Source organism: Caballeronia sp. GACF4, assembly GCF_023631025.1.
In the GTDB taxonomy this organism is placed as follows: Bacteria; Pseudomonadota; Gammaproteobacteria; order Burkholderiales; family Burkholderiaceae; genus Caballeronia.
In genome coordinates, this window is sequence record NZ_JALQDW010000018.1 from 288358 (window position 1) to 346028 (window position 57671).

Sequence of the window (57671 nt, forward strand, 5' to 3'; positions counted from 1 at the left end):
ACGAGCGTGACTTCCCTATCCACGGGTGTCGACTCGCTCTCGACCTCGGTTTCCACGGGGATGAACTCGCTGTCGACCGGGTTGACCTCGGTGTCGACTACCGTCGACTCACTGTCGACAAACGTCGGTTCGCTGTCCACCGGTCTCAATACGTTGTCGAGTTCGACATCGACTGCCGTAGGATCGCTGTCGACGGGTCTCGCGAACTCGGTTCAGTACGACAACGCAAGCCATGACTCCGTCACGCTGGGCGGTGTCGCCGCGCCTACCGAAGTGAAGCTGACCAACGTCGCCAAAGGCGATGTAACAAACTCAAGCACGGACGCCATCAACGGTAGTCAGTTGTATTCGCTTTCGACGTCTGCTTCAACGGGCCTCGACTCGCTCTCGACCTCGGCTTCGTCGAGCGTAGCCTCCTTGTCGACCTCCGTTTCGACCACGACCACCTCGTTATCGACAAGTATCGATTCCTTGTCGACGTCGGCTTCGACCACTGTAGGCTCGCTGTCCACCTCGGCCTCGACCGCGGTAACCTCACTGTCTACAACTGTCGATTCAGTGTCGACGAGCGTGAACTCGCTGTCTACGGGCGTCGACTCTCTTTCGACTTCGGTTTCCACGGGCGTGACCTCGCTGTCAACCGGGTTGACTGCAGTGTCGAGCACGGTCAACTCGCTGTCGACTAACGTCGGCTCGCTCTCCACGAGTGTGGACACGCTGTCCATCTCGACTTCGACCGCTGTCGGATCGCTGTCGACGGGTCTCGCGAACTCGGTTCAATACGACAACGCAAGCCATGACTCGGTCACCCTGGGCGGTGTCGGCGCCTCTGAAGTGAAGCTGACCAACATAGCCAAGGGCGATGTAACAGACTCGAGCACGGACGCCATCAACGGCAGCCAACTGTACTCGCTTTCGACGTCGGCTTCGACCGGCCTTAACTCGCTTTCGACTTCCGCTTCGACGAGCGTCGCTTCGCTTTCGACGAGCATCGATTCCGTGTCGACAAGTGTTGGATCATTGTCCACAACTGTCGATTCTGTGTCGACTGGCGTCAATTCGCTGTCCACGAGCTTCGACACGCTTTCGGCTTCAGTATCGACGACCACGGGCTCCATCTCGACCAGCGTCGAATCGCTTTCGGCTTCCACTTCGACCTCTGTCAATTCGCTGTCAACCAGCGTCGATACGCTGTCGACATCCACTTCGACCGCAGTCAACTCGCTTTCAACGGCAACCGCGACCAGCGTTAGTTCCCTGTCGACGAGCGTCGATTCGCTTTCGACGTCGGCCTCGACGAGCGTTGCCTCGGTGTCCACGAGCGTCGGCTCGCTTTCGACCTCGGTGGATTCGATTTCGACAAGCGTAAGCACACTGTCCACAGCTGTCGATTCAGTGTCGACGAGTGTCAGCACGCTGTCCACGTCCGTGGATTCGCTTTCGACGTCGACATCGACGAGCGTTGCCTCGCTCTCGACGGGCGTGGACACGCTCTCGACCTCCACCTCTACGGCAGTCGCCTCGCTCTCCACCGGTGTCGATACGCTTTCCACTTCGATGTCCACGACGGTCGGGTCGCTTTCAACAGGTATCGACACACTGTCGGGATCGACGTCGACATCGGTGGCGTCGCTTTCCACTGGTCTCGCGAACGCCGTCCAGTATGACAACGCGGCCCACGACTCGGTCACGTTCGGCAACGCCGGCACGCCCGTGAAGCTTCACAACGTTGAGGACGGCGTTGTAGCAGCAGACAGCAAGGACGCGGTCAACGGTGGTCAGTTGTACAACTTGTCGTCATCCGTGTCGACGGGCATGACCTCGCTTTCGACCAACATCGACGGCATTTCGACCAGCGTCACGTCGCTGTCGACGAGCGTCGATTCAATCTCGACGGGCATGACCTCGCTCTCGACCGGCGTCGCCAACTCGGTTCAATACGACGACGCTAACCACACATCGGTTCGCTTGGGCGACACCGGCGCCGCCCCGGTCAAGCTGACGAACGTTGCCGATGGCGAAGTGGCTGCGGGCAGCAATGAAGCGGTGAACGGCGGGCAGTTGTTTACGCTCTCGACATCGGTGTCGACGAGCATGACGTCGCTTTCGACCGGCATTGCCAACGCGGTCCAATATGACGACGGCGACCACAAGACGGTCACGCTGGGCAATGTGGGTACGCCGGTCAAAATCAAGAACGTGGACGCAGGTGAAGTGAGCGCGGACAGCCTTGAAGCGGTGAATGGCAGCCAACTCTACAAAACTGCATCGAGCACGGCCGACGCCCTCGGCGGCGGTTCGACCGTAAATCAGGACGGCACCATCACTAAGCCGACGTACACGTTCCAGGACGGTAATACCTTCAACAACGTCGGCGACGCCCTTACCAATCTCGACGGCCGCGTCACGCAGAACACGACCGACATCTCGACGATCAACGAGACGCTCAACAACATCAACACGGGCGGCGGCATCAAGTACTTCCACGCCAATTCGGTGCTGGAGGACTCCCAGGCCACGGGTGCGGAATCGGTGGCGATCGGCGGCAATGCTCAGGCTATCGCGAACAACTCGGTGGCGCTCGGCTCGAACTCGCTGGCGGATCGTGCAAACACCGTGTCGGTCGGATCGAAGGGCGCGGAACGTCAGATCATCAACGTGGCAGCCGGTACGCAGGATACCGATGCCGTCAACGTCTCGCAGTTGAAGGGCGCCGGTCTCATTAATGGAGATGGCACGACCAATACTTCCGTGACCTATGACCACAACGCGGACGGGTCGACCAACTACTCGAGCATCACGCTCGGCAACAACGTCGCAGGCGGCACGACAATCCACAACGTTGCTGCGGGTGTTGCGAGCGACGACGCGGTCAACGTCGACCAGATGAATGCCGCAATCGATCGCGTGACGAACATCGCCATGAGCGGTGGCAACCCAATGTTCGCCGCGCAAGGCGATGTCAACACTGAAGTCGCTAGCGCGACAGGCGTGCATTCCGTTGCCATGGGCGCGAATGCCAGCGCTACTGCGGACAATTCCGTCGCGCTCGGGGCTAACTCAGTGGCGGATCGAGTAAATACGGTTTCGGTCGGGTCTGCGGGTAACGAACGTCAGATCACGAACGTCGCGGCGGGCACGCAGAGTACCGATGCGGTCAATGTGAGTCAGTTGAATCTCGCTTCCACACAGGCGCAGAACTATACCGACTCGCGTATCGCGGGCGTGCAAGGCCAGATCAACAACATGGCGAAAGCGGCTTATGGCGGTATCGCAGCCGCGATGGCTTCCGCCGGACTGCCGCAGCCTACCGCTCCGGGCAAGACCATGGTCGCGTTGGCCGGCGCACGTTACGCCGGGGCCTCCGGCGCGGCACTCGGCATCTCTCATGTTACGCAAGACGAGAGTTGGGTAATCAAGGCTTCCGGCAATACAAGCAGTTCCGGAAATGTCGGCTTCACCATCGGAGCGGGGCATCAGTGGTAACGCCCGGTGCGTGAAGTGAAGTGAAGTGAAGTGAAGTGAAGTGAAGTGAAGTGAAGTGAAGTGAAGTGAAGTGAAGTGAAGTGAAGTGAAGAAGGCCGACGCAGCATGGCGTGCGTCGGCCTTCACGCGTTATCGCGACAACGCAAAAATTTGCCTTACAATCGTTCCCTACTCTGACAAGCACGTCCAGCGTACACATGAACGAGCGTAAATCGCATGGTCTCGCCGACCGAATCTACAGCGATATCCTCAACAGCATCATGGAAGGCGAGTTCAAGGAAGGCGATCGTCTTCTGACAGAACACGCCCTTGCCGAACGCTTTGCGACCTCGCGCCCGACCGTGCGCGAGGCACTGGCGCGACTGCGCGCGGACGGCATCATCGTCACGCGGCGCGGATCGGGCACTACTGTCGGTCGTCGTCCAGACCCGGATGTGCGGCGCTTCGCTCCGTTAGAAACGCTGTCAGACATTCGCCGATGCTACGAATTTCGCGTAGTCACGGAAGCAGGCGCAGCCGAGCTTGCCGCGCTTAAGGCGGATGACGACGACATCCGCGCCATCGAAGCCGCCTGGGAACAGCTCGAACGCGTGGTGGAGGCGCAAGAAGGCATTGGCGCGAAAGACGACTTCGCGTTTCATCTTGCGGTCGCAAAGGCATCAAAGAATCAGTTCTTCATCACGGTGCTCTCGTTTATCGAGGAGCAGATTGTTTTCAGCATGAACCTGTCGCGAAACCTGTCGCTCGTGAAAACAGTCGAGCGGCAGCGTCTCGTCCAGCGCGAGCATCGTGATGTGCTCGATGCCATTCGTGCTCGCGATTCGTCACGAGCCGGCGAAGCTATGAAGTCGCATCTCGAAAATGCGCTGAATCGGATGTTCGGCAGTTAGGCGTAGATGTCATACGACCGTATCGATAGGTTCAAGGGGAAACCCTAGTTAACAGAAAAGTTGTTTGACAACTTTGGGGTGCCTTGCTACTTTCGATCGTTCCAGACGACTACCGCGAGGCGCCGTGAACATCCAACCGATTACCGTAAGCGAGTTTTCTGAGTCCGTCATGGCCGTGCCGCCGCTCGCACGAAATGTCGATTACTCGTTGAATCCTCATGCAAACCGCAAGTTGGTCGAGCATATAGAAGCGGGCGGCGTGCGCACGCTCCTATACGGCGGCAATGCGAATCTTTATCACGTTGCCGTGAGCGAGTACCGCGAGTTGCTTGACATGCTTGCCGAGATTGCGGGGCAAGAGACGCGCGTAATTCCCGCCATCGGTCCGGACTACGGAAAAATGCTCGACCAGGCGCACATTCTTTCGCAGACGGACTTCCGTACCGCGATGGTGCTCCCGCTTGCCGGATTCACGACGCCACAGGGCGTGGCGACGGGCCTCAAGCGCCTGGTCGATGCAGCCGGCATGCCGTTCACGCTATATATCAAGAGCGAAGATTATGTCGATGTCGATACGCTCGCCGCACTCATCGATGACGGTACGTTGCTGGCCGTCAAGTACGCGATTGTGCGTGCCGATCCCGCCGTCGATCCGTATCTGCTCCGCCTGCTGCAAAGCGTTCCGGCCGCGAAAGTCGTGTCCGGTATGGGCGAGCGCCCGGCGATCACCCACGTGCGTGAATTCGGACTCGCTGCGTGGACAACGGGCTCGGGCTGCATCGCGCCTAACGCGGTGACGGCGTTGCTGCACGCCGTGAAAACCGGTCGCATGGACGAGGCTCGCCAGCTTTATAACCGCTTCCTCCCGCTCGAAACCCTACGCGACGAAATCTCGCTCATCCGCGTCCTGCATGACGCCGTGACGCTCTCGGGCATCGCGGATATGGGGCCGCTTCTGCCGCTCCTGAGCGGCTCGCCCGAAGCGGAGTTGCCTGCCATCGCGAAGGAAGCGCGCGACCTCGTTGGAATGGACCGCGCCATCGCTTGAGTGCGTAATGCGGCGCCTTCACGGGAAACGCCAGTTAAAAGCGGTTAAACAAGTCGCTCGGGGTATATCCCGAGAGCGCGCAGCAAACATCGGCAGACAAAGCGTCAACGCCTGTTTGACCCGGTTGGGAAACAAGATCTGCTCCCGTCGATTTGCTTGACATACGATGATCGCGTTAGCTATTTTTCAACTTCCGAAGTAAAAGGAAGCATTGCGCGGCTGCGCTGCAACGTGCGGAATCGCGAAGTATCGAAAAATCAGAGCAAGCAAACCCAGGCCGGGCACCAATAAAACAACCGGCCTTGCGAAAGACGTGAGGAGACGAAATGGCTTTCAAGGCAGGACTGTCAGTGAAAATGGCGGCGGTATGCGTCGCCGTCAGCGCGATATTTGCGACGGGCGGGGCGAATGCGGCCGATCCGGTATCGATCAACATCGTCGACGTTGCGGGCAATCTTCAACTGACGCAGAAGGGGTTCGAAGCCTTCAAGGCGAAGTATCCCGATCTCGTTTCCAGCATCACCTTCACGAACGCGCCCGCGCCGCAGTTGCCGGGCAAGATCAAGGCGATGCAGGGCGCGGGCCGCTCGGACATCGACCTCGTCGTGACGGGCACGGATGCGCTCGCGGCCGGCATACAGCAAGGTCTGTGGGAAAAGCTGCTGCCCGATAACGCCAAGGCGTTCCCCGGTGTGCTCGAAAAGTACGCACCGGGTCCGCGCAAGATGCAGGACATCGCGCAAGGTTACGGCCTGGAAGTCACCTACATGCCCGCGGGTCCGCTGCTCGAATACAACCCCGCAAAGGTCACCGACGTGCCGAAGACGCCGGATCAACTGCTCGCGTGGTGCAAGGCGCATCCGAACAAGCTGATCTACGCGCGCCCGGCCAATTCCGGTCCCGGCCGCACCTTCCTCATGGGTCTGCCGTATGTGCTCGGCGACAAGGACCCGACCGATCCGGTCAACGGCTGGGACAAGACCTGGGCCTTCCTCAAGCAACTGAACGACTGCATTCCCTACTATCCGGGCGGCACGTCGGCGGTGATGAAGGAACTGGGCGAGGGCACGCGTGACATGACCGTGACCGTGACGGGCTGGGACATCAACCCGCGCGCGCTCGGCATCGTGCCGGCGGAATTCAAGGTGCAAGCCTTCGACAACATGACCTGGGTGAACGACGCCCACTACATGGTGATCCCGAAGGGCGTGCCCAAGGAAAAGCTCGACGTGCTCTACAAGCTGATGAACTTCATGCTCGAGCCCGCGCAGCAGGCACTGACATACGACGACGGCTATTTCTATCCCGGCCCCGCCGTGAAGGACGTGCCGCTGTCGGCCGCGCCTGCCAAGAGTCAGGAAGTGATTCAAAAGTTTGGCCGGCCGGAATACGCGAAGTTGCTTGCCGACCGTCCGCACGTCGTGCCGCTCAACGCGCAGGCGATGGTCGCCGCGTTCCAGAAATGGGACCGTGAAATCGGCGCGGCGAAGACGAAGTAAGCATCGACGCCAGGCATCGATACCGCGTCATTGATAAAGCGGCGGCGCTCCTCATCGGACGCCGCCGCTTCGCACAAGGGTTTCGCCATGAAGCATGATTTTGAGCAGTTGCGTCTCGACTCGGTCTCGCGCAGTTTCACCAATGCGGAAGGGCAGCAGCTCGCCGCGCTGAAAGGACTCGACCTGAACATCCAGCGCGGCGAGTTCATCGCGCTGCTCGGGCCTTCGGGTTGCGGCAAGTCGACGGCGCTGAACTGCATCGCCGGTTTGCAGCCTTTGACGGGCGGCGGCATCTGGCTGGACGACAAGCGTATCGACGTGTTGCCGCCCGAGAAGCGCGGCTTCGGCATGGTGTTTCAGAACTACGCGCTGTTTCCGCATATGTCGGTGCTGGATAACGTCGGCTTCGGCCTGAAGATGCGCGGCGTCGCGAAGGCGGAAGCCACCAAGCGCGCCAAGGCCGCATTGAATCTCGTGCAATTGATCGGGCACGACGCAAAGTTGCCCGGCCAGTTGTCAGGCGGCCAGCAGCAGCGCGTGGCGATTGCGCGCGCAATCGTGATCGAGCCGCCGCTCGTCCTGATGGACGAGCCCTTGTCCAATCTCGACACCAAGTTGCGGATCGAGATGCGCGCGGAAATCCGCCGCATTCACGGCAAGCTCGAACGTGCCACCATCTACGTGACGCACGATCAGGACGAAGCGCTGTCGATGGCCGACCGCATCGTCGTGATGAAAGAGGGGTCGGTGCAGCAAGTGGCCGCGCCGAAGGAAGTCTATTCGCGGCCGAAGAACCTGCATGTCGCGCGCTTCATGGGCTTTCGCAATGTCGTGCCGTTCACGCTCGAAGGCACGCAGGGCGAATCCGTCGCGGTCATCGCGAACGGCGTGCGTTTGCTCGGCATGCCGATGGAAGGCTTCGACAGCAAGAACGTCAGCGTCGCGCTGCGGCCCGAAGACATGGAACGCGCCGCGCCCGGCGAGCCGAACGCGTTCGACGCGCTCGTCGAGATCGTCGAATACGGCGGCCGCGATTCGCTCGTCATCGTGAACACGGCGTTCGGCAAGCTGTGGGCGCGCATTGCGGGCGAGTACAGCGAAGGCGAGCGCATCACGTTGCGCGTTGCGCCTTCGAAGACGCTCGTGTACGGAGAAGACAAATGATCGCCACGCTTCCCGTCCAGCGCGATCCGAAGGGCTGGCTCGTCGCGCCGGCGCTGATTTTCATCGTCGCGCTCTTCATCTATCCGTTCGCCTACGGTCTCATGCTGTCGTTCAATCCGATGAACGGCGGCAGCGCGTGGGCCAACTACATCACGTTTTTCACCGATACGTCGATGTGGCCGACGATCATCGTGACGCTCAAGCTCGCGGTGCCGGCGACGCTCATCAACGTCGGCGTCTCGGTGCCGGTCGCATTTGCGTTGCGGCGCTCGTCGCCGTATCAGAAATTCGCGACCACGCTGCTCGTCATTCCGGTGACGCTCGGCACCGTGCTGATCGCGGATGGCATGCTGACGTACTTCAGCCCGAACGGCTGGTTCCCGCAAGCCGTGCAGGCGTTGCATCTTTATGGCGATGAAGTCCGGCTCACGCATAACTACTGGGGCGTGCTGATTTCGCTCATCGTGTCGGGCTTTCCGTTTGCGTTTTTGCTGACGCTTTCGTATGTGACGGGCATCGACCCGACGCTTGCGCGCGCGGCCGCCACGCTCGGCGCAAGTCCGTGGCAACAGTTCCGGCAGATCTACTTTCCGCTGTTGCTTCCCGGTCTCACGATGACCGCGTGCCTCTCGTTCGTGCAGGCGTTCTCGGTGTTTCCGTCGGCGGTGCTGCTCGGCGCGCCCGCGGGTCCCACGCGCGTGATCTCGATCGCCGCATCCGAAGCTGCGTTCGAGACTTACGATTACTCGCTGGCATCGACCATCGCCCTCGTCATGGGCTTCGTGCAGTTGCTCGTGGTGGGCGGCATGCTCGGCGCGCGGCGCTTCTTCTATACCGGTCCTGTAACCGGAGGGAAGGGATAATGGCTACCGACAATCGCGCGGCCCAGAACTGGCCGGCCGCCACCCTCGGCGAAGGATCGAAGCCAGGCAAGAACATGAAACAACGCGCTAGCTTGCCCGACCGGTTGTGGAAAGCCCTCGTCTGGGCGACGATGGGTTTCTTCCTCTTGAACGTGCTGCTGCTGATTGCGACCGTCGCGGTGAATTCGGTCGCGACGCGCTGGTTCGGCACGCTCTTGCCGCAAGGTTTCACGCTGCACTGGTACGCGCAGGCGTGGAGCGACTTTCAATTGTCGAGTGTGCTGCTCGTCACGATGGAAGTGGTGGGCGCGGTCGTGCTGCTGTCCATCGTGCTGGGTGTGCCCGCTGCGTATGCGCTTGCGCGAGTGCAGTTTCCCGGCAAGCGCTTTGCCATGCTCGTGTTTCTGCTGCCGCTGATGGTGCCGCCCGTCACCTACGGCATTCCGATGGCCACCGTGATGTACAAGTTCCATCTCGCCGGCACGCTCACGGGCGTGATCCTCGCGAATCTGGTGCCCGCGCTGCCGTTCGTGATTCTGGTAATGACGCCGTTCATCGAGCAGATCGATCCGAATCTGGAATCGGCGGCGCGCATCTTCGGGGCGAACACGACGCGTTACTTCCGCTATGTTTTGCTGCCGCTGCTCGTGCCGGGCATGCTCGCGGCCGGTTTGCTCGTGCTCGTGCGCACCATCGGCATGTTCGAGCTGACGTTCTTCACGGCGGGACCGACCACGCAGACGCTCGTCGTCGCGCTCTACTACGCGGTGTTTTCGACAGGCGTGCGAGCGCCGCAATCCATCGACGCCATGGCGATGATCTACATGGCGATCACGCTGATCTGGGTGCTGATTGCGCTGCAGTTCGTGAGTCCGACGCAACTGGTTTCGCGCGTGAAGGAGCAGCGGCAGTGATGGGACCGCGTGATGTCGTGGCGCTCGCGGCCGAGCCGCGTCTGACGATTGCGAGTGGGCCGCATGTCATCGAAGTGGCGCCGTCGGCGGGCGGGCGCATCACGCGCTTCGCCACCGGATTCGCCGGCGGTCTGCAAGACTGGCTCGTGCCGATCACGCTTTCAGGCTGGCCCGCCGATACCTGGCCGAAAGGCGGCAGCTATCCGCTCGTGCCGTTTTCGAATCGCGTGCGCGATGCGCGCTTTCCGGCACCGGATGGCGAGCGTGTCGAGTTGTCGACGTTTCCGGGCATGGCGCACGCGCTGCATGGCTTCGGGCAATACGCGGCGTGGCAGGTCGAGCGCCATGACGCGGATTGCATCGTGATGCGTTATGTGCATCGCGAGGACGATCATGGCTGGCCGTGGCCGTTCGAAGCGGAGCAGGTTATCCAGGCGAACGCCGAGGGTGCGCGGCTGTCGATGCGCGTGTTGAACCGTTCCGCGCGGCCGATGCCGGTCGGCATGGGCTTTCATCCGTATTTCGCGGCGCAGGAAGCCGAACTGGATGCGAATGTCGACTGGCGGCATGAAAGCGAGATCGCAGTCGAGCCATCGGGGGAAGCGCCGGCGCGCCGGCATCGACGAGAAGAGGAAGGGTACACGCGCTATCTGAGCGGATGGAGCGGCCGCGCGACGCTAAATTTCGCCGACGGCCGCACGCTTTCGCTCGACGCCGGCGACACGCTCGATCACGTCGTCGTGCACTGCCCGGCCGGTGCGGGCTATCTGTGCGTCGAGCCCGTGTCGCACGTGAGCGATGGTTTCAATCTCGACGCACGGGGCTTGCGCGGGACGGGCGTCGCCGTCATTGCGCCAGGTAGTGAAAAAGCGGTGTCGCTCGTGATGGCAACCGGCGTGAGCCGGGACGAACGCCCGGCCGGCGCCGGCGCCTGACGCGCGCCGCCACGGCGTGCCGCATGCGCGATGCATTGGCCGGCAACATGCCCCCGGCTAAAAGGCAAGCATCCCTGTTCATGCGGCACCTCCCGTTTCGAGCGTCAGCGTGTGGCCGGCGCGGAGAAAAATGCCTCGACCATTTCGACGATGCGCCACGTCGAACACGGTCTGCGGCAATGCGCGTCGAAGCCGGCTTCCTTCAGCGTCTGCACCGGATCGGCGGGTAAAACGTTGCTGAGGGCGACGAGCAGACGCCCGGTGACATCGACATCCATGCGCAGCGTGCGGATAAAGACGTAGCCGGACTCACTGTCCAGACTCGTATCGACGATAAGCGCCTGCGGCTTCCAGCTATTCACGAGCGCGCGCACTGACTTGAGATCCTGCGACAGAATGACCTGCAGGCCCTTCAGGCGAAGCTGTACGGCGAGCGATTCACCGATCGATTTATCCTTATGAGCCACCAGCACGCGCCGAGGCGCATCGCCCGTGTGAGCCCGCTTCATTCGCCACAACGCGAACTCCCGTTCGTTGTTGGCTTGACTGCTTGACATCTCATCCTCCCGGTCTTGGTTGATCTCTTGGTTGATTCGATGCCGAGCATTTTTGACCGGCCGTGCTTTGTCCAACACCCGGCACGGGTAGGGGGTTCAGGGGATTTTGGGAGACTGCCGAATGTATCCCTGCGAAGGGAGGGTGGAAGTCAATCAGCGAACGCGTAATATCGGAACCGTTCTCGGAGCTTTGCAATGGAAAACGGTTATTTCAAAAATGTATTGCTGGTAGAGGACGAAGGGCTGACCAGGAGCGCGATGAAAAGTCTCATCCTGGCGAACGAGCCTTTGCTTGAAATCGACGAAGCGGACGGTTTCGAGCAGGCTAAGGCCAAGTTGTCGGCCAACTCGTATGACCTGATGTTTCTCGACTACCACTTGCGCGGTCAGACCACGGGTATGGATTTGCTCAACTGGATCCGCGAGGAAGATCGCGAAATTCAGACGGTCATGCTTTCAGCCCAGGACGACCGCGATACGGTGCTCGAGTGCATCAAGAACGGCGCGTGCGGATTCATTTCCAAGGGTAGCGAACAGGGCGCTGGCGTGTTCCGCGAGGCGCTCAAGACTATCCTGAACGGCCGCGTCTATCTGCCGAACACGGTACTCGGCAAGGGCGGTCATAGTCCGCGTCCGGTCACGCCTCACGCTGGGATTACCGTCGAATCGCTGGACTTGCCGCCACGGCTTACCGAAACCTTGCGGTATCTTCTGCAGGGCTTATCGAATAAGGCGATTGCGCGGAAGATGAATATCAGCGAAAACACGGCGAAAGAGTATTCCAGCGACTTGCTGGCGCGCTTTCACGTCACGCGGCGCACGTTCCTCATCGTGGAAATGGCGCGGCGAGGAATTGAGATGCCGATGAGCAATACGTCGTCGGCTTCCTGAGGCGGTTCTCTGCCAATGCTGCGCGGGCGCACCGAGAGGGCGTCCGCGTCGTCGTTTGGGTTTGGGAAAATCCGTCGCAAAAGCGCCGCGTCCCCATTTCTCAAAATTCGGACGAATCCGACGACGGTGTTAAGGTAGAGCCCGTTTATTTCAAGACGGGAATCTGCAGGTGAATAGCGGTTCGAGATTCAGCACACTCCGGCGCGGCGGCGCAGCTTACGCGGTAGCGATGGCGCTGACCTTGGCACTTGGCGCTTGCGCGCCCCTTCCGCAACAGGCCGATGCCGATGCGGCCGCCGCGGCATCTGCCGCGTCCGCGGCTCAGGCAGCACAGGCGGCGCGTGCTGCCGCCAAGCCCGTGGCACCGTCCCCGCCGGGCGAGCAGCGTATCGTGATCGGCGGCACTAGCGGGTTCCACACGACCGTGAAGACCACGCCGCCCTCGCAAGTCTGCGATACCGACGCTTTCGCCGACGGCGTGCGCTACGGCTACGCGCTCACCTGGAATCGGCTCATCGCTGAGGCGGCGCGCAGCGGTGGCCGCGTCGACAAGCGCAAATTCGATGCATCCGCCGTGCACTCGCAGGACGACCAGTACAAGATCCAGTGGGACGGCAAGGAGCGTACTAACGCGTGCGCGTCGGATGGCTATCTGATTGGACGCATCGTCGGCACGCACCTCGCAGGCTTGAATCTGCGCGACGGCAAGCCGTCTTGAACGCCTTCTAGTTGCTTAGTCGCAAAGGTGGGCCGCAGTCACATAGCGGCTCGCGACCGCGATATCCCCGTAAATCGTGTAGCCGGTGCCGCCCGCGGATTGTTGCGCGACGGCCAGCACGGTCGATGCACCGCCTTTTCCCGCCACCGAAACCGCTTCGGTATCCGCGCTCAGCGAGTATTCGCGTACGCGCCCGCCAATCGGCATCCACCTGGCCTTGGCGCATTCCACGAAGTCGTAGGGCGCGCGCTGCGAGGTGCCGGAACCAATCGGCACGGTCTTGATGAGGGCGTCGTCCGTGCTTGCGCAGGATGCAAGGACGAGAGCAAAACACGTTGCTGCACAGGTTGTGACAATTTTTCTCATAATTCCGATGACTTTCTCTGCAGTATCCGCTTAATCTGCGCCCCGTGCGCCGAAACTGGCGTGCCGATGCGGTGGCCGTCGATCGTAACCGCAAGGCTGACGAACCGTAAACCCGCCAGTTCTTGCTATTCGAGCATGGTCGGCCGCTTGCGAAACCGCTCCAGCTCACGATTTCCACGTTCTTACCCGTGGTTGTCCCAATATTAGTCAAGTTGGGTCAACCGTCGCCGTTATACAGGCGTTTCTCGCTCTGAAGCCTTTTGTATGGCGCGAGCACGGGCGGCAAGTGTAGACGAGCCGAACGAGCGCTGCGACCGCGCAAGGTTGCGCGGTTCCCGATAACGATGATCAGCGCTCGCGCCGGGCAGTATCCCTGCCCACGCGAGCGCGGGCAAGTTCCAAAGAACGCATGTCTCGCAGAAAGTTGTTCTCCCGGCTTCGCGCCACGTCGATGCCCGCTCGTTTCAGCGGCATCGTTTCCGATCCTCAGCGGCTCGCCGCGCCTGCGCTCACGGTAATCGTCGGCGTGTTGCTGCTCGTGGTCTTCGAGCATCTTTCGCGCGCGGTCAATTATCAGTCGGTGATGCACGCGCTGCGAGCGACGACGCCGCAGGCGTGGCTCGCGGCGCTTTGCGCGACCGCGCTCAGTTTCGCCGCGCTCGTGGGACGCGACGCCGTCGGTTTGCGGCACATTGGCGTGAGCGTGCCGCGTTCGCTTCTGTGGGTCGGCGCGACGGTGGGATCGGCGCTCGGCAACGTGACCGGCTTCGGCGCGCTGACGGGCGGCGCCGTGCGCTGCCGCGTGTACGGCGCGGCCGACGTCACGCCGGCTCAGGTTGGCCGCCTTTCCGTCTTCACGGGCGTCACGCTCGCTTTGTCGCTCGCCTTCATGGCTGCGGCCGGCATGCTGTTCTCGGCGGGCACGCTTGCCGGCATGATGCATCTTTCGCCGACGATCCTGCAGATCATCGGCGCCGCGCTGCTCGCCGTGTTCGTCGCGATGCTCGTCTTTTGCGGCCGCGCGCCGCGCACCTTGCAGTCGCGCTGGAAGTGGCTCGCGTTCACGGTGCCGTCGCGCCGCGATTTCTTGGCGCAAACGGCGCTTGCCGTCGTCGATGTGTTCGGCGCCGGTCTCGCACTGTGGGCGCTGTTGCCGGGCGCGCAGGTCGGCTTCGGCGAATTCATGACGGTGTTTTCGGCGGCCATGTTGCTCGGCATGATCGGTCATACGCCGGGCGGCGTGGGCGTGTTCGAAGCGGCGATGGTCTTCGCGCTCGGCAGCAGCGCCCGGACGCCGGACGTGCTCGCCGCGCTGCTCGCGTATCGTGCGATCTATTTCGGCCTGCCGCTGATCCTCTCCGCCGGTGTGATGACCGCGTTCGAAGGCCGCGCGCTCAAGGGCCGCTTCGGCTTCCTGCGGCCGAGCCGCGTTTCGCAACTCGCGCCGCTGTTTCTGTCGATCGTGACCTTCGCGGCTGGCTCCATGCTCGTCATCTCCGGCGCCACGCCCGCCTTCAAGATCCGCATTGCGTTCTTGCAGACCGTGCTGCCGCTGTGGGTGCTGGAGAGCTCGCAGCTGCTCGGCAGCGTGCTCGGCGTGCTCCTGTTGTTCGTCGCGCGCGGCCTGATGCGCCGTCTCGATGCGGCGTGGTGGCTCGCGCTCATGCTCGCGGTGGCGAATCTGGCGCTGTCCCTCGCGAAGGGTCTCGCGTTCGTCGAGGCAGGCGTGCTCGCGGTCCTGATCCTCCTGCTCGTCGCGACGCGCGAGCGGTTCAACCGCCGCTCGTCGCTGTTCGCCGAGCGCTTCACGGCGACTTGGCTGTTTTCTATCGGCATGGTGATCGCAGTTGCCGTGTGGATCATGTTCTTCGCTTTCCGCGACGTCGCCTACAACACCGATCTCTGGTGGCAGTTCGCTTTCGACGACCGCGCGCCTCGCGCCTTGCGTGCAACGCTCGCGGCGGGCGTGTTCGCGTCGGCGTTCGCGGTGTGGCAACTGCTGCGTCCGGCGGCAGGCCGTTTCGAGAAACCCGCGCCGCAAGATCTCGCCGATGCCGCGCGCATCTTCCGCGCGCAGGAGCGCAGCGACGCCGGTCTCGCGATGATGGGCGACAAGAGCTTCCTCTTCTCCGAGTCGCGCCAGGCTTTCCTGATGTACGCGAAACATGGCCGCACGTGGGCCGCGCTGCACGACCCGGTCGGGCCGCGCCACGAGTGGGCCGCGTTGATCCGTCAATTCGTCGCGCTCGCGCATTCGCACAACGGCCGCGCGGCGTTCTACCAGGTGCGCGCCGATGCCTTGCCGCTCTATCTCGACGCCGGCCTCACGCTGATGAAGCTCGGCGAGGAAGCGCACGTCGCGTTGTCGGAATTCGATCTGAAGGGCTCGCATCGGTCGCATCTGCGCTATGCGTTGAAGCGCGGCGAACGTGATGGCTTCGATACCGAAGTGATCGATCCGTCGCGTGTCGCCGAATGCATGCCGATGCTGCGCACCATCTCCGACGACTGGCTCGACAGCCGTTCCGCGCGCGAAAAAAGCTTCTCGGTGGCGGCGTTCAACGAGGATTATCTGGCGGCGCAGTCCGTGTTGCTCGTGCGTCAGCAGGGCGCGCCGGTCGCCTTCGTCACCTTCATGACGACGGACATGAACACCGAAGCGACCGTCGGCGTGATGCGCCATGTCGCCGAGGCTTCGCCGTACGCGATGGAATATCTCTTCACCAAGCTCGCGCTGCATTTGAAGGAAGCGGGCTTCAAGTCGCTGTCGCTCGGTATCGCGCCGCTGTCGGGGATGGAGCCGACGCCGCTGGCATCGCACTGGCATCGGCTGGCGGGCCTTGTGTGGCGTTTCGGCGGGCGCTTCTACAACTTCCGCGGTCTGCGCGGATTCAAAAGCAAGTTCCAGCCGCGCTGGGAACCGCGTTACCTCGCGGCGTCCGGTTCGGTTGGCGTATTTTTCACTTTGGCGGACCTCTCGCTTCTGGCGGGAGGCTGGCGTTCATGATTTTGAATAGCAAGAAACTGATTGCGGCGGCGCTTGCCGGCATGTCGATGCTGGGCGCGGCTCACGCGGCATCCACGATTTCGGGTGGCACTTATGGCCAGGTCACGCTCACCAAGCCTTCGGGCGACATGACCGGCTTCGTCGTCTTGTTCTCCGAGAAAAGCGGCTGGAATGCGAGCGATCAGCAAGCCGCCGATGCGCTCGCCGCGAAAGGCGCGATGGTCGTCGGCGTCGATACGCCGCGCTACGCCGCCCGCCTGACCGCGGAAAAAGAGAAGTGCCACAACCTCGTCGGCGACGCCGAGAGCATGAGCCATCAGCTCGAACGCACGGTGCAGGCGAGCCACTATTACTCGCCTATTTTCGCGGGCACGGGCCAAGGCGCGATTCTCGCCGAGCAGGCGCTCAAGCAGGCGCCGGACAATACGGTTGCGGGCGCGATATCGCTTGCGCCGGATACTCAACTCGACGCGCGCTTTAATCCGTGTCCGCCCGACCCGACCATCATCCACGCGAAGGGTTTGCCGGGCTTCATGGCGCGCGATGCGGTGCAGCCGGGCCGCGGCAAATCCGATGCGATCGTCGCGATGGCGGCGCCGCATCTGAAGAAGGCGGAGGTCGCGGGCGAGCATGACGTGTCCGATCTGCCGCTCATCGAGTTGCGCGCCGCGCAGCCGACGGATCTGCTTGCCATCGTCATTTCCGGCGATGGCGGCTGGCGCGATCTCGACAAGACGATGGCGCTTGCGCTACAGCGCGATGGCGTGTCGGTGATCGGCATCGATTCGCTGCGCTATTTCTGGAGCGAGAAGTCGCCGCAGCAAACGGCGGCGGATATCGCGCGCGTGGTTCGCACTTACAACGCGCGCTGGCATACGAGCCATGTGGCGCTGGTTGGCTATTCGTTCGGCGCGGACGTCATGCCGTTTGCCTACAACCGTTTGCCGGACGACGTACGCGATCAGGTTTCGTATGTCTCGCTGATGGGTTTTTCGCCGTCGGCGGATTTTCAGATTCGCGTGACGGGTTGGCTCGGCATGCCGGCAAGCGACAAGGCGCTCAAGGTACGGCCCGAACTCAACAAGCTGCCGCCGGCGCTCGTGCAATGTATCTACGGCGAGAAGGAGGAAGATACGCTGTGTCCGTCGCTGACGAAGACGGGGATCGAGGTGGTGAAGCTGCCAGGCGATCATCATTTCGGCGGCGACTACGATGCCTTGGCGCGGCGCATTCTCGCGGGATGGCGCAAGCAGATCGCGGCGCGAGGAGAGCAGGCGCAGACGGCTTCGCGGTAGGCGGGTCGTTCGAGTTTGGTTTGAAAAGCCGAAGCGCGATGGGTCGCGTTTCGGCTTTTTTGCGTTTGCGGACTGCGCTCTTGATTAATGCGGGCGCTTCGTTCGAGTTCGTTCGTTGGTGCGGTTCGAGAGTCAGGGCGCAAGGCAAGCGCCAGTTTCCCGAGCGCCGTCGTTCACGAGTCAGCGTCATCGTCTACCATGACCGGACCCTAAACACGGAGTCCGGCATGTCTCTCATCGATCATCTCGACCATCTCGTCCTCACCTGCGTCGACGTGGAGGCGACCAAACGCTTTTATGTCGATGTGCTGCAGATGAAGCTCGAAAGCTTCGGCGCGGACCGTCTCGCGTTTCACTTCGGCAATCAGAAAATCAATCTGCACGTGCGCGGTTCCGAATTCGAACCGAAGGCGCATCTGCCGGTGCCGGGCGCGCTCGATCTGTGCTTCATCGCCGCCGTGCCGCTCGACCGGGTGATCGAACGGCTCGCGCAGATGAACGTGCCGATCATCGAAGGTCCGGTCGAACGAACCGGCGCGACGCAAAGATTGCGCTCGGTCTATGTGCGCGATCCGGACTACAACCTGATCGAGATTTCCGAACTCATTTGAGCGGACCGAGATAGTCCAGCTTGCCGATAGGCGCGCCGAGGTGACGCAGGATGTCGTGCGTCGTCACGACATGGAAGTAGAAATTCGGCAGGCCGAAGCCGAAGAGATAATCGACGCCCGAAAACGATGGTTCGAAGTTGGGAAACTTCATCGTGACGTTGCGCGTTTCGCTGTCGGCCAGTGTCTCTTGCTGGATGCTCTTCAGAAACACGATGGTCTTCGCGATGCGCTCTTGCAAAGCGGCAAAGCTGTCTTCGTTGTCTTCGAAACGCGGAGCTTCCGCGCCTGAAAGACGCGCGGCGGAAAGTTTGGCCGTATCGCTTGCGCGCTGAATCTGCGCGGCGAGCGGCAGCATGTCGGGGGCGAGACGCGCGTTGATTACATCGGCGTGGGTGAGGCCTTTTTCATCGGCGAAGGCGGCGCCTTTTCCTAGCAGGCTGGCGCAGACTTCGAGTCCGCGAATGAACACGGGAATCGACGCGCGATACATCGAGAGTGACATGGGAGAGCGCTCCTTTTTTGGTTTGTGATGCGGGTGGGGCTAGGGTAGGCGTTTTCGAGTTGCCTCAATCATGGCCGCCGCGCCGAGTATGTCGGCGGGGCATAAGCATAGCGCTGTGAGGTGCGGGCTGCTGAAGTGAATCGGCGAGCCGGCTTGGTGCGTCGCGTTGCGGACATGAAAGCTCGAACGGCTGGCTGCGACGCTTTCCATGAACGGCGATTCGGCGTGCCACGCCGCGAGAACCGCATTCTCACCCAGACGCCTCACCATGTCTCGCGTTCCACTCCCGAAGTCGTTCTTCGTAACGCTCCAGCGCTTCTTCATAAAGATCGAACACGCAAGGATGGCAGCCGCTTTGGCAGCAGTCTTCCGGCAATGGACGTTCGGGGGGCGCAGGGCGCGGGTCGTCGGTAGGGGGCATCTCTCGCTGTGGGGAATCTCATCGGGTCATTGTGCATTGCATGTTGCATGCAACATGCCGCATGCAAAATGCTTCGTCACCCAGGAGCGCACGGTCGTCTAAATTTTGGCGGCGGCCTGCGAACGCCGAATGCGATACTTTCGCGCGAGGCATTCTACAAACCGCGTCGATCGGACACAGGATTCTCCCGATGAACCAGACCGTCAGGCATGCGATTTCTGGTGCGCTTCTAAGCGTGTTGCTGGCCGCCTGCAGCGCGCCTCAGTCCGATGCGGGGCGAGCGCAAACCGCGCAATCGACGCAAGCCGGAAACACAGCGTATAGCGCGGAGATCCGCCGCACGGAGTCGGGCATCCCGCACGTACGCGCGGCGGATTGGGGCAGTCTCGGCTTCGGTTTCGGCTACGCGCAAGCCGAAGACAACCTGTGCACGCTCGCCGATGCCTTCGTCACCTATCGCGGCGAGCGCTCGGCCTCGTTCGGCGCGGATGCGCGTCCGCCATCGATGTCGACGTTCGGTCAGCCGCGCAACCTCGATGCCGACTTCTTCTTCCGCATGGTTATCGATCAGGCCGCCGTCGAACGCTATCGCGCGGCGCAAGCCGTCGACCTGCGCGATCTGATCGATGGCTTCGCCTCCGGTTACAACCGCTATCTCGCAGATTTAAACGCGGGCAATTTTCCGAAGTTGCATGCTGCATGCAAAGGCAAGCCGTGGGTCGACAAAATCACATCGGACGATATTTACCGTCGGCTGATCGCGGCGAATCTCGCGGGCGGATCGACGCGCTTCGTGCAGGCGATTGCGGCGGCGCAACCCCCGAAAGCAGGAGCGACGCCGCGCGGGGAGACAACGCCGGACGCGGCGCCGGCGACAAGCAGTACATCGGCTGGTCCGCTGGATAAAAGCGGCGGGCGAATCGCGCCAACGCCATCTCCGGTGAACAAGGGCGCTCTGCTTGCTGCCGCCAGTTCGCGAATATTGCCGCGCTATCTCAGCGGCGAAGATCCAGGCATGAGCAATGACGCAGCATCCGGCACTCCGCTTCATGCCATGAAATCGCACGATTTTTCGGGCTATTCCGCCGGTGACAATCCCGGCCTCGGCAATCAAGCACCCGCATTCGGCACTCCGTTCCACGCCGACAACCCGCTCGATGCCCTGCGCTATCCCATCGGCGAAAACCCCGGCATCGGCAGCAACGCACTCGCATTCGGCGCGCCGGTAACGCGCGACCAACGCAGCATCCTCTTCGGCAATCCGCACTGGTTCTGGCGCGGCCCGGACCGCTTCTATCAGGCGCAACTGACCATCCCCGGACGCGTGAATGTGGCCGGCGTGTCGTTTCTCGGCGTGCCGCTCATCGTGCTCGGCTTCAACGAGAACATCGCGTGGACGCATACCGTATCGAGCGCGCGCCGCTTCGGCATCTTCCAGTTGACGCTCGATCCCGCCGATCCCACGCATTACATGTTCGATGGTCGAAGCCAGCCGATGACGCCCGTGCCGCTCACCGTCCGCGCGCTTCGCGCCGATGGCACGATCGAATCCGTCACGCGCACGCTGTATCGAACGCGCTTCGGTCCGGTGATGGACCTGTCCGCGCTCTCGCCGGCACTTGGATGGAACACGCAGCGGGCCTATGCGCTCGCCGATGTCAACGCCGACAACGCGCGCGCCTTCCAGAACTTCTTCGCGTGGAACCAGGCGCGCTCGCTCGACGATTTCATAGCGATCCAGAAACGCTATGCGGCGATGCCGTGGGCCAACACACTCGCGATCGGCCGCAACGACGCACGCGTCTGGTTCGCCGACATCGGCGCGATCCCCGACGTGCCCGACGCGCTCGCCGATGCATGCACGCCGCCCGCCGGCCGCGCGCTCGCGAGCCGTATGCCGGGCGTGCCGTTCCTCGACGGTTCGAAGAGCACCTGCGCGTGGCGCGCGGATGGATCGAGCGTGCAGCAGGGCGCGCTGCCGGTCGCGCAAATGGCGAGCGTCGTGCGCGGCGATTACGTCGGCAACTTCAACGACAGCTACTGGCTCACCAACGCGAACGCGCCGCTCACGGGCCTTGCGCGCGTGGCCGGAGCGACGCGTTACGAGCAGTCGCTGCGCACGCGTTACGGCCATCTGCTCGCGGCGCGGCTGCAGCGCGAGCCGGGCGGCATCACGCGAGACGCGCTGGAAACCGCGGTGCTGGCTACCGGCTCGATGTCGGAGAGACTGTATCGCCAACCGCTGCTCGATGCCGTGTGCAACGGCAACGACGCGCAATACGCTTTGCATGATGCATGCGAAGTGCTGCGCAGCTGGAACGGTTCATCGGATATCGATGCACGCGGCGCGAACCTCTGGGACGAGTTCTGGCAACGCGTGACGCGCCTCGCGCCCGAGCGCCTCTACGCGACGCCCTTCAGCCCCGACAAGCCGCTCGATACGCCGAGCGGCTTCAACATCGACAATCCAGCCGTCGTACAGGATCTGCGACAGGCGCTCGGCGGCGCGGCGCTCGCGCTCCGGCTGAACGGTTTCGCGCTCGATTCGCGGCGCGGCGACATTTTGTATACCACGCGCGCGGGCGAACGCGTGCCACTCTACGGCGGTTGCGACGAAGCGGGCTACTTTACGGTAGTATGCGCGCGGCGTCCGCTGGACGCGAAGGGGTATCCGATGGACGCGAACGGTCAGGGCGACAGCTACGTACAAGTCGTCTCGTTCGCGGCCGATGGCCCGGGCGGCGTGGAGGCCGACACGCTGCTGTCGCATTCCGAGTCCGACGATCCCGCTTCGCCGCACTCGGCCGATGCCACGCGTCTTTTCTCGGCAAAACAGTGGGCGCGCTTTCCGTTCACCGATCAGGCGATCGAAGCCGATCCAGCCGTTTCGCGCACCGTGATCACGGGAACGCGCTATTGATCATACATATTGAAAAAAATTGCATGTTTGCCGCACGATCAAAGGCATGGGCGCAAAAGGGCCGCGAAACCCGTCTATGATGAAGGTTTTGCCCGCCTGGACACACGCTCATGACTAACGGCGACAATACGCAACACGAAGAAGCGGTACGGCTCGATTCGACGGAACTGCAGCGTTTCGTCGACCAGAAATGGAACGATGAGATCGTGCCCGCGCTGACCGACTACATCGCGGTGCCCGCGAAAAGCCCGATGTTCGACGCGCACTGGGCGCGGAACGGTTTCATCGAACGGGTAGTGACGGACGCGGTGGACTGGGTGAAGGCGCAGCGCGTCACGGGCCTGAAAGTCGAGATCGTGCGTCTGCCTGAACGCACGCCCGTGATCTTCTTCGAAGCGCCCGCAACGCGTTCGGGCAGCACCGAAACCGTCGTGCTGTATGGCCACCTTGACAAGCAGCCTGAATTCGAAGGCTGGCGCAATGATCTCGGCCCGTGGACGCCGAAGTTCGAGGACGGCCGGCTCTACGGCCGGGGCGGTGCGGACGACGGCTACGCGACCTACGCCAGCATCACGGCGCTCGCCGCGCTCGACGCTCAAGGCGTGGAGCGGCCGCGCTGCGTCGGCATCATCGAGACGTGCGAGGAATCGGGCAGCTACGACTTGCTGCCGTATATCAACGCGCTCCGCGAACGCCTGGGCGATGTCGGCCTCGTGATCTGCCTGGACTCCGGCGCGGGCAACTACGACCAGTTGTGGCTCACGACTTCGCTGCGCGGTCTAGTCTCGGGCGACCTCGAAATCCAGGTGCTCGAAGAAGGCCTGCATTCGGGCGGCTATGGCGGCATCGCGCCATCGACCTTTCGCATCATGCGGCAACTGTTCGAGCGGCTCGAAGACGCGGCCACCGGCAACCTGCTCCCGAAGGACTTTCATTGCTCGATTCCCGCGCAACGTCTGCGCGAGGCTGAAGCGACCGCCCGCATTCTCGGCGACGATGTCTGGAAGAAACTGCCGTGGAGTTGTGGCCAGGACGGCGGCAGTGTGTTGCCGACCACTACCGACCCACAAGAAGCGCTCATCAATTCGACGTGGCGTCCGTCGCTGACGGTCACGGGGGCCGCCGGCCTGCCGTCACTCGCCGACGCCGGCAACGTGCTCGCGCCGCGCACCGCGTTCAAGCTGTCGCTGCGCCTGCCGCCGCTTGTCGAAGCCGCCGAAGCGGTCGGTCAGTTGAAGTCGCTGCTGGAACTCGATCCGCCTTACAACGCCAAGGTCACGTTCAAGGCTGAAGCCGGCGCGGCAACTGGCTGGAGCGCGCCCGAGCTTGCGCCCTGGCTGGGGACGTCGTTGAACGATGCATCGCGTCGCTACTTTGGCGCGGATGTCGCATACATGGGGCAGGGCGGCACCATTCCGCTCATGAACACGTTGAAGGAAGGCTTTCCGCGCTCGCAGTTCATGGTGTGCGGCGTGCTGGGCCCGAAGTCCAACGCGCACGGGCCGAACGAATTCCTGCACGTGCCCTACGCAAGGAAACTGACGGCGGCGGTGGCGGAAGTGATCGCTGCTGCGCCCTGATTCAACGCGTCTTCCGGAATCAGAGATCGCCCGCTTCGCGCGGGCTTTTTTTCGGGCCTTTTCAGCGAATTCTTCAAAACGAACTGGTAAGGCCAGTTGATCATGGGTAAAGTAATAGGCCCTCGCCCGTCGTGCGGCATTGCGGCCGGGCCATGCACTTCACATACAGGAGACAGACATCGCGATGAACGATACCCAAAAATCCCCCGAACTGCGCATCGCCGCCGATACCCTTCACGCCTATGTGCGCGCCATCTGGGAAAGCGCCGGCAGCGCGCCGCGCGAGGCCGAACTGGTGGCGGACCATCTCGTGATGTCGAATCTCTCGGGGCATGATTCGCATGGCGTCGGCATGATTCCGCGCTATACGTCCTCCCTCGCGGATGGCCAACTCAAGCTCAACACGCATGCTGAAATCGTTCGCGATGCGGGCGCCGTCATCACCGTCGATGGTCGCAAGGGCTTCGGTCAAGTGGTTGCCTACGAGGCGATGGAATTCGGCATCGAGCGCGCGAAGAAGTTCGGCGTGTGCGCGGTCGGCTTGCGCAACGCGCATCACATCGGCCGGATCGGACACTGGGCGGAGCAATGCGCGAAGGCGGGGCTCGTGTCGTTTCACTTCGTGAACGTAGCGGGCGATCCGCTGGTGGCGCCGTTTGGCGGTATCGACCGGCGCTTCGGCACGAACCCTTTCTGCGCGGCGTATCCGCGTAAGGGCAAGAAGCCGCTGGTGCTGGATTTCGCGACGGCGGGCATTGCTTACGGCAAGACGCGCGTGGCCTACAACAAGGGCGTGCAGGTCGCGCCGGGCATGCTGCTCGACCACGCAGGCGTGCCGACGCTCGAACCGAAAGTGATGCATGAAGAGCCGTTCGGCTCGCTAACCGCATTCGGTCTGCACAAGGGCTCGGGGCTTGCCGCGCTCTGCGAGATTTTCGGCGGCGCGCTTTCGGGCGGATATACCACGCATGAGAGCACGCTGGAGAAGTCGAGCGCGATCATCAATTGCATGACTTCGGTGATTCTAGACCCGAACGCGTTCGATGCCCCGGCCGCAGAGGCCGAAGCGGAAGCGTTCCTCGAATGGATGAAGGCTTCGCCGAAAGCCGCTGGCACCGATGCGATTCACGCGCCCGGCGAACCGGAGGAAGCGCGCCGCGCCGAGCGCAATTCGAACGGCGTGCCGGTCGACCCGACTACGTGGCGGCAGATTCGCGAATCGGCTGTGAAGTCGGGGATGGCGGAGATGGAAATCGAGAAGTTCACGGGCGCGTTGAAGTAACGTGAAACCAAAGGGCAAATTGGTCAAGCCAGTTTGCCCTTCGCGCTTTGTTTTGCTCGATGGCAGAGTGCCTCTGGCCTCAGTCGCGGAATAACGGCGCGACTTTCAGAGCCGAAGCGACACCGTTCACCGCACCATTTCTTTCTCAATCCAGTCAATGACCGAGGTCCGCTTCGGCTCCCAGCCCAGCAGGAAGCGCACGCGCTTGCCTCTGACGCGGCTGTTCGAGCCAAGCCCGTAGTTGGCCATCTCATAACCCCATTCCTTGACGGCATCTTCGAGCGGCCAGTCCTCGGGGCCGCGCAATTGCATCGCGCGCGCCATGGCGGTGGTCATGTCGCGATACTGCGCCTCGCCGCTTTCGATGAAATAGAACGTGCCCGCCGGCTTCTTGTCGAGTGCGCGTCGATAAGCGTCGACGACATCGTCGATATGCACGTTCGACCAGATGTTCAGCCCGCGTCCGACATGACGCACGATGCCGCTCTTCTGCGCCTGACGTTCGAGTCGCGGCAGTTGCACGCTTGCGGTGTTCGGAATGGCGCCGTGACCGTAGATCAGCGTGTTGCACAGCACGGCAGAGCGCACGCCACGCTTGGCGGCGCCCAGCACGCGCTTGTCGATGGCCACGCGCGGCGCCTTGTCGGCGGTCGGTTCCGGCAGATTCTCTTCGGTGTAGATGTTGTCCGATGCTTCGCCGCCCGACGCATCGCCGACAATGCTCGATCCGCTCGTGTGCAGGAACGGTTTGTCGGAGCCTTCGAGCGCGGCGATCAGGGTTTCGACCGCGCCGCGATGATCGCTACTGGCCGCGTTGATGACTGCATCGGCAGAACGGGCTTCGGCGGTGAGAAGCGCGGCGTCGTCGAGACTGCCGACGACGGGCTCGATACCCGCGTGCTTCAAGGCGTCGCTCTGCTCGGCTCGGCGGATCAGGCCGCGCACCGTGTGACCGTCGCGCGCGAGTCCCGCCGCGATCGAACCGCCGATAAAGCCGCCTGCGCCTGTGATGAAAATCTTCATGTTTTGCTCCTGTGGTCCCATGCAATGCGATTTGCGGGAATTCGTTTGAACCGATGCAGAGAGTATGTCCCGTTTCGACTTTCGCAAAAACGATGCTAGTCTCAAATCAAACTTGACTTGAAATCAACAATCGATCCGCATCGCGCCCGCATGAAGACCAATACCGACGAACTGCAGGTTTTCGTGACCGTCATTGACAGTGGTTCGATGACCGCCGCCGCCGAAACGCTTCAGCAAACCGTATCCGGCGTGAGCCGCACGCTGACGCGCCTCGAAAAGAAGCTCGACACGACCCTCGTGCGCCGCACGACGCGCCGTCTTCAACTCACCGAGGAAGGCGAGCTGTTTCTGACGCGTGCTCGCGCCATCCTCGCCGCGATGGATGACGCCGAGGAAGCGATCTCGCGCCGGCACGAGCGTCCGGCCGGGCGGCTGCGTGTGGATGCGGCGTCGCCGTTCGTGCTTCACTGCATCGTGCCGAATGTGAAGGCGTTCGCCGCGCTTTATCCAGACATCACGCTGGAACTGACGAGCAACGAGCGCATCGTCGATCTGATGGAGCAGCGCGTCGATATCGCGATTCGCATCGGCGTCCTGCAGGATTCGACCTTGCACGCGCGCTCGCTCGGCAGCAGCCGGCTGCGTGTTCTGGCGAGTCCGGATTATCTTGCCGAACACGGCGAGCCGCGTGATGTCGATGAACTCATGCGCGCGCGGCTGATCGGCTTCACCGCACCCGAAAGCCTCAATGACTGGCCGTTGCGCGCATCGGGCAATATTCCGGGCGCGCCGTTCGTGACGATCCGGCCTGCGGTGTCGGCGTCCAGCGGCGAGACTATCCGGCAATTGGCGCTCGATGGCGGCGGCATCGCGTGCCTCGCCGAATTCATGACCGCCGCCGATATCCGCGCGGGCCGTCTGCGTCCGATACTTGACGACGCGCTCGAAGACGTGCGTCAACCGATCAGCGCGGTGTTCTATCAGACCGAGTCGATGGCCGCGCGCTCGCGTGCGTTCCTCGACTTTCTGGCGACGAGGCTCACGCTTTGAAATCAAGCTTTGATAATCACTCGACCATGACCATGCCTACGATCAAGACCATCAACGCACCCGAACTTCCGGTTCCCGCCGGCCACTACAGCCACGCAACGCGCGTGGGCAATCTCGTCTGCGTTTCGGGCCAGTTGCCAATGCGCCCCGACGGCACGCATACCGGGGACAGGCCGTTCGAGGAGCAGGCAGAGCAGACGCTTGCCAATCTGCGGACCGTGCTGGAAGCGGCGGGCGCGCGCATCGAGGATTGCATCGAGGTGACGGTGTATCTCGTTGGCGTCGATCACTGGAAGACGTTCAACGAAATTTACACGCGCTTCTTCGGCGACTGGAAGCCAGCGCGCGCCGTCGTGCCGGTTGGCGCGTTGCATTATGGATATTTGGTCGAGATATCGGCGCGGGCGTGGGTGGAAGACGGACGATGATTTCGGGCTTGGGATCATCGCGGATTTACGGGTGTTGACTTTCGCGCGTGATCTTTGAAATGCGAGTCGGCCGTCGCCGCGCGAGTTACGCCATTTTGTTGAATCAAGAGCGGCTCCGGGCGCATCGGCTTGCGTCGCGCAACGCAGTTCCCGGCGGCTCGCTGCCTCGCGCGCTTTACGCCGAGTCCGATATTTTGTCGGATACCGGAGGGCTTCGATCGGACGCGTAATCCCTCGCGTGATGCGAAGTTCCGTCCGGCCGTCGGCACGCGAGTGTTGTCAGGCCAAATCCAGCGCCCCCGTCAAATCGCCGAGCGGCTTCTCCCCGTTCGCCGCAAACGCGCGATCTCGCAACGCCACGCCATCGAGCGGTTCGAGATCGTGCACGCGCGAGATGAAGCGAAGAATCGAGTTGGTGTCGTAGACCGTGTGATCGACATATCCCTTTTTCGCGTACGGCGAAATCACCAGTGCCGGAATGCGCGAACCCGGCCCCCAGCGATCGCCCTTCGGCGGCGAGACGTGATCCCACCAGCCGCCGTTTTCATCGACCGTGACGACGATCACCGTGTTCGCCCATTGCGGTCCGCGCTGAATATGCTCGATGACATTGGCGATATGCCGGTCGCCCGAAGCGACATCCGCATAGCCCGCGTGCATGTTGAGATTGCCCTGCGGCTTGTAGAACGTGACGGAAGGCAGGCGTCCGGCATCGATGTCCGCGAGCAGCTTGTTCGTGGATGGATCGTCGCCGAGACCCGCATCGCGCAAATGCCGGGCGCGTGCAGCCGTGCCCGGCGCGAAATTGCGAAAGTAGTTGAACGGCTGATGGTGGTACTGGAAGTCCGGCACGGAACCCGTGTCCCGATGATCGAGCGCGTACTGCCACGCGCCGCTGTACCACGCCCAGTTGACGCCCTTGGCCGAAAGCCGGTCGCCGATGGTCGCGTAAGTCTGCGGCGGCAGCACGAGCGGATTCGAAGGATCGGCGGTGAAGCTATCGCCGCCGGGCGCGGGACGCACGTTGCTCGGCTGGTACGGCGGGAACATCGTGTTGACCGCGTAGCCGTCCGCGGTGAGGGCGCCATCGCGAACGAATTTGGGCGGCCCTTCGAGCGCGGATTTCGGCGAATCCGGCGCCAGTTTCAGGCGCGGCGTGGTCGGATCGTCGCCATCCACGACGGCGAGCAATCGCGCCGCCGGAGTGTTGTGCACATCGGGATAAAAGGGCGCTTGCGCCGAGATCAGGAAGATATGGTTCAGCCACGAGCCGCCGAATGCCGACATGAAGAAGTTGTCGCATAGCGTGTATTGCTGCGCGAGGCCCCAGAGCCTGAGCGTATCGGGCGAATTCTGGTAATGGCCCATCACGAGGCCACCCGAGTCGCCCCACGCGGCGAACTGGTTATTGCGGCCTGCGTTGATCTGCATCTGGTTCTGATAAAAACGATGCACGAGGTCGCGTGTGATGACCGAATTGGGAAGCGGCGCGCCGTTCGCGTCCATGATCCGGAAGGGCGAGTTCTTGAGGCCGGCAATCTGCTGCTCGGTGATGGCGTAGCGCGTGCCATCCACTTCCTGCGCCTGCGGCACGAGCCCGCCCCAGATTTTCGGCAGTGTGGGCATGGGCGTGACGCCATCGCGGTCGAGCTGCGTGAAGCGCGACGCCGACACCGCCGACAGCGGATACTGCACGCCCGGAAAATTCCCGTACAGATTCGTGAAACTGCGGTTTTCCGCGTAGATCACGACGATCTGCCGCACGTTCGCCGTGAGCGTGCGGTCGAGCGCGACATCAGCCGCTGTTTTTGGTGTGGCAGGCTTCTGTTCGAAAAGATTGCAGCCGCCCAGCGATAAACCGGCGAGTCCGACGCCGGCCGCGAGCAAGCGGCGCCGCGCCGGATCGACAGGCGCGTCATTCGCCGATGCTTCAGGAAGGGAAGACAACTCGTGATGCGGATGGTCGTTCTCGTTCATCGCCTGACTCCTCGTGGTCTTGTCGCACGCACCGCGCGCCGTGCATCGACGCCTTTTCACGCCGCACGCACCAAGGGCGCGCACGCTTTTCCGCTCTCCGCTGAAGAATGCGGTGACGCGGGCCCAACTGAGAGCGCATGATGCCGTATCGGCGCGCTTGGCGAAACCCGGCCAAACGGCATTAGGCGGATTGCGAACGGCTGCGTATCCGCCTATGTCATTTGGCCGACTGGAAACCACCGGGCCGCGTGACTAACATCAACTGAACACGAGTTTGGCTCCGACCAGAATTAGCGTCGCGGCAAGCAGGTAACGCAGCACGGTTTCGGGCGCTTTCGAGGAAAGCATGCTGCCAATGGCAATGCCGGGAATCGAGCCGACCAGGAGCGAGAGCAGAAGCGCCCAGTCCACCGAGCCGAGCATCCAGTGCCCGGCGCCGGCAATGAGCGTAAGCGGCACCGCATGCGCCACATCGGAACCGACGATGCGTACCGTCGCGAGACGCGGATAAAGCAGCAGCAGAACCGTCACGCCGATCGCGCCCGCGCCGACCGACGTGATCGAAACGAGCACGCCGAGGATGGCGCCCGTCAGCACGGTCAAAGCGGTTGTGCGGGCAGGGCGTTCCGCTCGTCCCTGGCCTTTGCGGTAGGCCAGTCGCGCGAGCTGCGGCCGAAACACGAGCGACACGGCCGTGATGAGCAGCGCGACGCCGAGAATCAACTGGATCAGGCGGCCCGTGTCGGGTGAAGTCATGCCGTGCCGGTGCAGGAAATACAGCGTGATGGCGGCGGCCGGCACGCTGCCTGCGGCGAGCCGGCCAGTGATGCGCCAGTCCACCGAGCCCTTGAGGCCGTGTACGAGCGTGCCGGCGGTCTTGGTCGCGGCGGCGTACAGCAGGTCGGTGCCGACTGCCGTTGCCGGATGAATCCCGAAGAGCAGCACCAGCAGCGGCGTCATCAGTGAACCGCCGCCCACGCCCGTGAGGCCGACCAGAAAGCCGACGCCGAGGCCCGAAGCAGAATAAAGTAAGTCGATATGCGGAAATGCCATGGATGCGGAGAACCCGTCAGGCCCGGTCCGGTCGAAAAACCGTCGATGATATCCGGTGAGCGGCCCGATTGCTGCGCACGAGCGGCGGGCACCCTGCAAAAACATCGGTCTGGTCGAGCTGGCCAGCCGTCGTGATTACACATTACTTTCAGTTCAGGAAGGCGCAATGGACACAAAGGATCAGACGCTGGACCAGACGCAACAGCAGCAGCAACAGGCGCAAGCGACTATGCCCGGCGCGGACGATGCCTTCATTCCGACCGAGAACGTCAACATTCCGAGCGAGCGCCAGTTCGTCCTGAAATCGGGCAACACGTTCGCCGTCTACGACGCCAACGGCGATATCCGCGGCGGCGACGACGGCCTGTTCGTCAACGATACCCGTGTGCTCTCGCAATTGGTGCTCACGTTCGGTGGACGCGCGCCGTCGCTGCTTTCAGGCAGCGTATCGAGCGATAACGCTGTCTTCACCGCGCACTTGACCAACCGGCCGCTGCCGCCCATCGGCGGAGCCCAGACGCCGGAGGGCGTGATCCACGTCGAGCGCAAACGTGTGCTTTCCGGGCACGTTTTGCACGAAAGCATCGTGCTGACGAACTACGGCACCGAGCCATCCACGGTGCCGATCTCCATTTCGTTCGCCGCGGACTTTCTCGATATGTTCGAGGTGCGTGGCTCGAAGCGCCAGAAGCGCGGCACTTTGCGGCCGCCCATTGTCGAGAATGGCGAGGTGGTGTTGCGCTATATCGGCCTGGACGAAGTGGAACGCACCGCGCGCATCCAGTTCACGCCCGCGCCGGACGTGCTCTCGCCGACGCGCGCCGATTACGCGCTGCGTATCGAATCGGAGACGGCGATTTCGGTCTATCTCTCCGTCACGGCCGTGACACACGCGCTCAGCGACGCCAGCGAAGAGAGCAAGCGCAACGCCGCCGAAGCCGCCGAGTGTGCGCCCGAATCGGGCCGTCCGGCTATCCGCGAAGCGCTCGTCGAGGCGCATCGGCGTATGCGGGACCGGCGTCGCGCCAGTGCGCGCGTGCGTTCGAGCAATCCGCTCTTCAGCGAATGGATCGACCGGTCGCTGGCCGACCTCGGGCTTCTCACCACCGATCTCGAAACCGGCCCGTATCCGTATGCGGGCATCCCGTGGTTCTCCACCGCGTTCGGGCGTGACGCGATCATCACGTCGTTGCAAATGCTGTGGCTGCATCCCACGCTCGCGCGCGGCGTGCTGCGCTTTCTCGCGGCTCATCAGGCGCGCGAGGACTCGGCGTTCCGCGACGCGGAAATCGGCAAGATCATGCACGAGACGCGCAAGAGCGAGATGGCCGCGACCGGCGAGGTGCCATTCGCGCTTTATTACGGTGGCGTCGACAGCACGCCGCTTTTCATCGTGCTCGCGGGCGCGTATGCGGAGCGCACCGGCGATCAGGGGCTGATCGACGAAATCTGGCCCGCGTTGCAACTCGCGGCGGACTGGGTCGCGCGTCATTGCGACAAGAATCCGCACGGCTTGCTCGACTATCAGCGCGCGTCCGAGCATGGACTCGCCAACCAGGGCTGGAAAGATAGTCAGGACTCCGTGTTCCATGCGGACGGTAAATTTCCCATCGGACCGATTGCGCTGGTGGAAGTGCAGGCATACGCATCGACGGCATTCTCGACGATGGCGCGGCTTGGCCGCGAACGCGGCGAACACGAACGTGCGGACGAGTTCGAGCGGCGCGCGCGCCATATCCGCGAGCGCGTGGAAGCGATGTACTGGATGCCGGAGATGGACTTCTACGGCATAGCGCTCGACGGGCGTGGCGACTTGTGCAGGGTGTTGTCATCGAATGCGGGGCATCTGCTCGCGTTCGATCTGGTCGAGCGCGAGCGCGGCGAGAAGGTCGCGCGTCAGCTCGAATCCACCTTGTTCCACACCGGCTGGGGCGTGCGTACGCTCGCCGCCGGGCAGCCGCGTTTCAATCCGATGTCGTACCACAACGGCTCGGTCTGGCCGCACGATACGGCGTTATGCGCGCGTGGCCTTGCGCGTTACGGCGAGCGTGGCGCGGCGGTCGGTCTGCTGCAGGCTTTGTTCGAGGCGGCCGTCACGTTCGACATGCGTTTGCCCGAGCTGTTTTGCGGCTTCACGCGTCAGCGCGGCGAACGGCCGATCGCTTATCCGGTGGCGTGTCTGCCGCAGGCGTGGGCAGCGGGCGCGCCGTTCATGGTCCTCGAAGCGTGTCTCGGCGTGACGATGGACGCGGTCAACGACGAGATACGCATCGACCGGCCGCAGTTGCCGGAGGGCATCGACTGGCTGGAGATCGGCGATCTGCGTCTCGGCGACAAGAACGTGACGATCACGTTCCGGCGCGTGGGCGGCCAAGTGGTGCCGTCGGTGGAAGGGGATGCGCGGGTCGTCGCGGTGCTTTGAGTGAAGAAACGCGCAACGCGTGGGAAGCGTTGCTTGCGAGGTTTCGGGAAATGACCTTGCAAGCTGCGCCGTCCATCCGCTCGAACTTAACGCGCGGAAATCAAACCGCCACGCTGCCCACGTAGTTCTCGGCCAGCGCCGTCGCCGCCGCATGCGAAGTCGTCACATGCTCCAGTTCCGCGACCTGCAGGCGTTGCTCGAAAGGCGACGTATCGTCGAGCTTGTGCAGCATGCGCGTCATCCACCACGAGAAATGCTCCGCGCGCCACACGCGCTTGAGCGCGGTCTCGGTATATTGCGCGAGCTTGTCGCTTTTGCCTTCCTTATAGAAATCGACGAGGGCGGCATTGAGCACCCGCACGTCCGACACCGCGAGATTCAAGCCCTTCGCGCCCGTCGGCGGCACGATATGCGCCGCGTCGCCGGCGAGGAAGAGCTTGCCTGACTGCATCGGCGTGGATACGAAGCTGCGCATGCCGACAATGTTCTTCTGAAAAATCTTCCCTTCCGTGATCTGCCAGCCATCGTGGGTATCGACGCGTGCGTGCAGTTCGGCCCAGATGCGGTCGTCGGACCAGGCATCGACGGACTCTTTCGGATCGCACTGGAAATACATGCGCTGCACGCCGGGCGAGCGCGTGCTGATGAGCGCGAAGCCGCGGTCGTGGCGCGCGTAGATGAGTTCGTCGGACGAAGGCGGCGCTTCGACCAGAATGCCGAACCAGCCGAACGGATACACCCGCTGATAGTCCTGCCGCACCGCTTCCGGAATGCACGGGCGCGAGACGCCCTGCGAGCCATCGCAGCCGATGATGAAATCGCACTCCAGCGTTTCGGCGCGCCCTTCATGCGTGTACTCGATGCGCGGCTTGCCGTCGCTGTTCTTCGCGAAATCGTGCAAGCTCACGTTCGACACGTTGAACTTGAGCGCGCCGTTCGCCGCAAGGCGCGCCGCGACCAAATCCTTGATGACTTCATGCTGCGCGTAGACCGTGATCGAATGGCCCGTCAGTTCTGTCAAGGCGATACGGCGCCGCTGTCCCTCGAACGCCAGTTCGAAACCGTGATGCAATGCGCCTTCGGCCTGCATGCGCGCGCCGACTCCCGCCTGATTGAGCAAATCCATCGTGCCTTGTTCGAGGACGCCCGCACGAATGGTCGATTCGATGTCCTGCTGACCGCGCGCTTCGAGTACGACCGACTCGATGCCGCGCAAATGCAGAAGATGGGAAAGCAGAAGCCCGGCCGGGCCCGCACCGACGATGCCGACTTGAGTACGCATGATGTCTCCTTGATTGCGTCGAAATGTTGTGCGTACAGTCTCGTTGCAACCTCGATATGTCGCAACGCGATACGGAACATAGCGCCTATCCCATTTCGAGATAAAGGCCCGAAAATGCCGCGATCACGGGTCCATCCCTTGCTGACTCAGGGTAAATCCCGAGCACGCAATCGAATGGAGAGAACAAATGAGCGCGAAGAATCACCCCAAGCCGCCGTTTCCTGAACAGCAGCAAGAACACCGTCCCGGATTGACCAAGCCGCTCGATCCGCAGCCCGACCACGGCGAGGAGAGTTACAAAGGTAGCGGCAAACTTGCCGGCAAGACTGCGCTCATCACAGGCGGCGACAGTGGCATCGGGCGGGCGGTGGCGATTGCATTCGCGCGCGAAGGCGCAGACGTGGCGATCTCTTATCTCGACGAACACGACGACGCCAAGGAGACGGCCCGCTGGGTACAAGAAGCGGGACAAAAGGCGCTGCTATTGCCCGGCGACATCACCGACCGCGCGCATTGCCGCGAACTCGTCGCGAAGACGGTGGAGGCGTTCGGCCATCTCGAAGTGCTGGTAAACAACGCCGCTTACCAGATGACCTACGACGGCCTCGAAGACATTAGCGACGACGAGTGGGACAAGACCTACTCGACCAACATCGGCGCGATGTTTCGCATCACCAAGGCGGCGCTACCGCATCTGAAGGAGGGCGCGGCGATCATCAACACGACGTCGGTGAATGCGGACGCGCCGAATCCCGGTTTGATCGCGTATGCGAGTACGAAGGGGGCGATTCAGAACTTCACGGGCGGCCTCGCGCAATTGCTGGCCGAGCGCGGTATTCGTGCAAATTGCGTGGCGCCGGGACCGATCTGGACGCCATTGATTCCTTCGACGATGCCCGTCGAGAAGGTCAAGAATTTCGGCTCGCAAGTGCCCTTGAAACGCGCCGGCCAGCCTGCCGAACTGGCCGCCGCTTACGTGCTGCTCGCCTCGGACGAGGCGAGCTACATCTCGGGCGCCACTGTCGCGGTGACGGGCGGCAAGCCGATCATTTGAAGCCGCGCGTCACTCGCTCAACTGCTTGCGACGATACTCGCCCTGCCGCGTCAGCATCCAGCCGGGATATTCGGCGGGAAGCTGGCTCACTTCGTCGAGCGCGGCGAGCTCGTCGGCGTTGAGCGTTACCTTGGTCGCCGCGATGTTGTCATCGAGTTGCTCGATACGTTTCGCCCCGACGATCACGCTCGTCACCACCTTCTGGTGCAACAACCATGCAAGCGCGATCTGCGCCACCGAAACGCCCTTGGCTTCGGCGACACGACGCATTACGTCGATACAGTCATACGCGCGGTCCACGTTCACGGGCGGAAAATCGAACTTCGTGCGGCGGCCGCCTTCTTCCTTGCCGCCTTCGCGCGTGTATTTGCCCGACAAGAGGCCGCCCGCGAGCGGACTCCACACCATCAAGCCGACGTTCTCGCTTTGAAGCAACGGGACGAGTTCGCGCTCCAGGTCGCGCCCGGCGATCGTGTAATACGCCTGCAACGACTCGAAACGCGCCAGGCCCAGACGCTCCGAAATGCCAAGCGCCTTGGCAATCTGCCACGCGGCCCAGTTCGACACGCCGATGTAGCGCACATGGCCGTGCTGCACCAGATTGTCGAGCGCGCGCAGTGTTTCCTCGATTGGCGTGGCGGGATCGAACCCGTGAATCTGATACAGATCGACGTGATCGAGTTGCAGCCGCTTGAGACTGGCCTTCACGCCATCGATGATATGAAAGCGCGACGCGCCGCGCGAATTCACGCTCTTGGTTCCCGCCTCGCCCAGAATCTTGGTCGCGAGGACCACGTTCTCGCGCGGCACCTTGAGATTCTTCAACGCCTGGCCCGTGATGATTTCGGACTGGCCGTCGGCATAGACATCGGCGGTATCGATGAAATTGATGCCCGCGTCGAGCGAGCGGCCGACGAGCTTGTCGGCGTCCGCCTGCTGAAGCTGACCGATGTTGTCCCAGATGCCGCCGCCGCCTCCGCCGAAGGTCATGGTGCCGAGGCACAGTTCGGAGACGAATAGGCCGGTATTGCCGAATTTCCTGTAGCGCATGGAAGGCTCCAGAGTAACGATGCGGTGATCGGAAGGCGCGAAGTGTCGATGTTTCGACCGGTCGACGCGTCGCGCCGGCAATGCAGTATCTTCCCGCGCCTCTTGCGTGTCATAGCCTGATCCTGTCGAATCCTTGCCAATTCCTGCAAAGCGGGCGCGCGACCCTAAGCACAACCGCGCCCGCGCGAGTAAGCTAACGAGACTCCTTCGAACGCTAAATTCCTCGGAAAATCATGGCGCTGAACGACACACCCGGCCTCGCCGACAAAGATCCGCATGAGCATCCCAGAGAGATGCGCAATAACAGTCAGACGCTCGATCCCGCGCTGGATCAGGCGCGTCTCGAACTCGTCTCGCTACTCGACCGCTTGACGGCGGGCTGCGAGGGTTCCATCGAAACCTGCGTGCCAGGCGTCTTCGTGCACCGCATCATGAATCCGGGCGGGCCGAAGCCGGGTATTCAAACGCCCGCGCTCGCGCTGATCGCGCAAGGCACGAAGCGCATCATGGTTGGCGACGACGTCTACGTCTACGACCCCATGCATTACCTCGTTTCGTCGGTGGATCTGCCGGTGATCGGGCAAGTGACAGTGGCAAGCGAAACGGAGCCCTATCTCGGCATGCGGCTCGATCTCGATGTCGAAGAGATCACGTCGCTGATTCAGGACCAGCGTCTGCCGCCCGTCACGCAGTCGGACGCCACGCGCGGCGTGTATGTGAATCGACTCGGCAATTCCATGCTCGACGCGGTGCTGCGCCTCTTGCGCCTCATCGACACGCCGGACGACGTGCCGATTCTCGCGCCGCTGGTGAAGCGCGAGATTCTGTATCGGCTGCTGATGAACGGTTCCGGCGCGCGGCTGCGCCAGATCGCCTTGCAGGACAGTCAGACGCAGCGCATCGCGAAGGCCATTCTTCTGCTGCGTCAGAACTTCGATCAACCTTTGCGCGTCGAAGATATCGCGCGGGACGTGCATATGAGCGTGTCTTCGCTGCATCATCATTTCAAGGCCGTGACGGCGATGAGTCCGCTGCAGTATCAGAAGCAGTTGCGCCTGCAGGAAGCGCGGCGTCTGATGCTGCTCGATATCGCCGATGCCGCGACGGCCGCGCATCGCGTCGGTTACGAAAGCGCGTCGCAGTTCAGCCGCGAGTACAGCCGCCTTTTCGGCGCGCCGCCGCTGCGCGACACTCGGCGCTGGCGCGATGCCGCCGCAACCGGCGCCTGAACGAAGCGAAGCGCGCCGCACGGTCGAACAAAGCTTGCCGCATGGCGATGCGACGGCGCTGCCGCATCGGTTTATTTCATCGTCCGCGGAATAGCGCAGCGCTGCCGAACGTTCTACGGATACTTCTCCAATAAGGAAGATGAAATGAAGAAGCGCATCCTCACGATCGTCACGGCCGCGGTTGCGGCGGCGTGTCTGGCATCGCCCGCGTTCGCCGCGGCGCCGAAAGAATCGAACGGCATGTTCGTCGATGACAACGGCATGACGCTCTACACCTTCGACAAAGACACCAAGGGCGGCGCGAGCGCCTGCTCCGGCGGCTGCGCGCAGGCGTGGCCAGCCGCGATGGCGGGCGCCTCGGATCAGCCGAGCGGCAAGTGGACCACCGAAACCGCCGACGGCGGCAAGCAATGGGCGTACGACGGCAAGCGCGTGTACCGCTTTGCCAAGGACACCAAGCCCGGCGATAAAAACGGCGACAACTTCAAGGATGTCTGGCACGTCGTGAAGCCGTAAGCGTTTCTGCGAGCGGGCTCGCGGGAATAAACCGGCGAGCCTGCGAGTCTTCTTTCTGACGGGACACGAACATGAAACGACTGTCCGGAGCAGCGCTGCTCCTGGCTGCGCTCGTCTGCGCGCTGGCGTCGAGCGGCTGCGCGAGCGGCACGGCGGGTGCTTCGGGTAATGCGGGAGCGGGCGCCGCCGATCCGGTCATGAAGGGCAGCTACTGATGCCGAATCGTCCGGATCTACGGCCGTGAGTTTCGAGAGCGATCTCCTCGCGCATCTTCCGCAATTGCGCCGCTATGCGCGCGCGTTGACGGGCGACCGCGCCTGGGCCGACGATCTCGTGCAGGACGCGACCGAGCGTGCGTTGAATCGCATGCGGTCGTTTCGCGCGGGGACCAATCTGCGCGCGTGGCTGTTCACGATCATGCGCAACTTGTATATCGACCAGTTGCGCGGACGGCGCGACATTGCCGTCGACGATGAAACCGCGCCGTGGCGGCAGATGGCCGCGCCGCGTGGCGAAGTGGACGGACTCGTGCTGCGCGACGTGCAACGCGCGCTTTACTGCCTGCCGGTCGAACAGCGCGAAGTCATGTTGCTCGTGTGTGTCGAGGAAATGAGTTACCAGGAGGCCTCCGTGGTCTTGAACGTGCCAGCCGGAACCGTGATGTCGCGCCTCTCGCGGGCGCGAGAACACATGCGCGTTCTGCTTGGCGAGGAACCGGGGCGCCGTGCGTCGTCGCTGAAAGTGGTGAGCCGGACATGACCCACGACGAACGACCGCCGGATCGCGACCTTCAGGCGCTCTCTGCCTGGCTCGACGACGAGCTTCACGGCGATGAGCGCAAGGCCGTCGAAGCGCGCCTGGCCGATGACCCCGCGCTGCAGGCGACGGCGACCGACTATCGCGCGCAGGACAATGCGTTGCGCGCGCTCTTCGCGGCGGAGCAGGCCGAGCCGCAGATCGTCGTCATGCGTGCGCGAAAGCGCGAGCGCTTTCTACTGGCCGCGTGCTTTCTCGTGGTGGGCGTCGCGTGTGGATTCTTGATGCACATGCTGCTGCCTTCGTTCGGCGAGCCGCGTGCGCGCTTCGCGGAACGCGCGGACATTGCCTATGCGGTGTATGCGCCGGAGCAACGTCACGCGGTGGAAGTGGCGGCGTCGCAGCAGGACCATCTCGTCAATTGGCTGTCGAAGCGGTTGAATCGAACGTTGACGATTCCATCGCTCGTCGAGTATGGCTTTCAGCTCGTGGGGGGCAGGCTCTTGCCCGGTGAAGACGGGCCGGCCGCGCAGTTCATGTATCAGAACGCAGCGGGCGAACGTCTCACGCTTTACATGGCGACGGTACGACGCAACGACGCTCAGATCCGGATGCTGCGCGACGGCCCGCGCAGGACGTATTACTGGGCCGCGGACAGCGTGGGTTATGCGCTCTCGGGGCAGATCGGGGAGGCCAAGCTGCAAGCGATTGCCTACGACACCTGCAAGGAACTGGGCGGCAACCCCAAGGACTGGTGAGGCTCAGGCTCACCAGGCAAAAAAAGCCGCAGCGCTTCGAGTCGCTGCGGCTTTTTCTTCTAAAGCCGATCAATAACGATGCGGCTCTTCGTGATGCGGACGATGGTGACGTTCCCACTCGTTACGCGCCCAGTAGCGATGACCGTCCCAGTAGCGCTCGCCATGCCAGCCGACCTTCACCACATGATGCGGACGATGATCGTCCGCCGATGCAACGTTCATCATGCCCATGCCAAGCGACGCTGCAAGGGACGCGATCAAGAGGCTCTTCTTAGTCTTGTTCAACATGATTTGCTCCTTCGGTATTCGTGGTCTTCCGTTGGCTCGCTTCGTAACTACGAGCGCGGTGGTAGTAGTTATGGATTTTTGTCATGCCAGTGTTCTAGCGGTAGTAATCGTGATGATGGTGGTAACCGCCACCGTCCGGCAGGATGATGCAGCCCGAGAGTGAGCCCGCGAGCGCCACGCCCAGTGCTACAAGTATCGCCAGCTTCTTCATGGATTTCTCCTTGGTGAGTCCATGAGAGCAATTTAGCGGTTCGTAAAATGACAAGCCGTGTTCGTTTGTAAGCAAAGGTGAAGCTTGAAATATTTGGAAGCACGCTTATTAATTTGAGATTGCCGCTGTCGGCCCGCGAGCGTGGCACTATCCTGAACTACGATCACGCTTATCGGAGTGACACATGGCGCATATCAGCACGGGCGTGGAGTACGCGCTGCACTGCATGCTCTATCTCGCGGAGCCGCCGCACGGTGTGAGCGGCGCCAGCGTGCGCGATCTGGCGGAACTGCAAGGCGTGCCGGCGGAGTTCGTGGCGAAGCTGTTCACGAAGCTGCACAAGGCGGGGCTCGTCACCGCGACCGAAGGCGCGCGCGGTGGTTTTTCGCTGGCGCGGCCATCGCGAGAGATCAGCGTACTGGATGTCGTGCATGCCATCGATGGCGACAAGCCGCTCTTCGAATGTCGCGAGATTCGCGCGCGTTGCGCGGTGTTTGGCGAAGAAGCGCCGCCGTGGTCGACGAGCGGCGTGTGCGCCGTTCACGCCGTCATGAAGAACGCGGAGAAGCGCATGCGCGAAGCGCTGGCCGCGGACAAGCTGTCCGATCTCGCAGGCCGGGTGAATGCGAAGGCGCCGCGCAGTTTCGGGCCGCAGGTCGTCAAATGGCTGGGCAGAAAGAACGTGGGCAAACGCGCCGCGCGAGGCTAGTCTGCACCGTCGCCAATCAACGCACGATGGTCGGCTTTATGTTCGGCGTAAGCGATACGCCCACGACGTGCCCGTCGCGCACGCCGCATCGGCTGTCCACGCGCGTCCATTTCGTCTTGCCGCGCGCTTTCGCGAATGCGCGCATCACGATGACCTGATCCACTGGAATCGGATTGCCCACGCTAAACACGGGCGTTTCGCTGTCGATTCTGGCTGACAACACGCGGCGGTCGGGCACGATGAGCGCGTCGTACTTCGGCGCGTCCGCAACCCAGCGGTCGAAGGCCGCGACGCATTGCGCGACGCTCTCCGGCACATGCAGCCGCGACAGATACGAATAGTCTTCCGTCACGTTATCGGGCGCCTCTTGGGCCTGCGCGATCTGAACCATCGACGCGGACAAGAGCAATGCGAACAAGGCGGGAACGAAGGCAGTTTTCATGCGATGAGTCATGAGCGGCGAGAGCGAAGAGGCGGACAAAGACGAGCCTGCGCGACGAACGGCAATACGCTGGCGCCTGTCACGTGGGCTCGGGCGACATCGCCAACGTCGGCACGGATCGGGCGCGTCTTTTTGAGATTTCGCGAAGTATACCGTGTGATGTTTCGACGCGTCGAGCGTGCGGCGCGTGCCGAAGGTGGATCGATGGCGTTTGGGCTGCGTTGTATGCTGCGCTTTCTAACTCACAACGAGGCGCGCGATGAAAACAGTGAGATGGTCGCAAGCGGACGGCACAGGACTGGAACATCTCGTACTGGACGATGAAGCGTCGCCGATCGTGATCGAGAGCGTGGTCGCTGGCGAAAGCGAGGCGGGCGCGTTCGACCTCGTCTATCGCATAGAGTGCGATGCGCGCTGGCAGGTCACGCGGCTTGCCGCGAAGCTGGCGGGCGGTGCGACGCTCGATCTGCATCGGTCAGATGGAGACGACGGAGACGAACACGCATGGACCAACGCCAACGGCTCCGCACGCGATGAACTCCGCGGTTGTATCGACGTCGACCTGAGCGCGACGCCTTTCACGAACACGCTGCCCATTCGCCGGTTGAAGCTGCAACGCGGTGAGCGGCGCGTGATTCGCGTCGCTTATGTGAACGTGCCGACGTTGACTGTCAGCGCGGTCGAGCAGGCTTATACGTGCCTGGAAGATGGGCGCCGCTATCGCTACGAAGGGCTCGATACGGGCTTTACGGCCGAGATCGATGTCGATGAGAACGGGCTCGTTACAGCGTATCCGGGGCTATTCAAACGTACTGCCTGAGCGCGCGTTTATTCCCGAGCGGCGATAATGCCGCATCGATCGCACTTACCGGATGAACCCAAGATGACCGCCCATTCCAGCGCATCACCCCGCCTGACCAGCCTCTCGCACGGCGGCGGCTGCGGCTGCAAAATCGCGCCCGGCGTGCTCGCCGACCTGCTCAAGCGCAGCACGCCATTGCCCGCGTTCCCCAATCTCCTCGTCGGCAACGACACCGCCGACGATGCCGCCGTCTACAAGCTCAACGACGAACAGGCTATCGTTGCGACGACCGACTTCTTCATGCCGATCGTCGACGATCCGTTCGACTTCGGCCGCATCGCCGCGACCAATGCGCTCTCGGATGTCTACGCCATGGGCGGCAAGCCAATTCTTGCGCTCGCGCTCGTCGGCATGCCGGTCAACGTATTGCCGCATGACGTGATCGCGCAAGTGCTCAAAGGCGGCGAGTCGGTGTGCGCCGAGGCGGGCATTCCCGTCGCGGGCGGACATTCAATCGATTCGGTCGAGCCTATCTACGGGCTCGCCGCGCTCGGTATCGTGCATCCGTCGCGCGTCAAGCGCAACGCGGCAGCGCGCGCGGGCGACGTGCTCGTGCTCGGCAAGCCGCTCGGCGTTGGCATTCTGTCGGCGGCATTGAAGAAAGATCAACTCGATGCCACGGGCTACGCCGCGATGATCGCCGCGACGACCAAGCTCAATCGCCCCGGCGCGGAACTCGCTCTGCTCGATGGCGTGCATGCACTTACCGACGTGACGGGCTTCGGCCTGCTCGGCCACGCGCTCGAACTCGCACGCGGCGCGCAACTTACCGCACGTATCGACTATGCAAGGCTGCCGTGGTTGCCACAGGTGCGCGAGTTCGTGCGCGCGGGCATTTACACCGGCGCGTCGGGACGCAACTGGAACGCGTATGGCGCCGATGTATCGCTTGCCGCATCCCTCGACGCGCCTCAGGACGAGGCTCGCAACTTGCTTACCGATCCGCAGACTTCGGGCGGCCTGCTCGTTTCGTGCGCGCCTGAAGCCGTGAACGACGTGCTCGCGATCTTCCGCGCGGATGGCTTCTCCGACGCCGCCGTGATCGGCGAGATGGTGGACGGCGCGGGCCGTATCGAAGTGGCCTGAGACGCATCCGCGTAACCCAGCTCTTAGCATCCACCGGGACATCACTTGCACATGAAGGAAGAATCTCCGAAAGCGATTCTCTATGCGCTCGCCGCCAACTTCGGCATCGCCGTATGCAAGTTCGGCGCGGCTGCTTTCACTGGCTCAGGCTCCATGTTCGCCGAAGCCATCCACTCCACGGCCGATTGCGGCAATCAACTGCTGCTGCTCCTCGGACTCAAGCGCGCGCAGGCGCCCGCCAACGCGCTGCATCCGCTCGGCTCGGGGCGCGAGATTTACTTCTATGCGCTGATCGTGGCGCTGTTGCTCTTCTTCGTCGGCGGCGCGTTTTCGGTGTACGAAGGCACGCATCGTTTGATGCATCATGAGCCGCTAACGAACCCGATCGTCGCGCTTGTCATTCTCGGCATCTCGGTCGTGCTCGAAGCGTTTTCACTGGCGGGCGCGGTGCGCGAGATTCGCAAGACGGCGGGCAACAAGACCATGTGGCGCTGGTTCCGCGAGACGCGCGAGTCGGAGTTGCTGGTTGTCGCAGGCGAGGATGTGGCCGCGCTCGCGGGTCTCGCCATCGCGTTCGCTGCCGTGCTCATGACGATGATCACCGGCAACCCCGCATGGGACGCGGCGGGCTCGGTCGGCGTGGGCGTGTTGCTGATGCTGATTGCGTTTCTCGTTGCGCGCGAAGTGAAGTCGATGATCGTCGGTGAATCGGCCAGTCCCGAAGTGCGCAAGGCCATCGACGCGCATTTGCGCGCGCGGCCCGAGATCACGCGCATCATCAGCTTGATCACGCTTCAGTGGGGCAAGGATGTCGTTGTCGCCGTGCAAGCCGAGATGATCGACTATGCCAGCGGCCGCGCGATGATCGATGCAATCAACATCGTCGAGGAAGATTTGCAGCAAGCCTTTCCGCAGGTGCGCTGGGTGTTCTTCGAACCGGACGTGCCGCGCGAAGCCAGCAAGCCCGCCGCCGCGGCTTGAAACATGTCGTCCGTCGTCCGGCTCACGGCAAGTGAGCCGGCGGTCGTGCGTTGTGCGGCCTCGGTGTGACAGGCGTGTCCGGAACTTGCGTATTGCCGCGCGCGGGCACTTGCGTCACGCCCATTTCCGGCAAGGACGATGCATCGTCCGGCAATTCCGCCGAAGCCGCCGACGCCGCTCGTCCACCCCGCATGAGCGGACTTTGCGCTGCAAACGGCAGGGCAGGCGCGGCAAGTGCTACCCAGAGCACGGTCAATTTCATTGCAGGACGCGTGAGCCAGTTGGAGCGATGGTCCGGATTATCGTCGCGGCGAGCTTGCGGGAGCCTGTCTCCAGAATCATTGAGTCTCGCGTTCATTTCAATTCGCGTCGTTTCAATGTCTGCATATCAGCAGACTTCATTCCGGCCCCGCGTCGAGACCCGGCCATGCCGTTACTGCGTTGGACCGGGGCATCGCGTTAGGATAGGGCGTGCGCGTCGTCCGCATCGAGTCCCAGCAATTTCGTGATTTTCATTCGACCCATGCGCAAACTCATACTCTTAGTCTGTCTGCTCGCCTTCACGAGTCTCGGCTCGCTTCTTTCGGCGTCCGCCATTGCCGCCGGTTCGGCGCAAGGCGCGTCGCAACCCGCGGTCGCGCTCACGCCGCAACAGGCCCGCGATGCCCTTGCGGTGCTCAACGATCCGCAACGCCGCGCACAGGTCGCCGATACCTTGCGCGCAGTGGCGGCGGCCGGCGCGCTTGCCGCACCGACGGCCGCGAGCGCCACGGCGGCGAGCGGCGCGGAAACGGCTGCGCCTGCCTCGGGCGCGTCGGGCGTGCTTGCGAAATCGCTGACGGCGAACGGGCTTGCCTCGCAGCTATCGCATCAGGCGGGCAACTGGGTCGTTCAGTTCGCAACCGAGATGCGGCATACGCTGGCCGAGTTGCTGAACATTCGTTCCGTGGTGCATTGGTGGAGCCAACGCATGGCGACGCCGGAATCGCGCGCGCAGTTCGGTCACGTGCTCTGGATCGTGCTCGTGTGTCTCGTGCCCGCGTTTTTGCTTGAAATCGTCGGCGGCCGTCTGCTGCGTAAATCGCGTGCGAAGATCGCCGCGCGCGGTGTCGCCGATGCCGAGGTCACCGATCCCGAACTCGTGCAGAACGAGCATGCGGCGGAACGCGCCGAGCACTTCGCCGAGCGCACCGGCGACGAAGCCGCGCAGCACGCAGCCGAGCGCAAGGTGGAAACGGCGCGCGGCCAGCGGCACGCGGCACGTCACTGGACCCTGTTGCAGCGTCTGCCCAATGCGCTTTTGTATCTGCTCTTCAAGTTCATTCCGCTCGGCGTGTTCATCGGCGTGGCGACGCTCCTGGTGTCCGTCTTTATCGACGACAACTCGATCGAATCGCACGTCGCGAGCGAGTTTATCGATGCCTACCTCGTCTGCCGCATCATCATGCTCGTGAGCGGCTTTCTGCTGGCGCCGCATGCCACCGGCTTGCGGCTTTTGCAGATGCGCGATCAGTACGCGCTCTACACGTATCGCAAGCTACGCAGCATGGTGATCATCGCGGGTATCGGCATCGCGCTGGCCAACGGCGCGGAGCCGCTCGGACTGTCGGAAGCGGCGCGCATCGCCATTCTGAAGATCGTCACGCTCGACATCCATCTGATGCTCGCCTACACCATTTTCGACTGCCGCAAGCCCGTGGCGGAGCGTATCCGCGAACGCATGCGCAGTCATAAATCGACCGCGCTGTTCGGTGGCTGGATCGCCGATATCTGGGCCGCCGTCGCCATCTTCTTTGTGCTCGCGCTGTGGTTCGTCTGGGCGCTGGACGTGCAGAACGGCTATCGCACGCTGTTCCATCTCGGCGGCGTGTCCATTCTCGTGCTGGTCGGTGCGCGCGTCGCGGCAATCGTCGCGTTCGGTGCACTCGGCCGCGTGTTCCATGAAAACGATGACGACGACTTCGCGGCGAAGTCCATCGCGCATCGTCATGCTTATCGCTATTACCCGCTCTTGCGCCGCGCCGTGCAGACGATCATCGCCGTGGTGACGGTCGTGGCGCTGCTCGAAGTGTGGGGCGTGCATATCGTGCAGTTCTTCACATCGGGCGGCATTGGCAACCGGCTGGCATCCGCGCTCGTGACCATCGCGGTCGCGGCGGTGTTCGCGGTCATCGTGTGGGAGACGGCCAACGTAATGGTCGAGCAGCGTCTCGATCAATGGAACGCGAGCGGCGACCGCGTGCGCGCCGCACGCCTGCGCACGCTTTTACCGATGATGCGCTCCGCGCTTTTCATCGTCATCGCCATGGTCGTCGTGCTCACCGGTCTCTCGGAAATCGGCGTCAACACCGCGCCGCTTCTGGCGAGCGCGAGCATTTTCGGCGTGGCACTCGGCTTCGGCTCGCAAAAGCTCGTGCAGGATTTCATCACTGGCATCTTCCTTTTGATGGAAAACGCCATGCAAGTGGGCGACTGGGTGACGGTCGCGGGCGTCTCGGGCACGGTCGAATATCTGTCTATTCGCACGGTGCGTTTGCGAGGCGGCGACGGCTCGCTGTTCACGGTGCCGTTCAGTTCGGTATCCACGGTCAACAATACGAATCGCGGCATTGGCAACGCGGCGGTGCGCGTGTCGGTCGCGCTCGGTCAGGACGTGGATCTGGCCATTTCGACGCTCAAGGAAATCGGCACCGCGCTACGTGAAGACGACGCCTTCAAGGACGGGATTCTCTCCGACTTCAGCTTCTGGGGCGTCGATGCCGTCGATGGTTCCACCGTCACGCTCGCCGGTCAGATTCAGTGCCGCGACAGCACGCGCTGGCCGGTGCAACGCGAGTTCAACCGGCGCATTCTCAACGAGTTCACGGCGCGTGGGATCGAGATCGCCAATCCGCAGCGTAACTTCGTGATCGTCAACGGCACGCAGGATGCGGCGCACGATCCGGCGCATCCAGCCGACGTCGATGGTGACGCACCCGCCGATCAGCGCGGCGAACCGTCGAAGGCGGCGCAGCATCCGACGGGCGAGGCGGCTGCCGGACAGGGCACGGCGTCCAGTGCGCCGCCGCCGCGGACATCGCAGGCTTGAGCGTCTTAAGGGTTGGCGCGGGGCTTGTTTTGTTATTGACGCTTCTATAATCGGTCGGGCCGGCCGCGCCCCTCAAAACGAATGGCAACAGGGCGCGGCTTTCTTCGAAGTTCGAACCTTATCGAGGAGCACGCCCCCCATGAACATTGCCGCCCGGTCACGTTCAAAATCCGCTTCACGCTTCCCCTCACGTTCTTCTTCACGCGCGTTAAGCAAGACTGTCCGCAAGGGCCTGTTTGCGTTAGGACTCGCAAGCCTCACGGCCGCAACGGGATGCGCCTTCGCCCAACAATCCGACGATCACGACAGCGATGACCGCTACGGCGGCGGTGGCGGCGGTGGCGGCGGTGGCCGTCAGGTCAAGGTGATGATCGTCAGCATGTTCGGTCCGGAAGGCCAAGTGTGGCTCGACAAGCTCGGGCCATGGCAGGCCATCAAAGTGCCGGGGCTCTCGCCGGACTATCCCGAAGTCCATTGCAATCGCGACGATGTCTGTGTGATGACAACCGGCATGGGACACACGAACGCGGCCGCATCGATGATGGCGCTTGCGTTCTCGGAGCGCTTCGATTTGCGCCGCACGTACTTTCTGGTCGCGGGCATTGCCGGGATCGATCCGGCGCGCGGCACGCTCGGCTCGACGGCGTGGGCGAAGTATCTGGTCGATTTCGGCATTCAATGGGAGCTCGACGCGCGCGAGAAACCCGCCGACTGGCCGAGCGGTTTTCTCGGTATCAACACGAAGGGGCCCACCGAAAAGCCGCCGCTCGATTACCGCACCGAAGTGTTTGCCCTCAATGCATCGCTGACGGATGCCGCCTATGCCATCTCGCGCAACGTCACGCTCTCCGACAGCGACGACGCCAAGGTCGCGCGCGCCAAGTTCAACTACGCGCCGGCCAACCGTCCGCCGCACGTGATCCAGTGCGACACGCTCGCGGGCGATACTTGGTGGTCGGGTAAATACATCGGCGAAAGGGCACGCTACTGGACGCGCCTGCTGACCGATGGCAAAGGCATCTACTGCACGACGCAGCAGGAAGACAACGCGACATACGAGGCGCTCAAGCGCGCGGCCAGCATCAAGCGGGTCGATCTGTCACGCATTGCGGTTTTGCGCGCCGGTTCGGACTTCGACCGGCCGTACGAAGGACAAACCGCCTCCGACAACCTGTTGAACTATTCCGCGCAAGGCGGTTTCGTACCCGCAATTCAGAACTTGTATCTGACCGGTAACCCATTCGTGCAAGAAGTCGTTACACATTGGGGCGCTTGGCGTAAAGGCGTGCCGCAACACTAGTCGCGGGTGGTGCTCAAACGGCGTTGCAAACCTGTAACTGCATAAAAGTAAATATTGCCACTTATGCCGCGACTCGGTAAAAACCGGATTCGCGGCATTTTTACTGATTTTTACCGCTTTCTCATCGTCTCAAAAATACTTGTGACCAGTGTCAACCGAACCGCCGGAAGCCCCGTTCTTGCGGCATCGGCGATTAATCCTACAAAAAATCAGCCGTCCGTATTAAGCGCTCAATCCAAAAGAATGACAAAAACGGCGCGGTCAATATTGCCGCTTTTTTAGGCGCGAAAAAGTTACCGATGCAAAGTGTTGTTTGCAACAAAATATAATTGAGATGCTCTTGCGTTCGCTTCAGAGTCTTCTTAGAATCCGTTTCACAGTGTCTGTTACAAGATGTAACGCGCTGAAACAAAATCAGATGGACGTAGCCGGGCAGAGTTGAGTTCGGTGAGGCAAAAAAATATATCGGCACAAAGCCGGCGGGAAATCGGGGATTTACTGGAAGTTGCAACCATGAACGGTCGCGAAACGTTGGAATCGATCCGGGAAATCAACTTGTCGTACATCATGCTCGCACAGCGTCTGTTGCGCGAGGACCGCGCCATCGGCATGTTCCGGCTCGGTCTTTCGGCGGAACTCGCCGATCTGTTGTCGGGCCTCACGCTCGCTCAGGTCGTCAAGCTCGCCCAGTCGGACAACCTGCTGTGCGCATTTCGCTTCAACGATCACTCGATGCTGTCGGCTTTGACGCAGCCCGCCAAGAACGCGGAAATTGCGCCGACGCACGCGGCAATCCTGCTGGCTGGCCAGCCGGCTGAACAGTTCGCTTAAGTAAAGACGGAGCGAGCCATGCTGAAGAAGAGCCTCACTGAAGATGCCCAGGAAGTGTTCCGCGCCATCGCGCTGATCGAGCTCGGTGCACGCATGCAAGTGCTCGAGAGCGAGCTGACGCTCTCGCGGGATCGCATGATTCGTTTGTATCGCGAAGTGAAGGGCGCGTCGCCGCCCAAGGGCATGCTGCCGTTCTCGGCCGATTGGTATATGACGTGGCTCGCGAACATCCACGCATCGCTGTTCTACAACACCTACACGTTCCTCAAGAACGAGGCCGGCTGCTCGCATCTCGACGCGCTGACCAAGGGGTATCGCCTGTATCTCGAGCACTGCAACCATAGCGGCGCCGAAGCGGTACTCGATCTCACCCGGGCCTGGACCCTTGTGCGCTTCTTCGACGCGGGCATGCTGCAGATGACCAAATGCTGCCGCTGCACCGGGAAGTTCGTCGCACACAAACATGATTTGCAGAATAACGTGGTGTGCGGGGCCTGCCAGCCGCCGTCACGCGCGGGGAAGACCAAGAAAGCGGCGGCCGCTAAACAGGCCATTCAAGAAGCCGCGCTGGAGGCTGTGTCTGTCAAGAACGAAGTGCCAGCCGAGCTTGAAGAACTGGTACTCGACAACGTAGCGGCTTTGCAGCCGCAACGGGCTGGCCTGGTCGCACAGGCCGCTTAGGCGGTAGCGGCGCTGAACTGATCCTCCGGGGGCCGTCCGGAAGGACGGTGGACAATCAGCATGCCGCTACCGCTTTTTACTTTTCTGGTTCTCGTAGCTCATTTTCATCTCGATGCCGGCGCGCTGACTCCATGGTCATCGCGCCGTTCGTTTTTTTAGCTCGCCATTAAAATACTTCGATTGCATGCCTTGCCGCATGCGCTTTTCGAAGGGACGGGCTTTGTCATCCGCACAACAGGGATTTTTGCTGACGCGCCACTGGCGCGATACACCGGCCGGCACGGAGGTCGAGTTCTGGCTCGCCACCGATGACGGCCCACGCAAAATCCGAATCGGCGCGCAGACGCCTGTTGCATTCATCCGCGCCGAAGATCGCGCGAAAGCGGAGCCGCTCGTCGCGAGCGTGCGCAATGCTGAACTGCGCGATTTGCAGCTCAAGGACTTTCGCCAAAAACCGGTAATCGGGCTGTACTGCCCACAGTATCGGCAACTGCTGGCGCTCGAAAAAACCCTTAAAAACGCGGGTATCGTTGTCTATGAGGCGGATATTCGGCCAACCGAGCGCTATCTCATGGAGCGCTTCATCACCGCGCCCGTGACCTTCGAAGGCGAAGCGCGCGACGGTTACATCTTCAGCGAACTCAAGCCTGCAACTTCGTATCGGCCAAACCTCAAGCTGGTTTCGCTCGATATTGAAACGAGCGTTCGCGGCGAACTCTATTCGATCGCGCTCGAAGGCTGCGGCGAGCGACAGGTCTATATGCTCGGCCCGGCCAATGGCGCCGATGCATCCGTCGACTTCGACCTCGACTACTGCGCAAGCCGCGCCGACATGCTGCGCCGCTTCAACGAGTGGATGGAGCGGCACGATCCGGATGCGATCATCGGCTGGAACGTGGTGCAGTTCGATCTGCGTGTGCTGCAGAAACACGCGGACGATTACGGCGTGCCGTTACGTCTCGGCCGCGATGGCAGCACGGTGGAATGGCGCGAACACGGCATCAAGCGCAATCATTTCTTCGTTTCGATTGCGGGGCGGCTCGTGATCGACGGCATCGAGTCCTTGCGTTCGGCGACGTGGAATTTTCCGTCGTTCAGTCTCGAATATGTCGCGCAGTCGCTGCTCGGCGAAGGCAAGGCGATCGACACTCCCTATGCACGCATGGACGAAATTGAGCGGCGCTTTCAGGAAGACAAGCCGGCGCTCGCGCGTTACAACCTCGTCGATTGCGAACTCGTGACCAAGGTCTTCGACAAGACCGAACTGCTGCCGTTTCTGCTCGAACGCGCAACCGTTACGGGTTTGGCGGCGGATCGCAGTGGTGGATCGGTGGCGGCGTTCACGCATCTATACATGCCGCGCATGCATCGGCTGGGCTTTGTCGCACCCAATCTCGGCGATGTCCCCGAGGAAGCGAGTCCCGGCGGATTCGTCATGGACTCGCGGCCCGGTCTTTACGATTCCGTTCTTGTGCTCGACTACAAGAGCCTGTATCCGTCGATCATCCGCACGTTTCTGATCGATCCGGTCGGGCTCGCGGAAGGCATGCACGAGACCGATGAAGCCGCCACCGTGCCCGGTTTTCGCGGTGCGCGTTTCGCGCGCGAGAAGCATTGCCTGCCCGCTATCGTCGAGCAAGTGTGGGAAGGTCGCGAGGCGGCGAAGCGTCAACGTAACAAGCCGCTTTCGCAAGCGCTCAAGATCATCATGAATTCGTTCTACGGCGTGCTGGGTTCGAGCGGTTGCCGCTTCTTCGATCCGCGCCTTGCGTCATCCATCACCATGCGCGGACACGAAATCATGCACCGTACACGCGAACTGATCGAAGCGCGCGGCTATGGCGTGATTTACGGCGACACCGATTCCACCTTCGTGTGGCTGCGCCGTGCACGCGACGAAGCAGATGCTGCGCGTATCGGCCGCGCTCTCGTCGAGCATGTCAACGAATACTGGCAATGTCATTTGCGCGAGACCTTCGGACTCGAAAGCGCGCTGGAGCTTCAGTACGAAACGCATTACCGGCGCTTTTTGATGCCGACCATTCGCGGCACGGAAGAAGGCAGCAAGAAGCGTTACGCCGGTCTCACGGCGCGCGCGGACGGCAGCGAGGAGATCGTGTTCAAAGGTCTCGAAACGGTGCGCACGGACTGGACGCCGCTCGCGCAACGTTTCCAGCAAGATCTTTACATGCGTATCTTCAAGGGCGAATCTTATGCGGACTATGTGCGCGATTACGTCGAACGCACCCGACGCGGCGAGCAGGACGAACTGCTCGTCTATCGCAAGCGCCTGCGCCGCAGCCTCGACGATTATCAGCGTAACGTTCCGCCGCACGTACGCGCCGCGCGCAGTGCCGACGAACAAAACACGCGCCTCGGACGTCCGCTTCAATATCAGAACGGCGGCTGGATCAGCTATGTGATGACGCTCGCCGGTCCCGAGCCAGTGGAAGCGCGCCATGCGGCCATCGACTATGAACACTACGTGACGAAGCAGCTACAGCCGATTGCCGACGGCATCCTGCCCTTCCTGCGCGAAGACTTCGATACTTTGATGTCGGGGCAAGGCGCGCTGTTTTAGCCGGTTCATGCGGGCGCGTTCCTTGCTGCCGCATCTCCCCGAAGTCCGGCAAGAGAACGACGGACCGCGCCGCGTTTAACCGCTCCCAAGGCGCCTTCCTCCCTCAACTTCCGGGATGGTTGCATATGTCGACTGCATCAAGCGAAATCAGCCGCTCGCAATTGCGTAACCGCATTACTGGCGATCTCTGGCAGGCAATCTGGAAATTTCGCGTACAGACGCTCGTCGCGGTGACGTTGATGATCGCGTCGCGCCTCGCTGTGGTGTCCGTGCCGCTGATGCTGAAGCACGTCATCGACGAGTTCAGCCAGCCCACGGCGAACCTCGTGTTTCCGGTGTTCGTGATCCTCACTTACGTGCTGATGCGTTATCTCGGCGACGTGCTGAACGAAGCACGCGATGTGGTGTTCAGCATCGTCACGCAACGTACGGTGGCGTCATTCACGGAGCGTACATTCGCGCATTTGCATAACATGGGTGCGCGTTTTCATGCGCAACGCGAAACCGGTGGCGTGGTGCGCGACGTGCAGAAGGGCGCGGACGGTATCGGCTTTTTGCTGGGCGTGGCGATCTTCACGATCGTGCCGACATTGATCGAAATCGGCACCGTCGTGGCGATCATGGTAAGCCAGTATGCATCGACTTTTTTGCTGGCGATTGGCGTGACCTTCGTGTGCTATGCGGTCTATACGTTCATCTTCACGCGCTATCGCATGCGCTTTCAGCGCGCGGTCAATCGGCTCGAAGCAAAGTCCGACAGCCGTCTCGTCGATAGCCTGCTCAACTACGAAACGGTCAAGCTCTTCGCAAGCGAAGAGGTCGAACGCGGCCGGCTTTCGAGCGTGCTCGAACAATGGGTGCATGCACGCACCGCGAATCAACGCGCGTTGACCATTCTGCATGTCGGGCAAAGCACGATCATCGCGGTGGGCATTGCGGCGGTCATGCTGCTTGCCGCGCAACACGTGGTTTCGGGAACGATGAGCGTCGGCGATCTCGTGCTGGTGAACGCGTACATCGTGCAGGTGTGCTCGCCGCTGAACACGCTCGGTTTCGTGTTTCGCGAGACCAACGATGCAATCGTGAACGTCGAACGCATGTTCGAGATTCTGCTTGCGCGCGGACGGCGTGGCGAGGATATCGACGAACAGGACGCGAAGCCGCTCGTGGTGAGCGCGGGCGAGATCGAGTTCCAGCACGTGGATTTCGGCTACGATCCGGCGCGGCAGATCCTGCGCGATATCGACTTTCGCGCGCACCCGGGCAAGAAACTCGCGGTGGTGGGCGGCAGCGGGTCGGGCAAGTCCACGTTGATGAAACTACTCTTCAGGCTTTATCAGCCGACGGCCGGTGTGATCACCATCGACGGACAGAATCTCGGCGAGATCACGCAGAAGAGTCTGCGTGAAGCCATTGGCATCGTGCCGCAGGATACGGTGCTCTTCAACGATACGATCGCCTACAACATCGCGTATGGCCGCCCTTCGGCGACGCGTGCCGATGTCGTGCGTGCGGCGCGCGCGGCGCAACTCGACGGCTTCATCGAACGCTTGCCCGATCACTACGAGACGCGTGTCGGCGAACGCGGTGTACGGCTGTCGGGCGGCGAGCGGCAGCGTATTGCAATTGCGCGCGCCATTCTGAAGGACCCGCGCATCATCGTATTCGATGAAGCCACTTCCGCGCTCGATACCCGTTCGGAACGCGCGATTCAAAGCGAACTCGACCGGCTCGCGCAAGGGCGCACCTCGATTGTGATCGCGCATCGGCTCTCGACCGTGGTCAATGCAGACTGGATTCTCGTGATGGAGCACGGGCGCATCGTTGAGCAGGGGCAGCATGCTGAATTGATCGAACGCGCGGGCGTCTATGCACGCATGTGGTCGCTGCAATCGCAGCAAGGCGAACTCGCGCACGCGCAACGCAAGGTATCGTCGCAACCGGTGGGACTCGGCTCGCTGATCGCCGGCGTGGTGGATGGACTGCATGAAGAGATCATCGAGCACGGCGTGCATCTCTTCACGGTGATGACAGAGCCGGATCTTCGCGTGACGGGCGATCCCGGCGTGCTGCAGTTCGTGATCGCCGATCTGTGCCGCACGGAAGTTCGCGCGGCAACGCGCGGCGCGCGTGTCGAACTGCGAGTGGAGCGCGAAGACAATCAGGTGCGCTTGTGCGTGCTCGGCCCGGGCAATAAGCCCGCGCCGCTGACCGAGGAACAGGCGGCGCGGCTCGAAGAGGCGCTTACCAGCACGGGCGGCAGTTTCACGGTGAATTACGTCGATGGCCATCTCGCGTATGTCGCCGTCATGCCGTTGCGGCCTGTCGTCGAGGCCGACGATGCATCGAGATTGACCGAGCCGAAAGCGAACGTTGCCGAAGCGCTCAAAGGCCTTTCGATCATGGTGCTCGACGATCAGGAAGATGCCCGCGAAGCGCTCGAAGCCGTTCTGGAAACGGCTGGTGCACAAGTGCGGTTGGCCGCGTCGGGAACGGAAGCGCTCGACTGGCTTGAGGTGACGCCTGCCGAGGCGTGGCCGAATGCGTTTCTATGCGACATCGTGCTTGGCGAGGAAGACGGCTATCAAGTGCTGCGTCAAGTGCGCGAACTCGAAGCGTCGCGGCGGGTGTCGCTGGATCGGCGCATGCCGGCAATCGCATTGACGGGACATACGCAGACGGATGACCGCTTGCGCGCGCAGCTTGCGGGCTTCCAGTTGCACATGACGAAGCCCGTGCCTGCGGAAAAGCTTATTGAAGCGATTCTGCAAGTCGCCGCGCGGCTGGAGCGCGCGGGGCGTTGAGCGCGTTGGCGCGCGTCAGGCACGCTTCGATCGCGTCGTGAGCCCGAGCGCTCTGACATAGCCCGCGGCGTCTGGGCGATGAGACGCGATTGCACGAGGGTCGTCGGCCATGCTGGCCGCGCCGATCGGTTCATGGATCGTCGTCGTCGTCCTTAAAGCAGGCTAGCGCCGCTCTTTCATGGGCGCGTGCGTCGTCGTGCTTCTTTATGTCACGCTGCAAGGCGGACATGGCGGAACGGACGTTCGCCTCGGCGCGCAGCAACAAGGCTTGCGCCTGCAAGACCGACGCGTTCAGCGCCGCTGCCTGAAGCCGATGCGCGTGTAAAGCGCCTCGCCATGTCGCAGCACCGCCATGCTCGTGCGAGCACAAGGCGAGTAGGCGCGGCAGTTGTGCGGCATGGTTGCGCAGCAGTTCCGTGCGACGGGCTACTTCGTCTCGTGCCTCGCATGCGGCCTGTCGCGCCTGCGCGAGCGTTGCCTCGCCGCGCCGCACCCGCAGCCCGCGTACGCGCGCAAGCACCGCCCAGCGACGCAGATCTCCGGCGCGGCCCGTCACGTGGATGTGTCGGCGCCTTCGCCGAGCGCCTGCAATGCCGCGATTGTCTTATCGAAAGCGACGTGGCTGTCATGACGCTGCCGAAGGAAGGCCGTAATGGCCGGATGACGGTCGATGGCCCGGTCGCTCGCGGCATCGCTGCCGCGCCGGTATTCGCCTATCTGGAGCAGCAGCTCGACGTCCCGATACCGCGCGAGCCACTTACGCACGCGCTGGGCGCATGCGCGATGCGACTCCCCGGCGACCCGCGTCATGAGCCGGCTCTTGCTCTGCAAGATATCGATGGCGGGATAGTGTCCCGCGGCGCCTAAACGCGACGAGAGCTGGATATGACCGTCGAGCAGCGAGCGCGCTTCTTCCACGATGGGATCGGCGAGATCTTCGTCCTCGGCAAGCACGGTAAAAAACGCAGTGACGCTACCGCGACCGAGCAGGCCGCCCATTTCGACGATTCTCGGCAGTTCCGCGAACACGCGTGGCGGATAGCCCCGCCGCACGGGCGGTTCGCCCACGGCGAGGCCGACTTCGCGCAGGGCGCGCGCGTAGCGCGTCAGCGAGTCGAAGAGCAGCAGGACGTGGCGACCTTGGGAACGCAGCGCGGCCGCGATCTCGCAGGCTAGACGCGACGCGCGGATACGTTCGGCCGCTGGACGATCCGATGTCGACGCGACGACGACAATCCGCTCGCGTTCATGCAGATGGTCATGCACGAACTCATTGACCTCACGCCCACGCTCCCCGACGAGCGCGATCACGATGGCATCGGCTTGTGCGCCGTTCGCGATCATGCCGAGCAGCGTGCTCTTTCCGCCGCCCGCGGTTGCGAAAATGCCGACACGCTGTCCAACCCCGCAAGTGAGCAATCCGTCTATCGCCCTGACACCGGTAACGAAGGGTTGCGCGATCAACGGGCGGTCGAGCGGATTGATCGCGGTCGTTGCGTCGAAGCGCGCGCTCGAATGGGCAAGCGGCGCGGGCGGCCCGCCATCGAGCGGCTTGCCGAGGCCATCGAGAATGCGCCCTTGCAAGCGCGTTGCATCTAGCCGATTCCAGTCGAGCCCGCATCCCTCCACGCGCGTGATGTCGGAGAGTCCCGCGAGTCCGGATAGCGGCATGACGAGTGCGCCGTCCGGAGCAAAACCGACTACTTCGCCTGTTTGCTCCTCGAGTGTGTCGGGCCGCACGAGTCGCACACGTTCGCCGATTCGCAGCGACGCGCCGACCACGCGGACGATCACGCCACGCGCCTCCACCACGCGGCCGTGAAGCGTCGGTCCGGCCATCAAGCTGCCGACCGGCTTTGCGTCTTCATCAGTCGTCTTGCGCATTATGGCCTCGTGAAGGTAACCGAAGCGTTGATGCGGTAGACGTCGCGTGGAATCTCGTCTATGGCGAGCACATCCATGCGGATGCCGATCGCTCCCAGCACCTGCGATAAATGCGGCCGTAGAATCGCCGAGGTGAGTAGCAGCCTCACGGGCGTGGCCGCACCGCTCAAAACGCGGCGCAACGTATCCAGTTGCATGAAATCGAGCGGGCAATATGGCTCGCCGTCCGAGCCGTGGCGAATGCTGGCTTCGAGCTCGTTCTCCCACTCGGCTTCGAGCACGCCGCCGCGAATCTCCCAGGTATCGAGGTTCGCATGGGTACGCGCGATTTGATGGCCGAGTTCGATACGGCTTTCGCGCACCATGCGTTCGAGCG

At 62.5% G+C, this 57671-nt stretch carries 51 protein-coding genes (2 of these 51 only partly in view); 35 read left to right on the forward strand and 16 right to left on the reverse strand.

All coding sequences use genetic code 11. The features are described from left to right. Window positions 1-140, reverse strand: partial view of a hypothetical protein gene (locus NCR40_RS16380; protein WP_250466848.1) — the 5' end (the start) only. It extends 280 nt beyond the left edge of the window; 140 of the gene's 420 nt are visible here — the first part of the coding sequence; the start codon lies at window positions 138-140; its stop codon lies beyond the left edge, outside the window. Here NCR40_RS16380 and NCR40_RS31630 point away from each other — a divergent pair. The 8 genes from NCR40_RS31630 (at window position 61) to NCR40_RS16430 (ending at window position 10799) form a co-directional block, all read left to right on the forward strand. Beyond that, the gene (locus NCR40_RS31630; RefSeq protein ID WP_502801001.1) at window positions 61-3486 is read left to right on the forward strand and encodes a YadA-like family protein; all 3426 of its coding nucleotides are present in this window, start codon (window positions 61-63) and stop codon (window positions 3484-3486) included. The genes NCR40_RS16380 and NCR40_RS31630 overlap by 80 nt on opposite strands. 197 nt (window positions 3487-3683) lie before the next feature. Continuing rightward, on the forward strand, window positions 3684-4376 hold the full coding sequence (locus NCR40_RS16400) for a FadR/GntR family transcriptional regulator (RefSeq protein ID WP_250466855.1): 693 nt from the start codon (window positions 3684-3686) through the stop codon (window positions 4374-4376). A 124-nt stretch (window positions 4377-4500) separates the two neighbouring features. Beyond that, window positions 4501-5424: a dihydrodipicolinate synthase family protein gene (locus NCR40_RS16405; protein ID WP_409014871.1), complete on the forward strand. Its 924-nt coding sequence runs from the start codon at window positions 4501-4503 to the stop codon at window positions 5422-5424. Between the two features lie 356 nt (window positions 5425-5780). Continuing rightward, on the forward strand, window positions 5781-6923 hold the full coding sequence (locus NCR40_RS16410) for an ABC transporter substrate-binding protein (protein WP_250510287.1): 1143 nt from the start codon (window positions 5781-5783) through the stop codon (window positions 6921-6923). An 87-nt stretch (window positions 6924-7010) separates the two neighbouring features. Next, window positions 7011-8087, forward strand: a complete 1077-nt coding sequence (locus NCR40_RS16415) for an ABC transporter ATP-binding protein (protein WP_250509983.1) — start codon at window positions 7011-7013, stop codon at window positions 8085-8087. Continuing rightward, the gene (locus tag NCR40_RS16420) at window positions 8084-8950 is read left to right on the forward strand and encodes an ABC transporter permease (RefSeq protein WP_244828314.1); all 867 of its coding nucleotides are present in this window, start codon (window positions 8084-8086) and stop codon (window positions 8948-8950) included. Before NCR40_RS16415 ends, NCR40_RS16420 begins: the two co-directional genes overlap by 4 nt. Continuing rightward, window positions 8950-9864, forward strand: coding sequence for an ABC transporter permease (locus tag NCR40_RS16425; protein WP_250466862.1), 915 nt, complete (start codon window positions 8950-8952; stop codon window positions 9862-9864). Before NCR40_RS16420 ends, NCR40_RS16425 begins: the two co-directional genes overlap by 1 nt. Continuing rightward, complete coding sequence (locus NCR40_RS16430; protein WP_250510288.1) at window positions 9864-10799, forward strand: aldose epimerase family protein; 936 nt, start codon at window positions 9864-9866, stop codon at window positions 10797-10799. The genes NCR40_RS16425 and NCR40_RS16430 overlap by 1 nt, the downstream gene beginning before the upstream one ends. A 104-nt stretch (window positions 10800-10903) precedes the next feature. Here the strand turns inward: NCR40_RS16430 and NCR40_RS16435 are convergent, their stop codons facing one another. Next, a complete protein-coding gene (locus NCR40_RS16435; RefSeq protein WP_244828312.1) occupies window positions 10904-11356 on the reverse strand; it encodes a response regulator in 453 nt (150 codons plus the stop codon). Between the two features lie 195 nt (window positions 11357-11551). Between NCR40_RS16435 and NCR40_RS16440 the strand changes: the two genes are divergently transcribed. After that, window positions 11552-12247 carry a response regulator transcription factor gene (locus NCR40_RS16440; RefSeq protein WP_284503325.1) on the forward strand — a complete coding sequence of 232 codons (696 nt, stop codon included), beginning with the start codon at window positions 11552-11554 and terminating at the stop codon, window positions 12245-12247. Between the two features lie 229 nt (window positions 12248-12476). After that, window positions 12477-12965: a hypothetical protein gene (locus NCR40_RS16445; protein WP_250466863.1), complete on the forward strand. Its 489-nt coding sequence runs from the start codon at window positions 12477-12479 to the stop codon at window positions 12963-12965. A gap of 15 nt (window positions 12966-12980) precedes the next feature. Here the strand turns inward: NCR40_RS16445 and NCR40_RS16450 are convergent, their stop codons facing one another. Beyond that, window positions 12981-13241 (reverse strand): hypothetical protein, encoded by a 261-nt coding sequence (locus NCR40_RS16450; RefSeq protein WP_250466865.1) that lies wholly within the window; start codon window positions 13239-13241, stop codon window positions 12981-12983. Between the two features lie 499 nt (window positions 13242-13740). Here NCR40_RS16450 and mprF point away from each other — a divergent pair, with 499 nt between their 5' ends. The 3 genes from mprF (at window position 13741) to NCR40_RS16465 (ending at window position 18244) form a co-directional block, all read left to right on the forward strand. After that, complete coding sequence (gene mprF, locus NCR40_RS16455) at window positions 13741-16338, forward strand: bifunctional lysylphosphatidylglycerol flippase/synthetase MprF (RefSeq protein WP_250509984.1); 2598 nt, start codon at window positions 13741-13743, stop codon at window positions 16336-16338. Continuing rightward, window positions 16335-17633, forward strand: a complete 1299-nt coding sequence (locus NCR40_RS16460) for a virulence factor family protein (RefSeq protein ID WP_250466868.1) — start codon at window positions 16335-16337, stop codon at window positions 17631-17633. The genes mprF and NCR40_RS16460 overlap by 4 nt, the downstream gene beginning before the upstream one ends. Window positions 17634-17860: 227 nt before the next feature. Next, window positions 17861-18244, forward strand: a complete 384-nt coding sequence (locus NCR40_RS16465; RefSeq protein WP_250509985.1) for a VOC family protein — start codon at window positions 17861-17863, stop codon at window positions 18242-18244. On the opposite strand, the gene NCR40_RS16470 is transcribed toward NCR40_RS16465, so the two are convergent. Continuing rightward, the gene (locus NCR40_RS16470) at window positions 18237-18746 is read right to left on the reverse strand and encodes a DUF1993 domain-containing protein (RefSeq protein ID WP_250509986.1); all 510 of its coding nucleotides are present in this window, start codon (window positions 18744-18746) and stop codon (window positions 18237-18239) included. The two genes, NCR40_RS16465 and NCR40_RS16470, sit on opposite strands and share 8 nt — an antisense overlap. A 250-nt stretch (window positions 18747-18996) precedes the next feature. Then, window positions 18997-19167, reverse strand: coding sequence for an oxidoreductase-like domain-containing protein (locus tag NCR40_RS16475; RefSeq protein ID WP_250509987.1), 171 nt, complete (start codon window positions 19165-19167; stop codon window positions 18997-18999). A 190-nt stretch (window positions 19168-19357) separates the two neighbouring features. Between NCR40_RS16475 and NCR40_RS16480 the strand changes: the two genes are divergently transcribed. The 3 genes from NCR40_RS16480 (at window position 19358) to NCR40_RS16490 (ending at window position 24949) form a co-directional block, all read left to right on the forward strand. Next, the gene (locus NCR40_RS16480; RefSeq protein WP_250509988.1) at window positions 19358-22087 is read left to right on the forward strand and encodes a penicillin acylase family protein; all 2730 of its coding nucleotides are present in this window, start codon (window positions 19358-19360) and stop codon (window positions 22085-22087) included. Window positions 22088-22197: 110 nt separating this feature from the next. Beyond that, window positions 22198-23667, forward strand: a complete 1470-nt coding sequence (locus NCR40_RS16485) for a M20 family metallopeptidase (protein ID WP_250509989.1) — start codon at window positions 22198-22200, stop codon at window positions 23665-23667. Window positions 23668-23851: 184 nt separating this feature from the next. Next, window positions 23852-24949: a malate/lactate/ureidoglycolate dehydrogenase gene (locus NCR40_RS16490; RefSeq protein ID WP_250509990.1), complete on the forward strand. Its 1098-nt coding sequence runs from the start codon at window positions 23852-23854 to the stop codon at window positions 24947-24949. Between the two features lie 126 nt (window positions 24950-25075). Here the strand turns inward: NCR40_RS16490 and NCR40_RS16495 are convergent, their stop codons facing one another. Continuing rightward, window positions 25076-25972, reverse strand: a complete 897-nt coding sequence (locus NCR40_RS16495) for an NAD-dependent epimerase/dehydratase family protein (protein WP_250509991.1) — start codon at window positions 25970-25972, stop codon at window positions 25076-25078. A gap of 150 nt (window positions 25973-26122) precedes the next feature. Between NCR40_RS16495 and NCR40_RS16500 the strand changes: the two genes are divergently transcribed. Next, window positions 26123-27022 (forward strand): LysR substrate-binding domain-containing protein, encoded by a 900-nt coding sequence (locus NCR40_RS16500; protein ID WP_250493313.1) that lies wholly within the window; start codon window positions 26123-26125, stop codon window positions 27020-27022. Between the two features lie 32 nt (window positions 27023-27054). After that, window positions 27055-27450: a RidA family protein gene (locus NCR40_RS16505; protein ID WP_244828295.1), complete on the forward strand. Its 396-nt coding sequence runs from the start codon at window positions 27055-27057 to the stop codon at window positions 27448-27450. 279 nt (window positions 27451-27729) lie between these two features. Here NCR40_RS16505 and NCR40_RS16510 read toward each other — a convergent pair whose 3' ends face one another. Next, window positions 27730-29427, reverse strand: coding sequence for an acid phosphatase (locus tag NCR40_RS16510; protein ID WP_250509992.1), 1698 nt, complete (start codon window positions 29425-29427; stop codon window positions 27730-27732). Window positions 29428-29685: 258 nt separating this feature from the next. Continuing rightward, entirely contained in the window at window positions 29686-30480 is a 795-nt protein-coding gene (locus NCR40_RS16515; RefSeq protein WP_244828291.1) for a sulfite exporter TauE/SafE family protein, read from the reverse strand. A 229-nt stretch (window positions 30481-30709) separates the two neighbouring features. Between NCR40_RS16515 and NCR40_RS16520 the strand changes: the two genes are divergently transcribed. Beyond that, entirely contained in the window at window positions 30710-32902 is a 2193-nt protein-coding gene (locus tag NCR40_RS16520) for an amylo-alpha-1,6-glucosidase (protein ID WP_250510289.1), read from the forward strand. A 100-nt stretch (window positions 32903-33002) separates the two neighbouring features. On the opposite strand, the gene NCR40_RS16525 is transcribed toward NCR40_RS16520, so the two are convergent. After that, entirely contained in the window at window positions 33003-34184 is a 1182-nt protein-coding gene (locus NCR40_RS16525; RefSeq protein ID WP_250466883.1) for a 4-hydroxybenzoate 3-monooxygenase, read from the reverse strand. Between the two features lie 187 nt (window positions 34185-34371). Here NCR40_RS16525 and NCR40_RS16530 point away from each other — a divergent pair, with 187 nt between their 5' ends. Beyond that, on the forward strand, window positions 34372-35238 hold the full coding sequence (locus NCR40_RS16530; protein WP_250509993.1) for an SDR family oxidoreductase: 867 nt from the start codon (window positions 34372-34374) through the stop codon (window positions 35236-35238). Window positions 35239-35247: 9 nt separating this feature from the next. Here the strand turns inward: NCR40_RS16530 and NCR40_RS16535 are convergent, their stop codons facing one another. After that, window positions 35248-36288, reverse strand: coding sequence for an aldo/keto reductase (locus NCR40_RS16535; RefSeq protein WP_250509994.1), 1041 nt, complete (start codon window positions 36286-36288; stop codon window positions 35248-35250). A 233-nt stretch (window positions 36289-36521) separates the two neighbouring features. Here NCR40_RS16535 and NCR40_RS16540 point away from each other — a divergent pair, with 233 nt between their 5' ends. The 5 genes from NCR40_RS16540 to NCR40_RS16560 all read left to right on the forward strand — a co-directional run bounded on the left by NCR40_RS16540 (window position 36522) and on the right by NCR40_RS16560 (window position 39547). Continuing rightward, complete coding sequence (locus NCR40_RS16540) at window positions 36522-37517, forward strand: AraC family transcriptional regulator (RefSeq protein WP_250509995.1); 996 nt, start codon at window positions 36522-36524, stop codon at window positions 37515-37517. Window positions 37518-37661: 144 nt separating this feature from the next. After that, complete coding sequence (locus NCR40_RS16545) at window positions 37662-38033, forward strand: COG4315 family predicted lipoprotein (protein ID WP_244828283.1); 372 nt, start codon at window positions 37662-37664, stop codon at window positions 38031-38033. A 71-nt stretch (window positions 38034-38104) separates the two neighbouring features. Next, window positions 38105-38248 carry a hypothetical protein gene (locus NCR40_RS16550; RefSeq protein WP_244828281.1) on the forward strand — a complete coding sequence of 48 codons (144 nt, stop codon included), beginning with the start codon at window positions 38105-38107 and terminating at the stop codon, window positions 38246-38248. A gap of 25 nt (window positions 38249-38273) precedes the next feature. Continuing rightward, window positions 38274-38792 carry a sigma-70 family RNA polymerase sigma factor gene (locus NCR40_RS16555; RefSeq protein WP_250466889.1) on the forward strand — a complete coding sequence of 173 codons (519 nt, stop codon included), beginning with the start codon at window positions 38274-38276 and terminating at the stop codon, window positions 38790-38792. Next, on the forward strand, window positions 38789-39547 hold the full coding sequence (locus NCR40_RS16560) for an anti-sigma factor family protein (RefSeq protein WP_250466890.1): 759 nt from the start codon (window positions 38789-38791) through the stop codon (window positions 39545-39547). The genes NCR40_RS16555 and NCR40_RS16560 overlap by 4 nt, the downstream gene beginning before the upstream one ends. Window positions 39548-39616: 69 nt before the next feature. Here NCR40_RS16560 and NCR40_RS16565 read toward each other — a convergent pair whose 3' ends face one another. After that, window positions 39617-39832: a hypothetical protein gene (locus tag NCR40_RS16565; RefSeq protein ID WP_404989445.1), complete on the reverse strand. Its 216-nt coding sequence runs from the start codon at window positions 39830-39832 to the stop codon at window positions 39617-39619. A gap of 398 nt (window positions 39833-40230) precedes the next feature. Here NCR40_RS16565 and NCR40_RS16570 point away from each other — a divergent pair, with 398 nt between their 5' ends. Next, entirely contained in the window at window positions 40231-40755 is a 525-nt protein-coding gene (locus tag NCR40_RS16570) for an RrF2 family transcriptional regulator (RefSeq protein WP_250509996.1), read from the forward strand. 16 nt (window positions 40756-40771) lie between these two features. Here NCR40_RS16570 and NCR40_RS16575 read toward each other — a convergent pair whose 3' ends face one another. Further along, window positions 40772-41197 carry a BspC domain-containing protein gene (locus NCR40_RS16575; RefSeq protein WP_244828275.1) on the reverse strand — a complete coding sequence of 142 codons (426 nt, stop codon included), beginning with the start codon at window positions 41195-41197 and terminating at the stop codon, window positions 40772-40774. Between the two features lie 259 nt (window positions 41198-41456). Here NCR40_RS16575 and NCR40_RS16580 point away from each other — a divergent pair, with 259 nt between their 5' ends. From NCR40_RS16580 to NCR40_RS16590, 3 genes are all read left to right on the forward strand, one after another. After that, the gene (locus NCR40_RS16580; protein ID WP_250509997.1) at window positions 41457-42017 is read left to right on the forward strand and encodes a putative glycolipid-binding domain-containing protein; all 561 of its coding nucleotides are present in this window, start codon (window positions 41457-41459) and stop codon (window positions 42015-42017) included. Window positions 42018-42080: 63 nt separating this feature from the next. Beyond that, on the forward strand, window positions 42081-43145 hold the full coding sequence (gene selD / locus NCR40_RS16585) for a selenide, water dikinase SelD (protein WP_250509998.1): 1065 nt from the start codon (window positions 42081-42083) through the stop codon (window positions 43143-43145). Between the two features lie 51 nt (window positions 43146-43196). Continuing rightward, window positions 43197-44126: a cation diffusion facilitator family transporter gene (locus NCR40_RS16590; RefSeq protein WP_250466898.1), complete on the forward strand. Its 930-nt coding sequence runs from the start codon at window positions 43197-43199 to the stop codon at window positions 44124-44126. A 22-nt stretch (window positions 44127-44148) separates the two neighbouring features. Here NCR40_RS16590 and NCR40_RS16595 read toward each other — a convergent pair whose 3' ends face one another. Continuing rightward, window positions 44149-44388, reverse strand: coding sequence for a hypothetical protein (locus tag NCR40_RS16595; protein ID WP_244828269.1), 240 nt, complete (start codon window positions 44386-44388; stop codon window positions 44149-44151). Window positions 44389-44649: 261 nt separating this feature from the next. Here NCR40_RS16595 and NCR40_RS16600 point away from each other — a divergent pair, with 261 nt between their 5' ends. From NCR40_RS16600 to NCR40_RS16625, 6 genes are all read left to right on the forward strand, one after another. Continuing rightward, the gene (locus tag NCR40_RS16600) at window positions 44650-47214 is read left to right on the forward strand and encodes a mechanosensitive ion channel domain-containing protein (RefSeq protein ID WP_250509999.1); all 2565 of its coding nucleotides are present in this window, start codon (window positions 44650-44652) and stop codon (window positions 47212-47214) included. A gap of 139 nt (window positions 47215-47353) precedes the next feature. Further along, on the forward strand, window positions 47354-48514 hold the full coding sequence (locus NCR40_RS16605) for a purine-nucleoside phosphorylase (RefSeq protein WP_250510000.1): 1161 nt from the start codon (window positions 47354-47356) through the stop codon (window positions 48512-48514). 513 nt (window positions 48515-49027) lie between these two features. Next, entirely contained in the window at window positions 49028-49345 is a 318-nt protein-coding gene (gene flhD / locus NCR40_RS16610; RefSeq protein WP_244828265.1) for a flagellar transcriptional regulator FlhD, read from the forward strand. An 18-nt stretch (window positions 49346-49363) separates the two neighbouring features. Next, window positions 49364-50026, forward strand: coding sequence for a flagellar transcriptional regulator FlhC (gene flhC / locus NCR40_RS16615; RefSeq protein WP_244828264.1), 663 nt, complete (start codon window positions 49364-49366; stop codon window positions 50024-50026). A gap of 196 nt (window positions 50027-50222) precedes the next feature. Further along, on the forward strand, window positions 50223-52607 hold the full coding sequence (locus NCR40_RS16620) for a DNA polymerase II (RefSeq protein ID WP_502800991.1): 2385 nt from the start codon (window positions 50223-50225) through the stop codon (window positions 52605-52607). A 125-nt stretch (window positions 52608-52732) separates the two neighbouring features. Continuing rightward, entirely contained in the window at window positions 52733-55411 is a 2679-nt protein-coding gene (locus tag NCR40_RS16625) for an ATP-binding cassette domain-containing protein (RefSeq protein WP_250510002.1), read from the forward strand. A gap of 130 nt (window positions 55412-55541) precedes the next feature. Here the strand turns inward: NCR40_RS16625 and NCR40_RS16630 are convergent, their stop codons facing one another. The 3 genes in view from NCR40_RS16630 to NCR40_RS16640 are tightly spaced (each overlapping or abutting the next) and all read right to left on the reverse strand, a layout consistent with a single transcriptional unit that may run on beyond the window. Next, window positions 55542-55967, reverse strand: a complete 426-nt coding sequence (locus NCR40_RS16630) for a hypothetical protein (RefSeq protein ID WP_250510003.1) — start codon at window positions 55965-55967, stop codon at window positions 55542-55544. Then, a complete protein-coding gene (locus NCR40_RS16635; protein WP_250510004.1) occupies window positions 55964-57295 on the reverse strand; it encodes a FliI/YscN family ATPase in 1332 nt (443 codons plus the stop codon). The genes NCR40_RS16630 and NCR40_RS16635 overlap by 4 nt, the downstream gene beginning before the upstream one ends. Further along, a protein-coding gene (locus tag NCR40_RS16640) for a flagellar biosynthesis protein FlhA (protein ID WP_250493332.1) crosses the window boundary here: on the reverse strand, window positions 57295-57671 show its 3' end. Its footprint extends 1699 nt past the window's final position; only the last 377 of its 2076 coding nucleotides appear in the window; its start codon lies beyond the right edge, outside the window; the stop codon is at window positions 57295-57297. The genes NCR40_RS16635 and NCR40_RS16640 overlap by 1 nt, the downstream gene beginning before the upstream one ends.

Bases quoted from the DNA above. Each gene is read 5' to 3' on its own strand.
- NCR40_RS16530 (WP_250509993.1), top strand. From the start codon at position 34,372: ATGAGCGCGAAGAATCACCCCAAGCCGCCGTTTCCTGAACAGCAGCAA.
- NCR40_RS16550 (WP_244828281.1), top strand. From the start codon at position 38,105: ATGAAACGACTGTCCGGAGCAGCGCTGCTCCTGGCTGCGCTCGTCTGC.
- NCR40_RS16535 (WP_250509994.1), bottom strand. From the start codon at position 36,288: ATGCGCTACAGGAAATTCGGCAATACCGGCCTATTCGTCTCCGAACTG.
- NCR40_RS16480 (WP_250509988.1), top strand. From the start codon at position 19,358: ATGAACCAGACCGTCAGGCATGCGATTTCTGGTGCGCTTCTAAGCGTG.
- NCR40_RS16430 (WP_250510288.1), top strand. From the start codon at position 9,864: ATGGGACCGCGTGATGTCGTGGCGCTCGCGGCCGAGCCGCGTCTGACG.
- NCR40_RS16445 (WP_250466863.1), top strand. From the start codon at position 12,477: ATGGCGCTGACCTTGGCACTTGGCGCTTGCGCGCCCCTTCCGCAACAG.
- NCR40_RS16580 (WP_250509997.1), top strand. From the start codon at position 41,457: ATGAAAACAGTGAGATGGTCGCAAGCGGACGGCACAGGACTGGAACAT.
- NCR40_RS16625 (WP_250510002.1), top strand. From the start codon at position 52,733: ATGTCGACTGCATCAAGCGAAATCAGCCGCTCGCAATTGCGTAACCGC.
- NCR40_RS16475 (WP_250509987.1), bottom strand. From the start codon at position 19,167: ATGCCCCCTACCGACGACCCGCGCCCTGCGCCCCCCGAACGTCCATTG.
- NCR40_RS16620 (WP_502800991.1), top strand. From the start codon at position 50,223: ATGCGCTTTTCGAAGGGACGGGCTTTGTCATCCGCACAACAGGGATTT.
- NCR40_RS16560 (WP_250466890.1), top strand. From the start codon at position 38,789: ATGACCCACGACGAACGACCGCCGGATCGCGACCTTCAGGCGCTCTCT.
- NCR40_RS16635 (WP_250510004.1), bottom strand. From the start codon at position 57,295: ATGCGCAAGACGACTGATGAAGACGCAAAGCCGGTCGGCAGCTTGATG.
- NCR40_RS16600 (WP_250509999.1), top strand. From the start codon at position 44,650: ATGCGCAAACTCATACTCTTAGTCTGTCTGCTCGCCTTCACGAGTCTC.
- NCR40_RS16590 (WP_250466898.1), top strand. From the start codon at position 43,197: ATGAAGGAAGAATCTCCGAAAGCGATTCTCTATGCGCTCGCCGCCAAC.
- NCR40_RS16465 (WP_250509985.1), top strand. From the start codon at position 17,861: ATGTCTCTCATCGATCATCTCGACCATCTCGTCCTCACCTGCGTCGAC.
- NCR40_RS16410 (WP_250510287.1), top strand. From the start codon at position 5,781: ATGGCGGCGGTATGCGTCGCCGTCAGCGCGATATTTGCGACGGGCGGG.
- NCR40_RS16525 (WP_250466883.1), bottom strand. From the start codon at position 34,184: ATGCGTACTCAAGTCGGCATCGTCGGTGCGGGCCCGGCCGGGCTTCTG.
- NCR40_RS16495 (WP_250509991.1), bottom strand. From the start codon at position 25,972: ATGAAGATTTTCATCACAGGCGCAGGCGGCTTTATCGGCGGTTCGATC.
- flhD (WP_244828265.1), top strand. From the start codon at position 49,028: ATGAACGGTCGCGAAACGTTGGAATCGATCCGGGAAATCAACTTGTCG.
- flhC (WP_244828264.1), top strand. From the start codon at position 49,364: ATGCTGAAGAAGAGCCTCACTGAAGATGCCCAGGAAGTGTTCCGCGCC.
- NCR40_RS16485 (WP_250509989.1), top strand. From the start codon at position 22,198: ATGACTAACGGCGACAATACGCAACACGAAGAAGCGGTACGGCTCGAT.
- NCR40_RS16510 (WP_250509992.1), bottom strand. From the start codon at position 29,427: ATGAACGAGAACGACCATCCGCATCACGAGTTGTCTTCCCTTCCTGAA.
- NCR40_RS16520 (WP_250510289.1), top strand. From the start codon at position 30,710: ATGCCCGGCGCGGACGATGCCTTCATTCCGACCGAGAACGTCAACATT.
- NCR40_RS16415 (WP_250509983.1), top strand. From the start codon at position 7,011: ATGAAGCATGATTTTGAGCAGTTGCGTCTCGACTCGGTCTCGCGCAGT.
- mprF (WP_250509984.1), top strand. From the start codon at position 13,741: ATGTCTCGCAGAAAGTTGTTCTCCCGGCTTCGCGCCACGTCGATGCCC.
- NCR40_RS16575 (WP_244828275.1), bottom strand. From the start codon at position 41,197: ATGAAAACTGCCTTCGTTCCCGCCTTGTTCGCATTGCTCTTGTCCGCG.
- NCR40_RS16570 (WP_250509996.1), top strand. From the start codon at position 40,231: ATGGCGCATATCAGCACGGGCGTGGAGTACGCGCTGCACTGCATGCTC.
- NCR40_RS16490 (WP_250509990.1), top strand. From the start codon at position 23,852: ATGAACGATACCCAAAAATCCCCCGAACTGCGCATCGCCGCCGATACC.
- NCR40_RS16470 (WP_250509986.1), bottom strand. From the start codon at position 18,746: ATGTCACTCTCGATGTATCGCGCGTCGATTCCCGTGTTCATTCGCGGA.
- NCR40_RS16500 (WP_250493313.1), top strand. From the start codon at position 26,123: ATGAAGACCAATACCGACGAACTGCAGGTTTTCGTGACCGTCATTGAC.
- NCR40_RS16515 (WP_244828291.1), bottom strand. From the start codon at position 30,480: ATGGCATTTCCGCATATCGACTTACTTTATTCTGCTTCGGGCCTCGGC.
- NCR40_RS16460 (WP_250466868.1), top strand. From the start codon at position 16,335: ATGATTTTGAATAGCAAGAAACTGATTGCGGCGGCGCTTGCCGGCATG.
- NCR40_RS16435 (WP_244828312.1), bottom strand. From the start codon at position 11,356: ATGTCAAGCAGTCAAGCCAACAACGAACGGGAGTTCGCGTTGTGGCGA.
- selD (WP_250509998.1), top strand. From the start codon at position 42,081: ATGACCGCCCATTCCAGCGCATCACCCCGCCTGACCAGCCTCTCGCAC.
- NCR40_RS16605 (WP_250510000.1), top strand. From the start codon at position 47,354: ATGAACATTGCCGCCCGGTCACGTTCAAAATCCGCTTCACGCTTCCCC.
- NCR40_RS16540 (WP_250509995.1), top strand. From the start codon at position 36,522: ATGGCGCTGAACGACACACCCGGCCTCGCCGACAAAGATCCGCATGAG.
- NCR40_RS16400 (WP_250466855.1), top strand. From the start codon at position 3,684: ATGAACGAGCGTAAATCGCATGGTCTCGCCGACCGAATCTACAGCGAT.
- NCR40_RS16420 (WP_244828314.1), top strand. From the start codon at position 8,084: ATGATCGCCACGCTTCCCGTCCAGCGCGATCCGAAGGGCTGGCTCGTC.
- NCR40_RS16505 (WP_244828295.1), top strand. From the start codon at position 27,055: ATGCCTACGATCAAGACCATCAACGCACCCGAACTTCCGGTTCCCGCC.
- NCR40_RS31630 (WP_502801001.1), top strand. From the start codon at position 61: ATGAACTCGCTGTCGACCGGGTTGACCTCGGTGTCGACTACCGTCGAC.
- NCR40_RS16425 (WP_250466862.1), top strand. From the start codon at position 8,950: ATGGCTACCGACAATCGCGCGGCCCAGAACTGGCCGGCCGCCACCCTC.
- NCR40_RS16545 (WP_244828283.1), top strand. From the start codon at position 37,662: ATGAAGAAGCGCATCCTCACGATCGTCACGGCCGCGGTTGCGGCGGCG.
- NCR40_RS16440 (WP_284503325.1), top strand. From the start codon at position 11,552: ATGGAAAACGGTTATTTCAAAAATGTATTGCTGGTAGAGGACGAAGGG.
- NCR40_RS16595 (WP_244828269.1), bottom strand. From the start codon at position 44,388: ATGAAATTGACCGTGCTCTGGGTAGCACTTGCCGCGCCTGCCCTGCCG.